Origin of the sequence: Streptomyces lydicus (genome assembly GCF_000717345.1) — a bacterium.
Taxonomy (GTDB): domain Bacteria; phylum Actinomycetota; class Actinomycetes; order Streptomycetales; family Streptomycetaceae; genus Streptomyces; species Streptomyces lydicus.
In genome coordinates, this window is sequence record NZ_JNZA01000010.1 from 112,512 (window position 1) to 169,326 (window position 56,815).

General features: G+C 73.9%; 48 protein-coding genes and 3 pseudogenes (1 of these 51 running past the window's edge). 24 read left to right on the forward strand and 27 right to left on the reverse strand.

Annotation, left to right across the window (positions count from 1 at the left end; translation table 11 throughout):
- Positions 1–186, forward strand: the end of a protein-coding gene (locus OO62_RS11470) for a GH39 family glycosyl hydrolase (protein ID WP_033267217.1). Its footprint begins 1,188 nt before the window's first position; the window shows 186 of its 1,374 coding nt (coding positions 1,189–1,374); its start codon lies beyond the left edge, outside the window; it ends in the stop codon at positions 184–186.
- Between the two features lie 25 nt (positions 187–211).
- On the opposite strand, the gene OO62_RS38880 is transcribed toward OO62_RS11470, so the two are convergent.
- From OO62_RS38880 to OO62_RS11500, 6 genes are all read right to left on the reverse strand, one after another.
- Positions 212–3,721 carry an exopolysaccharide Pel transporter PelG gene (locus tag OO62_RS38880; protein ID WP_033267218.1) on the reverse strand — a complete coding sequence of 1,170 codons (3,510 nt, stop codon included), beginning with the start codon at positions 3,719–3,721 and terminating at the stop codon, positions 212–214.
- A gap of 51 nt (positions 3,722–3,772) precedes the next feature.
- Positions 3,773–4,576: a polysaccharide deacetylase family protein gene (locus OO62_RS11480; protein WP_033267219.1), complete on the reverse strand. Its 804-nt coding sequence runs from the start codon at positions 4,574–4,576 to the stop codon at positions 3,773–3,775.
- Entirely contained in the window at positions 4,573–5,652 is a 1,080-nt protein-coding gene (locus OO62_RS11485) for a glycosyltransferase family 2 protein (protein ID WP_078617117.1), read from the reverse strand. Before OO62_RS11485 ends, OO62_RS11480 begins: the two co-directional genes overlap by 4 nt.
- Complete coding sequence (locus OO62_RS11490) at positions 5,649–6,464, reverse strand: glycosyltransferase family 2 protein (RefSeq protein ID WP_033267220.1); 816 nt, start codon at positions 6,462–6,464, stop codon at positions 5,649–5,651. The genes OO62_RS11485 and OO62_RS11490 overlap by 4 nt, the downstream gene beginning before the upstream one ends.
- Before the next feature lie 469 nt (positions 6,465–6,933).
- Positions 6,934–8,028: a GNAT family N-acetyltransferase gene (locus OO62_RS11495; protein ID WP_033267221.1), complete on the reverse strand. Its 1,095-nt coding sequence runs from the start codon at positions 8,026–8,028 to the stop codon at positions 6,934–6,936.
- A gap of 1 nt (position 8,029) precedes the next feature.
- The gene (locus OO62_RS11500; RefSeq protein WP_228332410.1) at positions 8,030–8,413 is read right to left on the reverse strand and encodes a hypothetical protein; all 384 of its coding nucleotides are present in this window, start codon (positions 8,411–8,413) and stop codon (positions 8,030–8,032) included.
- A 231-nt stretch (positions 8,414–8,644) separates the two neighbouring features.
- Here OO62_RS11500 and OO62_RS11505 point away from each other — a divergent pair, with 231 nt between their 5' ends.
- The 3 genes from OO62_RS11505 (at position 8,645) to OO62_RS11515 (ending at position 10,831) form a co-directional block, all read left to right on the forward strand.
- A complete protein-coding gene (locus tag OO62_RS11505; RefSeq protein WP_033267222.1) occupies positions 8,645–9,355 on the forward strand; it encodes a YoaK family protein in 711 nt (236 codons plus the stop codon).
- Positions 9,356–9,488: 133 nt separating this feature from the next.
- On the forward strand, positions 9,489–10,295 hold the full coding sequence (locus OO62_RS11510; protein ID WP_033267223.1) for an SGNH/GDSL hydrolase family protein: 807 nt from the start codon (positions 9,489–9,491) through the stop codon (positions 10,293–10,295).
- Positions 10,296–10,567: 272 nt separating this feature from the next.
- A complete protein-coding gene (locus OO62_RS11515; RefSeq protein ID WP_033267224.1) occupies positions 10,568–10,831 on the forward strand; it encodes a hypothetical protein in 264 nt (87 codons plus the stop codon).
- A gap of 132 nt (positions 10,832–10,963) precedes the next feature.
- On the opposite strand, the gene OO62_RS11520 is transcribed toward OO62_RS11515, so the two are convergent.
- Complete coding sequence (locus OO62_RS11520) at positions 10,964–12,199, reverse strand: type ISP restriction/modification enzyme (protein WP_033267225.1); 1,236 nt, start codon at positions 12,197–12,199, stop codon at positions 10,964–10,966.
- 249 nt (positions 12,200–12,448) lie between these two features.
- Between OO62_RS11520 and OO62_RS11525 the strand changes: the two genes are divergently transcribed.
- A complete protein-coding gene (locus OO62_RS11525) occupies positions 12,449–13,840 on the forward strand; it encodes an MFS transporter (RefSeq protein WP_033267226.1) in 1,392 nt (463 codons plus the stop codon).
- Positions 13,841–13,914: 74 nt separating this feature from the next.
- Here the strand turns inward: OO62_RS11525 and OO62_RS11530 are convergent, their stop codons facing one another.
- A complete protein-coding gene (locus OO62_RS11530; protein ID WP_033267227.1) occupies positions 13,915–14,226 on the reverse strand; it encodes a putative quinol monooxygenase in 312 nt (103 codons plus the stop codon).
- A gap of 177 nt (positions 14,227–14,403) precedes the next feature.
- Between OO62_RS11530 and OO62_RS11535 the strand changes: the two genes are divergently transcribed.
- Entirely contained in the window at positions 14,404–15,327 is a 924-nt protein-coding gene (locus tag OO62_RS11535) for a LysR family transcriptional regulator (protein ID WP_051733002.1), read from the forward strand.
- On the opposite strand, the gene OO62_RS11540 is transcribed toward OO62_RS11535, so the two are convergent.
- Together OO62_RS11540 and hmgA are read right to left on the reverse strand one after the other, a co-directional pair.
- Positions 15,308–16,057 carry a GntR family transcriptional regulator gene (locus OO62_RS11540; RefSeq protein WP_033267228.1) on the reverse strand — a complete coding sequence of 250 codons (750 nt, stop codon included), beginning with the start codon at positions 16,055–16,057 and terminating at the stop codon, positions 15,308–15,310. The two genes, OO62_RS11535 and OO62_RS11540, sit on opposite strands and share 20 nt — an antisense overlap.
- Positions 16,058–16,073: 16 nt before the next feature.
- The gene (gene hmgA / locus OO62_RS11545; RefSeq protein ID WP_033267229.1) at positions 16,074–17,432 is read right to left on the reverse strand and encodes a homogentisate 1,2-dioxygenase; all 1,359 of its coding nucleotides are present in this window, start codon (positions 17,430–17,432) and stop codon (positions 16,074–16,076) included.
- Positions 17,433–17,580: 148 nt separating this feature from the next.
- On the opposite strand from hmgA, the gene OO62_RS11550 reads away from it, so the two are divergent.
- The 8 genes from OO62_RS11550 (at position 17,581) to OO62_RS11585 (ending at position 28,779) form a co-directional block, all read left to right on the forward strand.
- A complete protein-coding gene (locus tag OO62_RS11550) occupies positions 17,581–18,243 on the forward strand; it encodes a TetR/AcrR family transcriptional regulator (RefSeq protein WP_033267230.1) in 663 nt (220 codons plus the stop codon).
- A gap of 172 nt (positions 18,244–18,415) precedes the next feature.
- Positions 18,416–20,641, forward strand: coding sequence for a molybdopterin oxidoreductase family protein (locus tag OO62_RS11555; RefSeq protein WP_033267231.1), 2,226 nt, complete (start codon positions 18,416–18,418; stop codon positions 20,639–20,641).
- Positions 20,642–20,775: 134 nt separating this feature from the next.
- Positions 20,776–22,212, forward strand: a complete 1,437-nt coding sequence (locus OO62_RS11560; RefSeq protein WP_033267232.1) for a CitMHS family transporter — start codon at positions 20,776–20,778, stop codon at positions 22,210–22,212.
- Complete coding sequence (locus OO62_RS11565; protein WP_078617118.1) at positions 22,213–23,517, forward strand: MFS transporter; 1,305 nt, start codon at positions 22,213–22,215, stop codon at positions 23,515–23,517. It abuts the gene before it with no gap.
- 76 nt (positions 23,518–23,593) lie between these two features.
- Positions 23,594–24,484, forward strand: a complete 891-nt coding sequence (locus OO62_RS11570; RefSeq protein WP_033267233.1) for an NAD(P)-dependent oxidoreductase — start codon at positions 23,594–23,596, stop codon at positions 24,482–24,484.
- A gap of 133 nt (positions 24,485–24,617) precedes the next feature.
- Positions 24,618–26,012 (forward strand): aldehyde dehydrogenase family protein, encoded by a 1,395-nt coding sequence (locus OO62_RS11575; protein ID WP_033267234.1) that lies wholly within the window; start codon positions 24,618–24,620, stop codon positions 26,010–26,012.
- Between the two features lie 113 nt (positions 26,013–26,125).
- Positions 26,126–27,208 carry a Zn-dependent alcohol dehydrogenase gene (locus OO62_RS11580; protein WP_033267235.1) on the forward strand — a complete coding sequence of 361 codons (1,083 nt, stop codon included), beginning with the start codon at positions 26,126–26,128 and terminating at the stop codon, positions 27,206–27,208.
- Between the two features lie 194 nt (positions 27,209–27,402).
- Entirely contained in the window at positions 27,403–28,779 is a 1,377-nt protein-coding gene (locus OO62_RS11585; protein ID WP_033267236.1) for an MFS transporter, read from the forward strand.
- Positions 28,780–28,790: 11 nt separating this feature from the next.
- Here the strand turns inward: OO62_RS11585 and OO62_RS11590 are convergent, their stop codons facing one another.
- Together OO62_RS11590 and OO62_RS11595 are read right to left on the reverse strand one after the other, a co-directional pair.
- Positions 28,791–29,756: an urea transporter gene (locus OO62_RS11590; RefSeq protein WP_338326215.1), complete on the reverse strand. Its 966-nt coding sequence runs from the start codon at positions 29,754–29,756 to the stop codon at positions 28,791–28,793.
- A 64-nt stretch (positions 29,757–29,820) separates the two neighbouring features.
- A complete protein-coding gene (locus tag OO62_RS11595; protein ID WP_033267290.1) occupies positions 29,821–30,477 on the reverse strand; it encodes a TetR/AcrR family transcriptional regulator in 657 nt (218 codons plus the stop codon).
- A gap of 98 nt (positions 30,478–30,575) precedes the next feature.
- On the opposite strand from OO62_RS11595, the gene OO62_RS11600 reads away from it, so the two are divergent.
- On the forward strand, positions 30,576–31,727 hold the full coding sequence (locus OO62_RS11600; RefSeq protein WP_033267237.1) for an acyl-CoA dehydrogenase family protein: 1,152 nt from the start codon (positions 30,576–30,578) through the stop codon (positions 31,725–31,727).
- Between the two features lie 119 nt (positions 31,728–31,846).
- Positions 31,847–32,497 (forward strand): TetR/AcrR family transcriptional regulator, encoded by a 651-nt coding sequence (locus OO62_RS11605; RefSeq protein ID WP_033267238.1) that lies wholly within the window; start codon positions 31,847–31,849, stop codon positions 32,495–32,497.
- Here the strand turns inward: OO62_RS11605 and OO62_RS11610 are convergent.
- Positions 32,478–32,939 carry a MaoC family dehydratase gene (locus tag OO62_RS11610; protein WP_033267239.1) on the reverse strand — a complete coding sequence of 154 codons (462 nt, stop codon included), beginning with the start codon at positions 32,937–32,939 and terminating at the stop codon, positions 32,478–32,480. The genes OO62_RS11605 and OO62_RS11610 overlap by 20 nt on opposite strands.
- 139 nt (positions 32,940–33,078) lie before the next feature.
- Here OO62_RS11610 and soxR point away from each other — a divergent pair, with 139 nt between their 5' ends.
- Entirely contained in the window at positions 33,079–33,567 is a 489-nt protein-coding gene (gene soxR, locus OO62_RS11615; RefSeq protein WP_033267240.1) for a redox-sensitive transcriptional activator SoxR, read from the forward strand.
- 54 nt (positions 33,568–33,621) lie between these two features.
- Here soxR and OO62_RS11620 read toward each other — a convergent pair whose 3' ends face one another.
- From OO62_RS11620 to OO62_RS11630, 4 genes and pseudogenes are all read right to left on the reverse strand, one after another.
- Positions 33,622–35,064 (reverse strand): amidase, encoded by a 1,443-nt coding sequence (locus OO62_RS11620; RefSeq protein ID WP_033267241.1) that lies wholly within the window; start codon positions 35,062–35,064, stop codon positions 33,622–33,624.
- 120 nt (positions 35,065–35,184) lie between these two features.
- Positions 35,185–35,295 (reverse strand): MFS transporter small subunit, encoded by a 111-nt coding sequence (locus OO62_RS41680; RefSeq protein ID WP_413252233.1) that lies wholly within the window; start codon positions 35,293–35,295, stop codon positions 35,185–35,187.
- Positions 35,292–36,696 (reverse strand): annotated as a pseudogene (locus OO62_RS36405) (OFA family MFS transporter). Before OO62_RS36405 ends, OO62_RS41680 begins: the two are co-directional and overlap by 4 nt.
- Before the next feature lie 105 nt (positions 36,697–36,801).
- Positions 36,802–37,488 carry a hypothetical protein gene (locus OO62_RS11630; protein WP_033267242.1) on the reverse strand — a complete coding sequence of 229 codons (687 nt, stop codon included), beginning with the start codon at positions 37,486–37,488 and terminating at the stop codon, positions 36,802–36,804.
- A 167-nt stretch (positions 37,489–37,655) separates the two neighbouring features.
- Here OO62_RS11630 and OO62_RS11635 point away from each other — a divergent pair, with 167 nt between their 5' ends.
- Together OO62_RS11635 and OO62_RS11640 are read left to right on the forward strand one after the other, a co-directional pair.
- Complete coding sequence (locus OO62_RS11635; RefSeq protein WP_033267243.1) at positions 37,656–38,090, forward strand: Hsp20/alpha crystallin family protein; 435 nt, start codon at positions 37,656–37,658, stop codon at positions 38,088–38,090.
- Between the two features lie 198 nt (positions 38,091–38,288).
- On the forward strand, positions 38,289–38,723 hold the full coding sequence (locus OO62_RS11640; RefSeq protein WP_033267244.1) for a DUF2267 domain-containing protein: 435 nt from the start codon (positions 38,289–38,291) through the stop codon (positions 38,721–38,723).
- Positions 38,724–38,772: 49 nt separating this feature from the next.
- Here OO62_RS11640 and OO62_RS37405 read toward each other — a convergent pair.
- From OO62_RS37405 to OO62_RS11655, 3 genes and pseudogenes are all read right to left on the reverse strand, one after another.
- A pseudogene (locus OO62_RS37405) lies at positions 38,773–39,359 on the reverse strand (3-keto-5-aminohexanoate cleavage protein); the annotation flags it as partial.
- A 162-nt stretch (positions 39,360–39,521) separates the two neighbouring features.
- Positions 39,522–39,674: pseudogene (locus OO62_RS38890) on the reverse strand (3-keto-5-aminohexanoate cleavage protein); the annotation flags it as partial.
- 68 nt (positions 39,675–39,742) lie between these two features.
- A complete protein-coding gene (locus OO62_RS11655) occupies positions 39,743–40,348 on the reverse strand; it encodes a hypothetical protein (protein WP_033267246.1) in 606 nt (201 codons plus the stop codon).
- Positions 40,349–40,591: 243 nt separating this feature from the next.
- Between OO62_RS11655 and OO62_RS11660 the strand changes: the two genes are divergently transcribed.
- Both OO62_RS11660 and OO62_RS11665 read left to right on the forward strand, forming a co-directional pair.
- Positions 40,592–43,411, forward strand: coding sequence for a penicillin acylase family protein (locus OO62_RS11660; protein ID WP_033267247.1), 2,820 nt, complete (start codon positions 40,592–40,594; stop codon positions 43,409–43,411).
- 111 nt (positions 43,412–43,522) lie between these two features.
- The gene (locus OO62_RS11665; protein WP_033267248.1) at positions 43,523–44,545 is read left to right on the forward strand and encodes a LysR family transcriptional regulator; all 1,023 of its coding nucleotides are present in this window, start codon (positions 43,523–43,525) and stop codon (positions 44,543–44,545) included.
- A 39-nt stretch (positions 44,546–44,584) separates the two neighbouring features.
- Here OO62_RS11665 and OO62_RS11670 read toward each other — a convergent pair whose 3' ends face one another.
- The 5 genes from OO62_RS11670 to OO62_RS11690 form a co-directional block, all read right to left on the reverse strand.
- Complete coding sequence (locus OO62_RS11670) at positions 44,585–45,898, reverse strand: MFS transporter (RefSeq protein ID WP_078617119.1); 1,314 nt, start codon at positions 45,896–45,898, stop codon at positions 44,585–44,587.
- Between the two features lie 74 nt (positions 45,899–45,972).
- Positions 45,973–47,178, reverse strand: coding sequence for a glycosyltransferase (locus tag OO62_RS11675; RefSeq protein ID WP_033267249.1), 1,206 nt, complete (start codon positions 47,176–47,178; stop codon positions 45,973–45,975).
- 75 nt (positions 47,179–47,253) lie between these two features.
- The gene (locus OO62_RS11680; RefSeq protein WP_051733003.1) at positions 47,254–48,333 is read right to left on the reverse strand and encodes a class I SAM-dependent methyltransferase; all 1,080 of its coding nucleotides are present in this window, start codon (positions 48,331–48,333) and stop codon (positions 47,254–47,256) included.
- Positions 48,330–49,484: an acyltransferase family protein gene (locus OO62_RS11685; protein ID WP_063739000.1), complete on the reverse strand. Its 1,155-nt coding sequence runs from the start codon at positions 49,482–49,484 to the stop codon at positions 48,330–48,332. The genes OO62_RS11680 and OO62_RS11685 overlap by 4 nt, the downstream gene beginning before the upstream one ends.
- A 255-nt stretch (positions 49,485–49,739) precedes the next feature.
- Positions 49,740–51,029, reverse strand: coding sequence for an exo-beta-N-acetylmuramidase NamZ family protein (locus OO62_RS11690; protein WP_033267250.1), 1,290 nt, complete (start codon positions 51,027–51,029; stop codon positions 49,740–49,742).
- 173 nt (positions 51,030–51,202) lie between these two features.
- Between OO62_RS11690 and OO62_RS11695 the strand changes: the two genes are divergently transcribed.
- From OO62_RS11695 to OO62_RS11705, 3 genes are all read left to right on the forward strand, one after another.
- Positions 51,203–51,973, forward strand: a complete 771-nt coding sequence (locus OO62_RS11695; RefSeq protein ID WP_033267251.1) for an SDR family oxidoreductase — start codon at positions 51,203–51,205, stop codon at positions 51,971–51,973.
- A gap of 114 nt (positions 51,974–52,087) precedes the next feature.
- Positions 52,088–53,749, forward strand: a complete 1,662-nt coding sequence (locus OO62_RS11700) for an AMP-binding protein (protein ID WP_033267252.1) — start codon at positions 52,088–52,090, stop codon at positions 53,747–53,749.
- 26 nt (positions 53,750–53,775) lie between these two features.
- Positions 53,776–54,381 carry a TetR/AcrR family transcriptional regulator gene (locus tag OO62_RS11705; protein ID WP_033267253.1) on the forward strand — a complete coding sequence of 202 codons (606 nt, stop codon included), beginning with the start codon at positions 53,776–53,778 and terminating at the stop codon, positions 54,379–54,381.
- Between the two features lie 62 nt (positions 54,382–54,443).
- On the opposite strand, the gene OO62_RS11710 is transcribed toward OO62_RS11705, so the two are convergent.
- Both OO62_RS11710 and OO62_RS11715 read right to left on the reverse strand, forming a co-directional pair.
- Entirely contained in the window at positions 54,444–55,658 is a 1,215-nt protein-coding gene (locus OO62_RS11710; protein WP_033267254.1) for an acyl-CoA dehydrogenase family protein, read from the reverse strand.
- A 5-nt stretch (positions 55,659–55,663) separates the two neighbouring features.
- Positions 55,664–56,716, reverse strand: coding sequence for a phosphotransferase family protein (locus OO62_RS11715; RefSeq protein WP_051733005.1), 1,053 nt, complete (start codon positions 56,714–56,716; stop codon positions 55,664–55,666).
- Between the last annotated feature and the right edge of the window lie 99 nt (positions 56,717–56,815).

The window sequence follows — 56,815 nt, forward strand, 5'->3', positions numbered from 1 at the left end:
TCCCGGGCCTTCCCGCCCACGGCCCGGCCCCGCGCGTTCGACACCGGACGCGCCACGGTGCCGGGGCTGGCGGACGACCGCAGCGCGCTGGTCGTGAACACCTCGGACCGCGCCGGCACCGCGACGGTGGACGGCCGGCAGCTCACCCTCGCCGGGTACGAGGTCCGGTGGGTCGACCGCTCCTGACGCGGCACGGGAGCGGCCCCGGGCCTCACGACAGCGTCAGGAAGCGCTGCACGAGTGAGGCCACGAACACCAGCAGCAGCGGCACCGCGAACCAGAACAGGCCCTGGGTCCAGTGCGCCCGGCGCGGGCCCGGCGCCATCGCGACCCGCAGCACCTCACGGGCCGTCAGCACCGCGATCAGCGCGAGCAGGGCCAGCCCCCCGAGCACCGACCACGGTGTCCAGGTCACCTTCGGGCCCGCCGGGCCGGGCCGGGGCAGCGGCACCTCGCCCGCCGGCCGCCGCCCGACCTCGTAGACCGCCGCGTGCTCGTTGGACAGCACCCGCCGCAGCTCGGGGCGCCGGTCCAGGGCGGTGCGCAGCCGCGCCTCCCACCCCGCCGGGTAGCCCGAGTCCAGCCGCAGCGCCTCCGCCTGGCCGTGGTTGACGACGAGGTACGACTGCGGTCCGGCGTCCCGCAGCGCGGTGACGAGCGGACCGACCCCGGCCGGGTCCCGGGGCGCCAGGGTCGGGGCGTACTGCACCCGCTCCATGTCCCGGGCGCCCCAGGGCATCGCCGGGGTGACGCTGTTGACGGGGTCGTTGCTCAGCCACAGCAGCCGGGCCGTCGGCCGGTCGTGGGCGTAGACGTAGTTCATCGCGGCGACCTCGCCGGGCCTGATCCGCTCGAACGGCTCGTTGCCCCAGCGGGCGACGAGGAAGCCGACGGCCAGCACCAGCCCGGTCAGCAGCGCGGCGAGCGGCCCCAGCGCCCGCCGGGCGGCACCGGTACCCGGCCGGGCGGCGCCGGGAACGCGCGGGAACAGCGCCAGCGCCGCCAGCACACAGGCGCCGGGCAGCGCGAACAGGAAGACCCGCAGGGCCATTTCGCCGCCGTAGGACTGCATCCCGAAGGCCAGGAACGGGACGAAGGTCAGCACCGGCAGGGAGCGTTCGGCGAAGCCGGCCGCACGGCGGCGCAGCACCCCCCAGCAGGCGAGCGTCAGCACCCCGCCGGCCAGCGCCACCCGGGCGTACAGGACGACCTTGTGGGTGGCGTCGCCGCCGCCGATCCGGTCCGTCACCGACGAGGAGACGTTGCCGCCGATGCCGCCGAGCCCGCCGAACAGTTCGTCGAAGTGACCCGACCAGTACGGCTCGGCCAGGAACCCCACCCACGCGGCGACCAGCACGGCCAGCAGCAGCGGCAGTCCGCGCAGGGTGCAGCGGCGGACCAGCACCAGGGCGGTGAGCACCCCGAGCATCACGAACGGGGTCAGCTGATGGCCCGCCACCGACGCCGCGAACAGCGCGATCAGCGTGGTGAGCAGGACCGTGCGCCGGTCCCGGCCCGCCGGGGGCGGCTCCGCCTCGCCCGGCCGCAGCCGCCCGGTGTGCGGCCGGGCCCCGCGGAACCACACCAGCAGGATCGCCACGAAGACGAGGTACAGCAGGTAGGTGAACCCCTGCGGGGAGAAGTAGTCCTGGCCGACCCAGCCGCACAGCGCGAACAGCCAGGCCGCGCACCACTTCGCCCGCCGGCTCGCCCGTACCGCCTTCAGCAGCAGGAACAGCGGTGCCAGATACAGGAGTTGCAGGGTGAGCGGCCACCAGCGCAGCACCTCGGTGAAGTCGGTGACGCCGCACGCCCCGGCGAGGAACCGCACCCCGGCGAAGAAGCCGGGCCAGCTCCAGCGCGCGTCCAGGTCCGGTACCGCCGTGCCGGTGCGGCCCAGGTAGTCCAGGAAGCCCAGGTGCTGCCAGGCCGTCGGGAAGCGCGGCTCGCTCTCCAGCACGGCCGGCAGCGCGTGCAGCGCCACCACCGTCATCAGCAGCACCGCGGCAGGCAGCGCCCGCCGCGCCCCGGGCAGCGACAGCGCCCAGGCGAACGCGGCCACCAGCACGACCACGCCGGCCAGGGTGGCGGCGGGCAGCACCGAGATCAGCCCCAGCCCGTTCATCCGGTCCAGGTCGGCGTCGCCCATGCCGCGCAACGGAAGCCAGAACAGGGCGAGTCCGGCGGCCAGCAGCGCCCAGCCGGCCAGCGCCCGGTGCCGGCCGCGGCGCCGTCGCGTCCCCGGCGGGCGGGGGCCCCGGCGGGGCCGGGCCGCCGCCGGTGGCCCGGCCTCCCGGGGCGCGGCCCGCCCGTACGTGCCGGCGCCGTCCCCGAGGTCCCCGTAGACCGCCAGGTCCGCCAGGTCGCCGTCCGGGGCGAGCCCGTCGGACGGGGCCCGGGTGAGGGGGGCCGTCGCCACCTGCCCGCGCAGCACCCGGCGCAGCCGTACGGTCGCGAGGGCGACGATCACCGCCAGGCTGGCGGTCTCGGCGACGCCGGCGCCGGCGAGCCCCATCCGCGGCAGCAGCACCAGCGTCAGCCCGAGCACCAGCACGCACAACAGGCCCTGCAGCGCGGCCAGTCCGGCCGTCCGGCTCTGGGCCCGCAACACCGCGAAGTGCACCTCCATCACCACCCGGAGCGCGGCGCCCACCGCCAGCCAGCGCAGCAGCGGCGTCGCCGCCTGCGCGTACCCGGCGCCGAAGACGTCCAGCAGATACGGGGCGAAGAGGAACAGCGCGAGGCAGACCGGCAGCATGATGCGGGCCATCCGCCGCAGCGCCGCCCGGGTGTGGTGGGCCAGCTGCGCCGGGTCGTGCGCGCCCTCGACGGTCAGCGACGAACCCATGTTGAGGGCCAGCAGATTGACCGTGCCGCCGATGGTGGTGGTGACGTAGAAGTACGCGTTGTCCGTCGCGCTGACCTGCGAGGCCACCAGCACGGGGACGAGATGGACCACGGCCAGGGAGAACAGCGAGCCGGTGGAGTCGCCGGCCAGGAAGCGGACCGTCTGCCGCAGGGACGGCGGCCGGGCGGTGCGCTCCGTGCGCCGTACGTGGCGGGGGACCAGCCGGCTGAAGACCAGCCAGCCCAGCGGGAGCACCGAGACCGCGATCGCCGCGACCCACGAGACGAAGACCCCGGCGGTGGGAACCGCGGCGGCCAGGACCACGAGCAGACCCAGCTTCACCGTGGAGAAGGCGAGGTTGCCGACGGGTACCCACAGGGCGCTGCGCAGCCCGGTCAGCACGCCGTCCTGGAGGGTGAGCAGCGACCAGGCGACCACGGCCAGCACGAACCCTAGGCCGTTGGGGAACCCGTGCAGGAAGCGGTAGGAGGGGCCCCAGAGATCGAGGGTGAGCAGGAAGCCGGTCGCGGCGAGCGCCACGACGACCGAACTGGCGGCGTAGGCGCGCCGCACCAGCCGGCCGGTGGTGTGGCCGGCCACCGGGATGAAGCGGGCCAGCGCGCCGGTCAGGGTCAGCGCGGCCAGTCCCGCCAGCAGCTTCATCGCGGCGATCGCCGCCGAACCCTGGCCGACCGCGGACTCCGTGTAGCAGCGGGCCGCGACCAGCCAGAATCCCAGGCCGAGCAGCCCGGAGACGCCGGTGTTGAGCATCAGCGCATAGGCGTTGCGGAACAGCGGACTGCCGCCGTCCCGCCCGCCCCGCCGCGGCTCCCGTTCCGCGCGTTCCGTGGCCTTGGTGGACGTGTCGGACACCGGCTCAGCTGCCCTTTCCTCCGTCGCGGGGGCACCGCGACGGGCTCGGCGTCAGTGGTCCGGCAGGCACAGCCGCACCGCCTGACGCGTCCTGCGGACCACCGCGTACCCCTTGGTGAGCGCGCGGTCCCGGGCGAAGGCGCGGGCCAGGCCCCGCCCCTCGACGATCCGGGCGAACTCCTCGGTGCCGGTACGCCGCCGCACGGTCAGCCGCGCCAGCGCGTACGGCCCCTGGCGGTGCGCCGCGAGCGTGTTGCCGACCGCCAGCGCCTGCCGGAAGCCCAGCCCGCGCACCGTGCGCCGCACCCGCCGGCTGGAGTGGCCGAAGGGGTAGGCGAAGGACTCCGGCGCGGCCCCGACCTCGTCGGCGATGATCTCCTTGCAGCGCAGCACCTCGTGGCGCAGCCGCGCGTCGCCGAGCGCGTCCAGCCGCGGGTGGGTGTGGCTGTGGCCGCCGATCTCCACCCCGGCCCCGGCCAGCTTGCGCACCTGGTCCCAGTCGAGCGTGGTGTCCGGCGCGTCCCCGGTCCCGTACGGGCCGCGCAGCCATCCCGTGGAGACGAACAGGGTGGCGGGGAAGCCGTGCCGGGCCAGGGCGGGCAGGGCGTGGCGGTACACGCCGTCGTAGCCGTCGTCGAAGGTGATCAGCACCGGTCGGGGCGGCAGCGGACCGTCGCCCCGCCAGGCCGTGGCGAGGGCGGTGGTGGTCAGCGGGGTGAACCCGCCGTCGGCCAGGACGGCCAGCTGCTCCTCGAACGCGGCGGGCGTCACCGACAGGTCCCGTACGGCGGGCGTCGGGGCCACGGTGATCGCGTGGTACATCAGGATCGGCACCGCGCCCGGGCGGCCGCTCATGCCGGTGCTCCCTCGTGCGCCGCGGCCGCCGGACCGCAGGCCGGATCGTCAACCGGACCGGGGGGCAAGGGAGTTGGCTTCGCCCGGGCCCGTACCGTGCCCCACGCGTAGCCGCCCGCCGCGGCCGCCGCCCCGGCCACGATCGCGCCCGCCCGGGCGGCCCCGCCGGGCCGGCCCAGCAGCGCGTCCCGGACACCGCGCAGCACCCCGGCGGGCAGCACCCGCACGGTGTGCCGCCGCTCGGCCGCGAGCCCGTCCCGGGCGCCGACGCTGCGCGCCACCAGCGCCTTGGACAGGCCCTCGGCGTACGCCCGGCCGCGGAAGTACCGGAACCGCCGGCGCTCGGCCGGCACCCGGTGGTGGATCACCGCGCGGTCGTCGATCAGCAGCACCGCGTCCGGCAGCACCTGGCTGATCCGGATGCACAGTTCGGTCTCCTCGCAGCCCAGCGGCCGCCGGTCGCCGTCCCGCCCGATGCCCGTGGTGAAGCCGCCGGCGAGGTCGAACGCCACCCTGCGGAACGACGCGTTGCCGCCCAGCACGTTGCGCACCCGCACCTTGCCCGCGGGCAGGCCGCGGTAGGTGCAGCCCACCACCCAGTCGAACTCCTCGGGGAACCACAGCGGCCGGCGGCCGGACTCCCAGACCGGTTCGGTGCGCCCGCCGACCGCCATCACCGCCGGGTCCGCGTAGGCCGCCGCGAAGTGCCGCAGCCAGTCCCGCTCGGCCACCGCGTCGTCGTCCAGGAACGCGATGACCTCGCCGTCGGCCGCGGCGATACCGGTGTTCCGGCCCGCGGACAGCCCGCGCGGTCCCGCGTTGGCCAGCACCCGCAGGGGTGCCGGGGGCGGCCCGGGAGGGCGCGCGCCGCCGGGGGCGCGCGCGAAGTGCTCCGTGAGCCGGTCGAGCAGCCGCTGGTGATGGTCCACCACCAGCAGCAGTTCATGGGCGGGATGGGACTGCGCGCGTACGGACGCCACCGCGGCCAGGATGTCCTCCCAGCGGTCCTCGGTGTGGACGCAGATGACCACCGAGATCCGCAAGTCCGGCCCGACCGCCGGTCTCGGGGGGTTCACAGCGCGTCCCCGGTGATCAGCGCGGGCCGGGCGAGCCGTTTGCGCCGCGCGCCGCGCTCGCCGGCGATCACCTTCAGCACCCGCAGCCCGTCGCGTACCGCCCGGAGGTTGCTGACGCCGTGAATGCGGTTGTACTCGTGGCTGGGGATCTCCTGCACCCGCAGACCGGCCTTGACCACCCGGATGTTCATCAGTGTCTCGACCTCGAAGCCGGCGCAGTCCAGGGCGATGTGGTCCAGGCAGTGCCGCCAGAAGGCGTTGTAGCCGTAGCACAGGTCGGTGTAGCGGGCGCCGAACTTGGCGTTGACGAGGGCGGTCAGCACGCGGTTGCCGAGCTTGCGGACCGGCGTCATGTCGTCCGTGCCGCCGCCGTTGGCGAACCGCGAGCCCTTGGCGAAGTCGGCCCCCGACACCAGCGCCGAGACGTAGCTGACGATCTCGTTGCCGTCGGCCGAGCCGTCCGCGTCGATCATCACGATGATCTCGCCGGTGCAGGCCGCGAAGCCGCTGATCAGTGCGTCACCCTTGCCCTTGCCGCGCTGGGTGACGACCGTGACGGCCGGCCACAGTTCACGGGCGACGGCGACCGTGTCGTCGGTGGAGTTGCCGTCGACCAGGACCACTTCGTGGATCCAGTCCGGCAGGGTCTTGAAGACGTACGGGAGATTTTCCGCCTCGTTCATCGCCGGAATGACGACGCTGACCGGAGGGGCGATGGCCAGATGTGATGAGACGGGACGGTAGACGGCATGGTCCGGCAGCAGCGTCAGCGGTGGTTCGTCCGCGTCGGCAGGGCGAAGGAACGAGTTCATGGGTGGTTTTCCCTCTCGTCCGGCAGACCGCCCGCCCCCGGGCGGTCCGTGCTGGATATCCGGGTCGAAAGGGGGGTTCACACCCCGCTCGGCACGGCGGGAACCGCCGTCTGAACAGGGCGAGCTGGCATACGTGGTGCGTGATGCGCGGCTCGTGCTCCGGCCCTCGGCAAGCAGTGGTCAGCCTGCCAGGACCGCGTGCACGGGACCCCCCCCGACCGCGCACCGCACCGGACCGTCATCGTGGCGAGCCCTCCCCTGAGCCGTCGTGCGACGAGTGTCCGATGCGGGTGGATGTGCGACGGTGTTGACGAATGGACTGTAGGGCAAGGCGTTCCGCGTCAAATACTGTTTGGCTCGAATAACCGGTACGTGCTGATGTACGCCGGTATGCATGCTCCGGCGTACGCCCTTGTGCGCCGTCACGAGCCCCCGAAAGGCCCCGATGCGACGGCGCACACGGCCCGGCTCAGTGCCCCGACCGGATCCGGCCCACCCGTTTGAGCAGGCGGTCCGCGGGGTCGCGCAGCTCGGGGCGGGCCAGTACGGCATTGCGCAGCGCCCGTACCGGGGCGCGGTAGGCCCAGTGCCCCAGTGCGACGGGGTGGGGCCGCATCACCCACCCCTCGGCCACCCGCAGCTCCCGCGTCTTGAGGGAGTCCTTGTACTCGGCCTTGCCGCGCCCCATGTCGAGGTACGCCATCGACGCCGCGGCCGCCGCCTCGGCCATCCGCAGATGCAGCACCAGGCCCGGCGAGTACTTCGCGAGCTCCGCGTCGTACGCCGGGAACCAGCAGGACAGCACGGACCGCGTGCGCGGCCCGAAGTGCGCGGCGATCGGCCGGTCACCGGCGTACAGCACGGACAGCAGGCCCGCGAAGGAGTCGGTGCGGGTGTGGAACAGGTCCCTGACGAGCCGCACGATCCAGGGCTGGGCGAAGCGGTCGCTGCGTCCCGTCCTGCGGTACTGCGCGGACTTCCACCGGGCGAGGGTGCGCAGCGCCTCCGGGTCCCGTTCGTCGTGGACGTAGCGCACCGGGCCGACGTCCCGGCCGAGCTTGCGCTCCTTGGCCAGGGTGGTGCGGACGAACTTCGGCGACTGCCCGCGCAGTCGCTCCAGATACGCCTCGTACCCCTGGTCCACGTCGATGACCGGCGAGGCGTGCGGGCGCAGCGAGGTGTTGTGAAACGGCTGCTGGCCGTCCACCAGGTGGTCGAACTCCAGCACCGACAGCCCGCAGGCGCCCAGCAGTTCCCGGGCGTCCCACCGGAATCCGGGCCGGTGCACCAGCCCCTGCGCGTCCGAGACACCCAGGCCGACCGCCCGGCCCACGCCGAGCGGCGAACGGTGGAAGGGCAGGAACGCCGCCGGCCGGCCGTCCTCCCGGATCACCGCGATCCGTACCCCGCCGCGGCAGCGGCCGACGGCCAGCGCGAACTCGGGGGCGAGGAACGGGTTCGCCAGCTGCGGCGCGCCCTGCGACGGCGCGGCGGACTGCAGGGCGGTCCAGGCGGCCCGGTCGGCGCCGCTCAGCTCGTGGGGGTGCTGCACGGTGACGTCCATGTCAGCCCGCCCGTCCGGTACGGGCCCGGCGCGCCCGGGCGAGGGCCGTCAGCAGCAGTACGGCACCGCTGAGCGCCGCCACGGCGAGCGTTCCGCCGCGCACCGACCACAGGTGCAGCGCCAGCATGGCCTGGGCCACCAGCAGGTCGAGGGCCAGCGCCCCCGCCAGTGCGACGACGGCGCGGGCGAGCGGGGAGGTGCGGCCGAGCGCCGCGCCGATCGAGAGGGCCGGTGCGCCCACGAGCAGGAAGAGCGTGAACGGCACCCGCAGCGGGGAGTCGACGTCGGCCAGGGTGAGCACGGCCCCCATGGCGGCACTGCCCCACGCGGCTCCCGTGAGGAGCGCCGCGAGCCCGCTCGTCGTCCCGGGCGGCGGCGTGCTCACGGGAGGGTCACAATTCATGGTCTTGGTGTGCATTGGCAGCTTTGCCTCCGATAAGCGCCGGATGCCGGGCCTCAATGTCACGCAGCGCTCCGGCACCGTCAAGACAGTAAGGGGGCGCGGACGGGGGTGGGGCGAGGCGGGGCGGGGGCGCCCACAGACGGCGCAATGACGGCCGCGCGCGCCGTGCGTTCGGACACTGGGGGTTCGTGTGCGCCGGAAGGAGCCGGGTTCGTGGAACCCCCGAGCGGGACCGCGCTGATCGTGATCATGGTGGGTCTCACCGTGGCCACCGGAGTGCTCGACGCCGTCAGCTTCCTGGCGCTCGGTCAGGTGTTCACCGCCACCCAGACCGGCAATCTGCTCTTCCTCGGCTTCGGCATCGCCGGGCAGGGCGGGCTGCCGGTGGTCGCGACGGTCGTCTCCCTGGGGGCCTTCGTGCTCGGGGCGGCCCTGGGGGCGCGGCTGGAGTCGACGCTGGCCCGCCACGGGCGGCAGTGGTTCCCGATGGCGCTCGCCACCGAGGCGGCGCTGCTGGCGTGTTCGGCGCTGGCCGCCTGGGAGTCGGGCTCCGCCCGGGGGCTGCCGCCGGGGCGGCGGTATGCGGTGATCGGGCTGATGGCGATGGCGATGGGCATGCGGAACGTCACCGCCCTGAGGGCCGCCGCACCGGACCTCACCACCACCGTGGAGACCCGGGCGATGACCGCCCTCGTCAGCGGCTCGCTGCTGGGCCGCGACCGGCGGCTGGGGTACGGAACCCACGCCGGGCCGCGCCGGCTGACCTCGGTCGGCGCGATGTTCGGGGGCGGCCTCCTCGGGGCCGTGCTGATCGGCCTGGGCACCCGCCCGATGCTGGTGATCCTGCTGGTGGCGGCCTTCGTCGCGGCCGTGGCGCTGCTGGTGCCCGGCATGGCCCGCCGACGCGCGGGTGCCGATGACTGACCTCCGGCAGTGAACATCCGTCCGGAGCGGCGGATTTCCCGTGAACTGTGCACCAGTTTTGGCATGGACACTTCCGGTTACCGGTGAGTCTTGCTACGACGGATGTGGCAGAGATCCTGCTAAGGGAGGTTCCATGAGACTGTCCCGATTCGCGGCCCTGACGTCCGCCTTCTTCGTCACCACGGCGCTCGCGCTCACCGGCGCGAGCGCCGCCGCGTCCGCCCAACTCCCCACCGCCACCGGCTACGTGGCACTCGGCGACTCGTACTCCTCGGGTGTCGGTGCCGGCGGTTACGACAGCGCCAGCGGCTCCTGCAAGCGCAGCACCAGGTCCTACCCGGCCCTCTGGAACGCCGCCCACGGCCCCTCGTCCTTCGCCTTCACCGCCTGTTCGGGCGCCCGAACGGGTGATGTCGTGAGCGGTCAGCTCGGCCCGCTCAACGCCTCCACCGGTCTGGTCAGCATCACCATCGGCGGCAACGACGCCGGTTTCGCCGACACCATGACGACCTGTGCGCTCCAGGGCGAGAGCGCCTGCCTGGCCCGGGTCGCCCAGGCCAGGACCTACATCGACAACACCCTGCCCGGCCGCCTCGACACCGTGTACGGCGCCATCGCCCAGAAGGCCCCGAACGCCCGGGTCGTCGTCCTGGGCTACCCCCGCTTCTACAAGATCGGCGGCAGCTGCCTCGCCGGGCTCTCCGACAAGTCCCGGACCGCGATCAACGCCGCCGCCGACGACATCAACGGCGTCACCGCCAAGCGCGCCGCCGACCACGGCTTCAGCTTCGCCGACGTCACCACGACCTTCACCGGTCACGAGCTGTGCTCCGGCAGCGCGTGGCTGCACAGCGTGACCTATCCCGTCGACGAGTCCTACCACCCCACCTCCGCCGGCCAGTCCGGCGGCTATCTGCCGGTGTTCGCCTCCGCTGCGTGACGCCCTGCGCACCGGGCGCCGGGAGAGGCTGTGAGATCCCGGTCTCTCCTCGCGCCCCCCGCACCCCCCTCAGCCGCCCGGAACCTCTCCTTCCGGCGTCCGACGGTCACTCAACTCGCCCTGGCACTCCCGCTGTCGATGACATTCCGTATGGTGTGCGTCAACGTCAAGGCGAGGCAGGTGAATCCGTTGACCGGTCTGCACGCGTGTCCTCCAAGAGAGATAGGGTTACCCTGCCCGGGCCGGGTGCCCTCGTAAGGGTGGGGAGAGTCATGGAACAGATAACAGTGCGTAGCAGGGCGCGAGTCCCTGCGATCAATTGTGGGAGCGTCGCGTCCAGCGCGCGTCTCGATCGCCATCTCGCGGTGCTGGGTGGCCCTGCCATCCCGCAGCGGGAGGTGGAGGGCGCGACCTCGCTGATGCAGGAACTCACCGCGCGCGATCATGCGCGTACGAGGAACGGCCGTGGCGCCAGGGTGTCGCTGTTCGCACCGCTGCGCCGGCTGCGTCGCTCGCTCTTCGGCGGACACGGCTGACCGCTGCTCCCACACGCGGCACCTCGGGCGGCCGGCCCGTCCCCGCCGGCCGGCCGCCCCACACCACCCGTCACCTCGTGACGGGTGGTTTTTTCATGACATCCCGGCTCTTGGCCCCCCCGGGGCGGCCCGTCACAGCAGGGCGAACTGGCCGTCCGGGCCCTCTTCGTGGTGGTCGAGGACGGAGGCCGGGCGACGGGCCGCGAGCGGTGCGGGCAGGACGCCGGCCGCCCGCAGGGCATCGGCCGTCAGTTGCGGTCCGTCCGCCGTGCGGCCGGCCAACTCCACGCGTGACGGCTCCAGTTCGGCCAGCAGGGCCAGCACGGTGATCAGCTCCAGCAGCTCGGAGGTCCACTCCTGGGGCCAGTCCGCGGGACGCAGCGCGGCCAGCGAACCGTCCTCGGGCGGCGACGCCCCGTCCGCCCCCGTTCCGGCGCGTTCGGCGAACCACGCCTCCAGCACGCGCACCCCGCCGGCGTGGAAGTCCCAGGCGCCCGCCGGCACCGGCGCGATCCGGCCGCTGCCGAGGAGGAGGGCCTCGTCCTCGGCGTCGTAGGCGAGGGCGGCGGGCATGCCGCGGGCGGGCAGCGCGGAGCGCACGTAGGGGCGGCGGCCGCCGGGCATCCGCGGCCGCTCCCCGGAACCGGCGCCCCGGGTGCCGAGCCACAGCAGCCGTTCGCCGAGCGCGAGACCGCGGCCGAAGACCTCGGGGTCGGCGGTCAGCGGCACCACGGCGCCGTCGGGGGAGTGGCCGGCGCTCGCGAGGATCCAGCCGAGCAGCTCCGACGGGCCGACCGGGCGGCCCAGGTGGCGGGTGAGCAGGTCGAGCAGCCCGGGCGCCAGGTTCGGCTCCCGGCCGCCGGGCCGCCGGTACAGCGGGTGGATCCGCCCCGGGCGGCCGGCCGGTGACCGGCCGTCGGGCAGCAGCGCGGAGCACCCCACCGCGGGGCCCGGCGCCTGCGGGACCTGGCCCCATTCGACCGCGTACAGCTGGTGCTCGTCCGCCACCCGCCACAGCTCGGGCCGGGCCACGTCGATCAGCCGGTGGTCGGGCAGCAGCCACTGCCGGTCGAACGGGCCGTGCAGGATCCGCACCGGCTCCGGGCACGGCCCGCTCGCCCGGTAGAGCCGGTCGGTCGCGGTGGCCTGCCCCGGCAGCTGGCCCACCGCGGAGTGCAGGGTCCGGGCCCGGGACGGCCGGAACAGCCGCTCGCGGGCCGCCGCGTCCTCGGCGTCGACCAGCGCCTTCCACCGCGCGCGCAGCGTCGCCGGGTCCGGCGCCCGCACCCAGGAGCGGCCGAGCCGCAGTGGTGCCACCGACCACGGCATGAGATCGGACAGCCGTGGCGCGTCCTGCTTCGCCGTCACGCGGAGCCCCTCCCGGACCGTTCGGTTCGACCCGGGCATGGTAGCCGCGGGCCGCGGCCCGCCACCGGCCCCGTGGCCGGGTTCCCTCCTGCGGGGAGGGACCGGGGACGCGGTCTTCCGCTTGCTGATCTTGAAGGAGTACGGTCCTGGCCGTACGCCCCACGGCACGGTGCGGACGCCGCTCTTCCGCCACGCCTGAACGGCGCGGGGGGACTCCCCTCGCGCCGGACCTGCTCAGGGAGGACCGTCATGACGGACACCACCTCACCCACGCCGGAACGGCGCGGGGGGACCCCCGACGGCCACCGGGCCGCCGCGCGGCTGGACCGGCTGCCGCCGTCCCGTTGGCACCGCAGGATCACCCTCGTCGTCGGCATCGGCGCCTTCTTCGACCTCTACGAGATCTTCCTCGGCGGGGTGCTGGCCGCGGTCCTCGCCGAGCAGTGGCACCTCGGGCACACCGCGAAGTCCTGGGTGATCGCCGCCGGCTTCCTCGGCATGTTCGCCGGTGCCAATGTGCTGTCGGTGCTGGCCGACCGGTTCGGGCGGCGCCGGATGTTCCTGGTCAACCTCGGGGCCTACGCGCTCTTCTCCTTGCTGTGCGCGTTCGCGCCGAACCTGTCGTGGCTGCTGGCCCTGCGCGCGCTGTCGGGCCTCGGGCTGGGCGCCGAACTCGTGCTGGTGGACACCTATCTCGCGGAGTTCCTGCCCCGCGCGGTGCGCGGCCGCTACATCGCCTGGGCCTACACCCTGGGCTTTGTCGGCGTTCCGGTCGCCGCCCTGCTCGGTGCCCGCCTGGTGGCCGCGCACCAGCCGCTGGGTGTCGACGGCTGGCGCTGGCTGCTGGTCGCCGGCGCGCTGGGGGCCGCCTTCATCCAGCTGATGCGCCGCCAACTGCCCGAGTCGCCACGGTGGTTGACGGTGCAGGGGCGGGGCGAGGAGGCCGAGCGGATCGTCGCCGGGCTGGAGGAGCGGGTGGCCCGGGAGACCGGTGGCAGCCTGCCGTCCGTACCGGAGACGGAGACCGTACCGGAGCGGAGGGTGCCGCTCGGCGAGATGTTCCGCGGTGACCACCGGCGGCGGACCGTCATGTGGTGGATCTTCCAGGTGCTGCAGACCGTCGGCTACTACGGTTTCGGTTCGCTGGCGCCGGTGGTGCTCACCGCGAAGGGCCACACCGTCACCGAGTCGCTGCTCTACGCGGCGCTCAGCTTCTGCGGCTATCCGCTGGGCTCCGCGCTGTCCGTCCCGCTGATCGACCGGATCGAGCGCCGCACCCTGATCATCGCCTCGGCGCTCGGCATCGCCGGCTGCGGCCTGGCCTTCGGCTTCGCCGACGCCACCTGGGCGATCGTCGCCTTCGGCTTCCTGCTGACGGTGTGCAGCAACGTCTTCTCCAACGCCTTCCACGTCTACCAGACCGAGATCTTCCCGACCGGACTGCGCAGCAGCGCGATCGGCATCGCCTACTCGCTGTCCCGGCTCACCTCGGTCGTGCTGCCGTTCGTCGCGCTGAGCGTGCTCGACGACCTCGGGCCGGCCGCGGTGTTCAGCGCTTCCGCGGGGCTGATGCTGCTGCTGTGCCTGGACGTGGCACTGCTCGGGCCGCGCACCACCGGGCGCAGCCTGGAACGCATCTGAGGGCCCTAGCCACCCCGCGGTGGCCGAGGGCCCTCATCGCTCAGCGCCGCACGGACGTCACCGCCGCACGGACGTCACCGCCGTGCGGACGTCACCGCGGTGGGCGCGTAGTGCTTCATCTCCTCGATGTCGTCGATGTAGGGGCGGACGGAGGCGAGGAAGGGGCCGAAGAGCGGTCCGCCCCGGAAGCCCTTGAGGTGGTCCTCCACCGAGGTCCACTCGATCCGCAGGATGTAGCGCTCGGGCTCCTCGACGCCGTGCGCCAGGTCGTAACCCAAGCACTCGGGTGCCGCGTCGAGCTGTTCGGCGGCCGCGGTGTACGCCTTCTCGAAGGCGGCCCGGCGCTCGGGCTCGGTGATCCGGTAGCGGATGTACTCGATCGTCATCAGTGGTTCTCCTGTGCCGGAATCATGCGTCCCCCAGGGTCAACGGGCTTGCCCCGCTTGGCTGTTCGGTCGGGCCAACGCTACGAGCGAGGTCCTCGATCAACAAGCGCAGCCGGTTGTGGACCGACAAGGTGAGCTTGTCGACGGGTGCGCCGGACCGCCGTACGATGCGGTCGCATGGAACCCGAGCTGCGCCAGATGCGGTACTTCGTGGCGGTGGCCGAGCGCCGTAGCTTCACCCGCGCCGCCGAGGACGTGTACGTCGCCCAGCAGGCGCTCAGTCAGCAGATCAAGGCGCTGGAGGACACCCTCGGCGTACGGCTGCTGGACCGCACCTCCCGCCGGGTCGACCTCACCCCGGCCGGCGCCGCCTATCTGGCCGACTGCAAGCGGCTGCTCTCCGCCGCCGGCCGCGCCACCCAGCACGCCCGGGCGGTGGCGGCCGGCGAGGCGGGGAAGGTGCGCATCGCCTATACCGTCACCGCGGTGTACGAGACCCTCCCGGCGCTGACCGCCCACCTCGCCGAGCGGGCGCCCCGGCTGAAGGTGGAGACCCGGGAGATCTTCGCCGCCGATGTCTGCCGGATGCTGCGGGACGAGCGCTGCGACCTCGCGCTCGCGCCCGGCACCGGCTACCCGAACGGGATCGCCCGGCAGACCGTGCGGCGCGAGGAGTTGAGGGTTGCCGTCCGGGACGGCCATCCGTACGCCGGTGCCCCGGCCGTGGAGCTCGCCGGGCTCCGCGGCGAGACGTTCCAGCTGTGGCCGCGCGAGATGGCGCCCGGCTACTACGACGCGGTGGCCGGCGCGTGCCGGGCCGCCGGGTTCGAGCCGGTGCTCGACGAGACCGCCTCCGGCTCCAACGCCTGGGCCGGCATCGCCGCCGGGCGCGGCGTCAACCTCGTCGTGGCCTCGCTCGCCCGCCAACTCCCGCGCGGCATCACCCTCGTACCCCTCGCGAAGCCGGTGCCCGTGCTCCGCATCGACGCCGTCTGGCGGGCCGAGCATCCGCACCCGGCGGTTCCCCGTGTCCTCGCCGGGTGCGCCGAGCTGTGGCCCGGGGAGACGGCCGGCGGTGCGGTCAGTGCGCCTCCAGGGTGACCGTGAAGGAGAAGCGGTCGCCGCGGTAGTGGATCCGGGCGACGTCGACCGGGCGGCCGTCCTCGTCGTAGGTGACGCCCGTGTAGTGCAGGATCGGGCTGAGCAGCGGGACCCGCAGCAGCCGGGCGGTCTCGGGATCGGCCAGCCGGGCCTCGACGGTGTCGGTGATCCGGCTGATCCGTACGCCGACCGCGTCGCGCAGCACCTTCGTCATCGGCCAGCGCACGAGGTCCTGCGGGTCGATCAGCGCCGCCACGTCGGGCCGTACGTAGTTGCAGGCGTGGTTGGTCGGCTCGCCGGTCTCCTCGTCGCTGCGCAGCCGCCGGAACCCGCCCACCTCGGACAGTTCCGGGAAGTACTCCGCGAGTTCGGCCGGGACCGCGGTCGGGCCGTGGTCCAGCAGTTCGGTGCTCATCCCGGACTGCTGGGCCACGATCGCGTCCACCGAGCCGAGCAGCCGCACCGGCGCTCCGCGCTGCGCGCTCGGCTCGATGAACGTGCCGCGCCGCCGGTGCCGGCTGATCAGGCCCTCCGCCTCCAGCTCCTTGAGGGCCTGGCGCATGGTCAGCACGCTCACGCCGTAGTGCGCGGCGAGCGCGTCCTCGGTCGGCAGCCGCAGCGGGTCCTTCGGGGAGCGGCCGAGTATGGAGGCGCGCAGCGACTGCGAGACCTGGTACCACAGCGGCAGCTTGCGGTTCAGATCGAGCGAGTCGGGAGCGAAGGTGGTCACGAGCGTCCCCCGGGTGTCACAGGCGGAAGTGGCGCTGGAGACCCTGCCATACGTCGTCGTAGCCGCGCTGGAGGTGTCCGGCGTCCCGGGCCTGCTCGGTGAGCGTCAGCGGCCAGCGGGTCTCGAACATGAACGCCAGCCCGTCGTCGATCTTCTGCGGCGCCAGCTCGGCGGCGCTCGCCCTGTCGAAGGTCTCCCGGTCGGGCCCGTGCGCCGACATCATGTTGTGCAGTGACCCGCCGCCCGGCACGAAGCCCCCTTCTCCGGCCGTCTTCGCGTCGTACGCCCCCTCGATCAGGCCCATGTACTCGGTCATCACGTTGCGGTGGAAGTACGGCGGACGGAAGGTGTCCTCGCCGACCAGCCAGCGCGGGGCGAAGACCACGAAGTCCACACCCGCCAGGCCCGGGGTGTCGGAGGGGGAGGTGAGCACGGTGAAGATCGACGGGTCGGGGTGGTCGTAGCTGATCGAGCCGATGACGTTGAAGCTCCGCAGGTCGTAGACGTACGGGACGTGACTGCCGTGCCAGGCGACGACGTCCAGCGGCGAGTGGTCGTAGGTGGCGGTCCAGAGGTTGCCGCAGAACTTGTTGACGACCTCGACGGGGCCCTCGACGTCCTCGTAGGCGGCCAGCGGCGCGCGAAAGTCGCGGGCGTTGGCCAGGCCGTTGGCGCCGATCGGGCCGAGGTCGGGCAGCTCGAAGGGCCGGCCGTAGTTCTCGCAGACGTAGCCGCGGGCGGTCGGGGCCGGCCCGCCGTCGGGCGCGGCGTCCAGCAGCTCGACGCGGAAGCGGACCCCGCGCGGGATCAGGGCCACCTCACCCGGTTCGGCGCGCAGCAGGCCGAACTCGGTGCGCAGCAGCAGCCCGCCGCGCTCCGGCACGATCAGCAGCTCGCCGTCCGCGTCGCTGAACACCCGCCGCTCCATGGAGGCGTTGGCGTGGTACAGGTGGACCGCCATGCCGGTGCGCTGCGTCGCGTCGCCGTTTCCGCCCAGGGTCCACAGGCCGTCGACGAAGTCCGTCGGGCCCTCGGGGGCGGGCAGCGGGTTCCAGCGCAGCCGGTTGGGGTCGGCGGCGCAGTCGGTGAACGGCGCCGAGCGGAGCGCGCGCTGCTCGCCGCGGACGAACGGCGGATGGGCGGCCGACGGGCGGATGCGGTAGAGCCAGGAGCGGCGGTTGCTCGCGCGCGGTTCGGTGAACGCGGATCCGCTCAGCTGCTCGGCGTAGAGCCCGAGCGGGGCCCGCTGCGGGGAGTTGCGCCCCACCGGCAGCGCGCCGGGGACGGCCTCCGAGCTGTGCTCGTTGCCGAAGCCGGTGGCGTACGCCAGCCCCTCGGCCGTCTTCCTCGCCTGCTCGTTGCCCGTGCCTGCCATCGCGCGCTCCCGCCGCTCAAGGAATCCTATGCAAGACCTTAGGATTGCCGTGGGGTGCCGTCAACGGAAGACTCCCGGCCGCCCTGGCCGGATCGGGTCGTACGCCCGGGGGTGCACCGCCGGCCCGCCGGGCGGGCAGGATGGTCGGGTGCAGCAGCCGCCCTCCCGTCCCGCCCCGCCGGCCTCCGACCCCGGGCCGCCGGCCACCCCGCTCCGCCGCGCACCCGTCCAGCGGCGCAGCGCCCAGCGCCTGGCACGCATCCTCGACGCCTGTGCCGAAGTGCTGGAGGAGACCGGTTACGAGGACCTCAGCACCCGCGCGGTGGCCCTCCGTGCCGGGGTACCGATCGGCTCGGTCTACCGCTTCTTCCCCAACAAGCGCGCCATGGCCGAGGCGCTCGCGCGGCGCAACCTCGACGCCTACGCCGACCGCATCACCGCCCGGCTGACCGCCGTGGACGAGGCACCGCTGGAGTGGCGGCGCGCGATGGACGTGGTCGTCGACGAGTACCTCGCGATGAAGCGGACGGTGCCGGGCTTCGCCCTGGTCGAGTTCACCGTCCCCGCGCCGCGCGAGACCCGGCAGGCCAACTACCTGGTCGCCGACCGCCTGCTGGCCCTGTTCGCCGGCCCGCTCGGACTGGACGCCGCCGACCAGCGGCTGCGCACCGCCTTCCTGGTGGGCGTCGAGACGGCCGATGCGCTGCTCCAGCTGGCCTTCCGCACGGACCCGGCCGGCGACCCGGCCATCGTCACCGAGGCCAAGGAGCTGCTGCGGGCCTATCTGGCGCGCTACCTGGACACCGCCTGAGGCGACCGCCCCGCCCGGTCGGCCGGCGCGGGACGCCGTTGGCGGGATTCCGCCGCGGGGGCTGCCCTCATGCCTACCGGTCGGTATGGTCGGACGGTACGCGCACCTCCCCCGAGCTCTCGGCTCCGAGCAGGGGGTACCCCATCGCCGGCACCGTCCCCGGGAGGGACCGATGACCCGTACCGCCCTGCGCATCTGCCCGCTCTGCGAGGCCACCTGCGGGCTGACCGTCACCCTCGACGGCGACCGGATCACCGCGGCCCGCGGCGACCGCGACGACGTCTTCAGCAAGGGCTTCGTCTGCCCCAAGGGCGCGTCCTTCGGCGAGCTGGACGCCGACCCCGACCGGCTCATCCGCCCCCTGGTCCGGCGGGACGGCGTGCTCACCGAGGCCACCTGGGACGAGGCGTTCGCCGCCGTTCAGGCGGGGCTGCGCCCGGTGGTCGAGGCGCACGGCCCGGACGCGGTGGCCGTGGTGCTCGGCAACCCCAATGTGCACACCGTCGCCGGCGCCCTCTACCCGCCGGTGCTGCTCGCCGGCCTCCGCTCCCGCAGCGTCTTCACCGCCTCCACCGTCGACCAGATGCCCAAGCACGTCTCCAGCGGACTGCTCTACGGCGACCCGCTGGCCATCCCCGTCCCGGACCTGGACCGCACCGACCACCTCCTGATCATCGGCGCCAACCCGATGGACTCCAACGGCAGCCTGTGCACCGCGCCCGACTTCCCCGGCCGGATCAGGGCGCTGCGCCGCCGCGGCGGCCGGCTGACCGTCATCGACCCGCGCCGCACCCGCACCGCGAAACTCGCCGACGAGCACCTCGCGATCCGGCCCGGCACCGACGCCCTGCTGCTCTTCGCGATGGTCCATGTGCTGTTCGAGGAGGGCCTGGTGGACCTGGGGGAGCGGGCCGCGCACGTCGTCCAGGCCGACGAGGTCGAGCGCCTGGCGGCCGGCTTCACCCCCGAGGCGGTCGCCGGGCCCTGCGACCTCCCCGCCGCGTCCGTCCGGCGGCTGGCCCGCGAGCTGGCCGCCGCCGACAGCGCCGCGGTGTACGGCCGGATCGGCGCCAGCACCGTCGAGTTCGGCACCCTCACCAGCTGGCTGGTGGACGTCCTCGCCGTCCTCACCGGGAACCTCGACCGCCCGGGCGGCCTGATGTTCCCGCTGTCCGCGACCGGAGCCGCGCCCCGCCCGGCCGGCCCCGGCCGCGGCTTCGCCCTCGGCCGCTGGCGCAGCCGGGTCTCCGGCCACCCCGAGGCCAAGTCCGAACTGCCCATCGCCGCCCTGGCCGAGGAGATCGACACCCCCGGCGAGGGCCGCGTGCGGGCCGCCGTCGCGATCGCCGCGAACCCGGTGCTGTCCGTCCCCGACGGCGACCGGCTCGATGCGGCGCTCGCCTCCCTGGACTTCATGGTGAGCGTCGACCCGTACCTCAACGAGACCTCCCGGCACGCCGACGTCGTGCTGCCGCCGCCCCCGCCCTCCCGCGGCGCGCACTTCGACTACGCCTTCAACGCGCTGGCCGTCCGCAACCAGGTCCGCTACACCCGGCCGGTGCTCCCGCTCGCCGACGGGCAGCCCGACGAGTGCGCGATCCAGGCGCGGCTGATCCTCTGCCTGGGCGGGCAGGACGGCGCGGATCCCGCACTGGTGGACGCCATGGTGATCGACACCGTGCTCGGCAAGGCCGTCGCCGACCCGCACTCACCGGTCCACGGCCGTCAACCGGACGAGCTGGCAGCGCAGTTGACCGGCCGCGACGGCGCCGAGCGGCGGCTCGACATGATGCTGCGGCTCGGCCCGTACGGCGAGGGCTTCGGCGCCGACCCCGAGGGCCTCTCGCTGGCCCGGCTGCTGGACCACCCGCACGGCATCGACCTCGGCCCGCTCACCCCGCGGATACCGGCCCTGCTGCGGACCCCGAGCGGCGCCGTCGAGCTGTGCCCCGCACCGATCGCCGCCGAGGCGGAGCGGCTGCGCGGCCGGCTCGGCGCGGTCCCCGACGGGCTGCTGCTCGTCGGCCGCCGCCATCTGCGCTCCAACAACAGCTGGCTGCACAACGTCCCCGCCCTCATGGGCGGCAGCAACCGCTGCACCCTCCATGTGCACCCCGAGGACGCGGCGCGCCTGGGGCTCACCGACGGCGAACCGGCCCGGCTGAAGGGGGACGGCGGCGAGGTGGAGGTGCCCGTCGAGATCACCGACACCGTGCGGCCGGGCGTGGTGAGCCTGCCGCACGGCTGGGGGCACGACCGCCCCGGCACCCGGCTGGGCGTCGCCGCCGCCGACCCCGGCGTCAACGTCAACCAGCTCAACGCCGGACGGCTGCTGGACCCGCTCTCCGGCACCGCGGTGCTCAACGGGCTGCCCATTCTGCTCACGCCCGTCCGGTGAGATCACTGTTGACCTGGGGTTTTGCTCGTATTGCTCGGGCGTCAAGACCTTGTTAACAAAAGTTTGCGGCACCTAACGTCCACCCAGACCGCCACCCCCGGCAGATGTTCAAGGGCGAACGTGAGGTACCCCTAATGCTGACAATCCTCGGATTTGTCATGATCGCCACCTTCCTGGTGCTGATCATGATGAAGAAGATGTCGCCGCTGGCAGCGCTCGTGCTGATTCCCGCGCTGTTCTGCGTCCTGGTCGGACAGGGCGCGCACCTGGGCGACTACGTCATCAAGGGCATCGGTGACCTGGCCCCCACGGCCGCGATGCTGATGTTCGCCATCATCTACTTCGGGGTGATGATCGACGTCGGGCTCTTCGACCCGGTCGTGCGGGGCATCCTGCGGTTCTGCAAGGCCGACCCGGTGCGGGTCGTCGTCGGTACGGCGCTGCTCGCCGCGATCGTCTCGCTCGACGGCGACGGCTCCACCACCTTTATGATCACCGTCTCGGCGCTCTACCCGCTCTACAAGCGGCTGAAGATGAGCCTGGTCGTGATGACCGGCGTCGCCGCCACCGCCAACGGCGTGATGAACACCCTGCCCTGGGGCGGCCCGACCGCCCGCGCCGCCACCGCCCTCAAGCTCGACGCCGGCGACATCTTCGTCCCGATGATCCCGGCCCTCGCGGTCGGTCTGGTCGCCGTCTTCGCCCTCGCGTACGTCCTCGGCCGGCGCGAGCGCAAGCGGCTGGGCGTGCTGACCCTCGGCGACGTCGCGACGGTCACCGGGACCGTCGAGGAGAAGGAGACCGAGCAGGTCCTCGTCGGCGCGGGCGCCGGCGCCAAGGGCGGCGCCCCGGCCGCCGCCCGGCCCGCCACCGGCGGCTCCGCGGCCCCCGGCTCCGACGGCTCCGGCGGCTCCGTGCAGGACCTCGACCTCCAGGGCCTGGACCCGCGGCGGCCCACCCTGCGCCCCAGGCTCTACTGGTTCAACGCCGCGCTCACCGTCGCGCTGCTCACCCTGCTGATCCTCCAGACGCTGCCGATCCCGGTCCTCTTCCTGCTCGGCGCGGCCCTCGCCCTGACCGTCAACTTCCCGCACATGAAGGACCAGAAGGCCCGCATCGCGGCGCACGCCGAGAACGTCCTCAACGTCTCCGGCATGGTCTTCGCCGCCGCCGTCTTCACCGGCGTGCTCACCGGCACCGGCATGGTCGAGCACATGGCCCGCTGGCTGGTCTCCAACATCCCCGACGCGCTCGGCCCGCACATGGGCCTCGTCACCGGCGTCCTCAGCATCCCGCTGACCTACTTCATGTCCAACGACGGCTTCTACTTCGGCATCGTGCCGATCCTCGCCGAGGCCGGCGCCGCCCACGGCGTGGCCCCGATCGAGATCGCCCGCGCCTCCCTCGTCGGCCAGGCCCTGCACATGTCCAGCCCGCTGGTCCCGGCCGTCTACGTCCTGGTCGGCATGGCCAAGGTCGAGTTCGGCGACCACACCAGGTTCACCGTCAAGTGGGCCGCGCTCACCTCCCTGGTCGTCCTGGGAGCGAGCCTGCTCTTCGGCATCGTCTAGATGACCGCGACCGACACCGCGAGGCCCGGCAGGAGCTGGCTGCTGCGCCTGGTCCTCACCTTCTCCTTCGCACAGGGAGCGGTGAGCATGGCCAGGCCGGCGGTCTCCTACCGGGCCCTCGCCCTGGGCGCCGACGGGCGCGCCGTCGGCGTGATCACCGCCGTCTACGCGCTGCTGCCGCTGCTCGTCGCCGTCCCGCTCGGCCGGCGCACCGACCACGGCCGCTGCGCACCGCTGCTGGTCGCCGGCGTGGCGCTGATCAGCGGCGGCTGCGCGCTGAGCGGGCTGGCCGGCTCGCTGCCCGCGATGGCCGCCTGGAGCGGGGTGATGGGCCTGGGGCATCTGTGCTTCGTCATCGGCGCGCAGTCCATCGTCGCCCGCCGCAGCGCGCCCGAGGACCGCGACCGCAACTTCGGCCACTTCACCATCGGCGCCTCCCTCGGCCAGCTGATCGGCCCGGTCGCCGCCGGGCTGGTCATCTCCGAGCGGGACGGCCGGATGGCGCCGACCAGCGCCACCGCCCTGCTCGTCTCCGGCGCGGTCGCCGCCTTCTCCTACGCCTCCCTCTGGCGCCTCGAACGACGCGGCCGCCCGGCCCCCGCCGGCGACCGCGGCCGCCCGGCCGCCGCGCCGGTCCCCGTCCGCGGCATCCTCCGCAGCCGCGGGGTCGCGGCCGGCATCTTCATGAGCCTGGCCGTGCTCTCCGCGACCGATGTGCTGACCGCCTATCTCCCCGTCATCGGGGAGGACCGCGCGATCGCGCCCACTGCCATCGGCCTGCTGCTCAGCCTGCGGGCCGCGGCCACCCTCGCCTGCCGCCTGGTGATGACACCGATGATCCGGTGGCTGGGACGCACCGCGCTGATGGCCGGCAGCTGTGCGCTGGCCGGTCTGCTGTGCGGCGGGCTGGTCCTGCCGGTGCCGGTGTGGGCGCTGGCGGCGATGCTGGCCGCGCTCGGGTTCTGCCTGGGCGTGGGCCAGCCGCTGTCGATGACCACCGTCGTCCAGGCCGCTCCCGAGCGGGCCCGCAGCACGGCGCTGGCACTCCGCCTCACCGGCAACCGGCTCGGTCAGGTCGCCGCCCCGGCGGGCGCCGGAGTGCTGGCCGGCCTGGCGGGCACCGCGGCGCCCTTCGTCCTGCTCGGCGTGCTGCTGCTGGCCTCCGCCGGACTGGCGGCCCGTACCGGGGCCGAACGCGGCGGCCGGAGCGTGGCCGTGGCCGGCGGCGCCCGCGGGCCGACCGTGGCCGGCGGGGACCGCAAGCCGGCCCGAAGGGACCGTAAGCGTCTCCGAAGGGAACCGTAAGCGCGGGTCGGCAGGGTGGGGTGCCTCAGCGGGTCCGGCACCGGGCCGGCCCGCGGGCAGTTGCGAGGAGCACCCCATGACCCACCACACCCGCACCCCCGTCACCGTCCTCGGCCTCGGCGCCATGGGCCGGGCGCTGGCCGCGGCGTTCCTCCGGGCCGGGCACCCCACGACGGTCTGGAACCGCACGCCGGGCCGCGCCGACGAACTGGTCGGGCGCGGCGCGGTCCGCGCGGGGACGGTGGCCGAGGCGGTGGCCGCGGCGCCGCTGGTGATCGTGTGCGTACTGGACTACGCCGCGGTCCGCGCGATCCTGGAGCCGGTCGGCGCGCAGCTGTCCGGGCGAACGCTGGTCAACCTCACCTCCGACACCCCGGAGCGGGCGCGGGCCGCCGCCGCGTGGGCCGCCGGGCACGGCATCGACTACCTCGACGGTTCGATCATGGTGCCCACGCCGGTCATCGGACAGCCGGACGGGACCGTGCTCTACAGCGGCTCGCGGGACGCCTTCGAGACGTACGGGGCGACGCTGAAGGCGCTGGGCGGCCGGGCGCCGTACCTCGGCGAGGACCACGGCACCGCGGCGGTGTACGACCTGTCGCTGCTCGGCTTCTTCTTCTCGGCGATGGCCGGGCTGGTGCACGCCTTCGCGCTGGCCGGGTCCGAGGGCGTACCGGCGAAGGAGTTCGCGCCGTTCACGGAGACCATCGTCGGCATCCTGCCGGCCCTCGCCGCGGGCATGGCGGAGGACCTGGACCGCGGGGTCTTCTCCGGGGACCAGGACAATCTCGTCATGGAGGCCGCGGGCATCGGGCACGTCCTGGAGGCGGCCCGGGCCCATGGGCTCAACACCGAGGTGCTCGACGCGGTCAAGGGCATCGCGGACCGGACGATCGCCGCCGGCCACGGCAATGCCGGATTCGTCAGCGTCATCGAGGAGATGCGCAGGTCTTCCGCCAAGGCGTGAGCGGGCCGTCGGCTCGTAGGGTCGTGGCGGCGGTCACCCGCGGGCGGCGGCGGGACTCCCTGGCGGCGGAAAACTACCGGCGCTAGTTTGGCCTTGCGGGGGTGGACCACACAGGCACCGGAGGGACCACGACGTGAAGCAGCACGACGCGATGTACATCGACGGCAGCTGGCGGCCCGCCGAGGGCGGCGGCACGATCGAGGTCGTGGACCCGGCCGACGGACGGGTCATCGCGACCGTCCCGGCCGGCTCCGCCGCGGACGTGGACGCCGCGGTGCGCGCCGCCCGCGTCGCCCTCCCCGGCTGGGCCGCCACCCCGCCCGCGCAGCGCGCCGACCGGCTGGCCGCGCTGCACGAGCAGCTGGTGGGGCGCGCCGAGGAGATCGCGGAGACGGTGACCGCCGAGCTGGGCTCACCGCTCGCGTTCAGCAGGGCGGTGCACGCCGGGGTGCCGGTCGCGGTCTGCGGCTCGTACGCCGAACTGGCCCGGACCTTCTCCTTCGAGGAGCGGATCGGCAACTCCACCGTGCTGCTGGAGCCGGTCGGCGTGGTCGGCGCGATCACCCCCTGGAACTACCCGCTGCACCAGGTCGTCGCCAAGGTCGCCCCGGCCCTGGCGGCCGGCTGCACGGTGGTGCTCAAACCGGCCGAGGACACCCCGCTGGTGGCCCAGCTCTTCGCCGAGTGCGTCGACGCGGCCGGGATACCCGCCGGGGTGTTCAACCTCGTCACCGGCCTCGGCCCGGTCGCAGGCCAGGCGCTCGCCGAACACGACGGGATCGATCTGGTCTCCTTCACCGGCTCCACCGCCGTCGGCCGGCGGATCGGCGCCGCCGCGGGCGCCGCGGTCAAGCGGGTGGCGCTGGAACTGGGCGGCAAGTCCGCCAACGTCATCCTGCCGTCCGCCGACCTCGCCAAGGCGGTCGCCGTCGGCGTGGCCAACGTCATGGCCAACTCCGGCCAGACCTGCAGTGCCTGGACCCGGATGCTGGTGCACGAGGACCGGTACGACGAGGCCGTCGCGCTGGCCGCCGCCGCGGTCGCCAAGTACGTGCCGGGCGAGCGGGTCGGCCCGCTGGTGAGCGCCCGGCAGCGGGACCGGGTGCGCGGCTACATCGAGCGGGGGGTCGCCGAGGGCGCGCGGCTGGTCGCGGGCGGCCCCGAAGCCCCCTGCGCGCAGGGCTACTTCGTCAGCCCCACCGTCTTCGCCGACGTCACGCCCGGCATGACCCTCGCCCAGGAGGAGATCTTCGGCCCGGTGCTGTCGCTGATGAAGTACGCGGACGAGGACGACGCGGTCCGCATCGCCAACGGCACCGTCTACGGCCTGGCCGGCGCGGTCTGGGCGGCCGACGAGGCCGAGGCGGTCGCCTTCGCCCGGCGCCTGGACACCGGACAGGTCGACATCAACGGTGGCCGCTTCAACCCCCTTGCCCCGTTCGGCGGTTACAAGCAGTCCGGCGTCGGCCGGGAGCTGGGCCCGCACGGCCTGGCCGAGTACCTGCAGACCAAGTCGCTCCAGTTCTGACCCGTCCGGGCGGCGGGGAGGCCCCGCGCGGCCGACCCGCCGCCCGCCGGTCCCGTCCCGACCGGTCCCGCCCCGACCCGTCCCGTCCCGTCCAGCGCACCGAGGAGACCCCCGTGGTTCGCGCCGCCGTCCTGCCCGCCGTCAACGCCCCGCTCCAGGTCGCCGAGATCGACCTGCCCGACCCCGGCCCCGGCCAGGTCCGCGTCAAGCTGGCCGCCGCCGGCGTCTGTCACTCCGACCTCTCGCTGTCCAACGGCACGCTGCGCCAGCCCGTCCCGGCCGTCCTCGGTCACGAGGGCGCGGGCACCGTCACCGCGGTCGGCCCCGGCGTGACCACGGTGGCCCCCGGCGACCCGGTCGTCCTCAACTGGGCGCCGTCCTGCGGCGACTGCCACTTCTGCGGGCTCGCCGAGCCCTGGCTGTGCGCCAACGCGGGCGCCGCCGCGAACGCCCCGTACGCCACCCTCGTGGCCGACGGCAGCGCACTCCACCCGGGCCTGGGCACCGCCGCCTTCGCCGAGGAGACCGTGGTGGCCGCGCACGCCGCGCTGCCGCTGCCGGACGGGGTGCCGCTCACCGACGCGGCGCTGCTCGGCTGTGCGGTGCTCACCGGCTGGGGCGCGATCCACCACAGCGCGGCGGTGCGGCCGGGGGAGTCGGTCGTGGTCCTCGGCGTCGGCGGGGTGGGCCTGGCCACGCTGCAGGCGGCGCGGATCGCCGGGGCGGGCACGATCGTGGCGGTGGACGTCTCCCCGGCGAAGGAGGAGCTGGCCCGCGCGGCGGGCGCCACGGAGTTCCTGATCGCCGGTGAGGACACTGCCAAACGGGTCCGCAGGCTCACCGGGGGCGTGGGCGCCGATGTCGCCGTGGAGTGCGTGGGCCGCGCCGACACCATCCGTACGGCCTGGTCGGCCACCCGGCGCGGGGGCCGCACCACGGTCGTCGGCATCGGCGGCCAGGACCAGCAGGTGAGCTTCTCCGCCCTGGAGCTCTTCTACTTCGGCCGGACGCTGTCCGGCTGCGTCTACGGCAACAGCGACCCCGCCCGCGACCTCCCGGTCGTCGCCGGGCACGTCCGCTCGGGCGCGCTGGACCTGTCCGCCCTGGTCACCGACCGCATCGGCCTCGACGACATCCCGGCCGCCTTCGAGGCGATGGTGGCGGGGAAGGGCGGACGTTCGCTGGTGGTCTTCTAGGGGCTCCGCCGGGGGGCCGGGCCGGGGTGCGGGTGCGCCCCGGCCCGTTGTGTTGCGGCGGGCGGAGGGCGCGTCCCGGCGCCGAGAACTCGTGGTGCGCGGTCCGTTGACGGCGTACCGGCTGGTCGGTACGGTCGCCCGACATCAGGCGCCGCCCCCCATCCCTCCCGCACCCACCCCCGGAGTGTGCACGCATGGACACGGCCCCCTCCGCGCCCCACGACAGCACCGGCGGCACCACCGCGCCGCCCTCCGCCGGCCGCCGCCGGGTCGCCACCGCGGCCGCCCTGGCCTCGGCCGTCGAGTGGTACGACTACTTCGTCTTCGGCATCGCCGCCGCCCTCGTCCTCGGCGACGCCTTCTTCCCCTCCGGCAGCCGGGCCGCCGGAGTGCTCGCCTCCTTCGCGACCTTCGCGGTGGGCTTCCTGGCCCGCCCCGTCGGCGGGGTGATCGCCGGTCACCTCGGCGACCGGCACGGCCGCAAGCCGATGCTGGTGCTCGCGCTGACCGTGATGGGGCTGGCCACTACCGCCATCGGCCTGCTGCCCCCGTACGACACCATCGGGCTGGCCGCGCCGGTCCTGCTGGTCGTGCTGCGGCTGATCCAGGGCATCGCGGTCGGCGCCCAGTGGGGCGGCGCGATGCTGATGGCCACCGAGTACGCACCCGAGGGCCGGCGCGGCCTGTACGGCTCGCTGGTGCAACTCGGGGTACCGATCGGCGTGATGACCGCCAACACCGTCTTCCTGCTGGCCGGGGCGGTCACCGGCGAGCGGGCGTTCGGGGCCTGGGGCTGGCGGATCCCGTTCCTGGTCGGCGCGCTGGTGCTGCTGCTCGCCCGCTACATCCACACCCACGTCGAGGAGACCCCCGCCTTCCGGGCCGCGGAGCGGGAGCTGGCGGCGGCCGAGCGGGCGGCCGAGGCCCGGCGCTCACCCCTGGGCACGATCCTGCGCCACCACCTCGGCACCGTCCTGCTGGCCGGCGGCTCCTTCGCGGTCAACACCGCCACCTTCTACATCCTGATCACCGGCGTGCTGGACTACGCCACCCGCTCGCTGCACATGCACCGCACCTCCGTACTGGCCGTCTCCCTGCTGGTCAGCCTCACCCAGCTCGCGCTGATCCCGGCCGCCGCGGCGCTCTCCGACCGCATCGGCCGGCTGCGGGTCTACGCCGCGGGCGCCGTCGGACTGCTGCTCTGGGCGGTGCCCATGTTCCTGCTCATCGACACCGCGTCGCTGCCGTGGCTGGCGGTCGGCACGTTCGTCGGCAGCTGCTTCCTGAGCATCATGTACGGCCCGCAGGCCGCGCTGTTCGCCGAGCTGTTCACCCCCGAGATGCGCTACACGGGCGCCTCGCTCGGCTACCAGATCAGCGCCGTCCTGGGCGGCGGACTCGCGCCCTTCGTGATGGTGCTGCTGCTGGAGGCGAGCGGGACCTCGATGGCGGTGTCCGGGTACATCATGGTGCTCTCCGTCCTCGCGCTGGTGTCGATCCGGCTGCTCACCCGGCGGGCCCCGAAGACGGTCACCGGGCGGCCGGCCACCGGGCCCGCCCGGGGCGCGTAGCCGGCGCCGGATCAGACCCTGCGCAGCCGGGGGAAGGCCGGCGCCGCCGCCAGGAAGACCAGCGCGACCAGCACGAACGGCCAGGTGAAGGCGTGGCCGCCGGACGGCGCGAAGAGGGCGGCCAGCGCCGGGTGCAGGAAGGTCGCGGCCGCCGCCCCGGCCACCGCGTACGCCAGGCTCCAGGCGTCCGCGACCAGCACCACCCCGCACAGCGCCATCGTCACCAGCACGGCGTTGTAGCCCGCCACGCCCTCGGCCACCTGCTCGGCGGGTGTGCCGAGAGCCCACGCGGTGAGCAGGCCGACCACGCTGCCGACGCAGGCCAGCACGCCCGCACGGCGGCCGGCGAGGAAGAGGCCGAGCAGGAATATCAGGCCGACGTACCACTGCGGCATGAAGAAGACCTGCCCGATGTTGGCGAAGAAGCCGTGCCACAGGTCGCTGAAGGTGAGGGAGACCGGGCCGTCCGCGGCGCGGGGGAGCGCGGCCGGGCCCGCGTCCTCGTGCCAGATCCGCGGGAAGCCGGGCGCCGCGATGGTCAGCGCGCTGGCCGTCATGCAGAACGGCAGGGTGAAGGTGGGCAGTTGCCAGGTGGCGAGGAGGCGCGCCACGGCGGCGGTGAGGACCGTGACCAGCGCGGCGGCGGCCAGGGCGAGCAGCGCGGTGGACAGGTGGCGGGCGCCGAGGAGGACCGCGCAGCCGACCGCCACCAGGCAGGCGTTGAAGCCTTCCAGGCCCGCGGTGATCCGGTCCCGGTCGACGCCCAGCAGGCGGGCGGTGGCGGTGCCGGCGGCCGTACCGGCCAGCCCGTACAGGCCGAACTCCCAGCCCGCCGCGCACAGGCCGGCCGAGAACACCACGCCGGTCAGGGCGTTCGGCACGAAGTCGACCTGCGCCTGCCCCCGCAGCACCTCGATCACGAACCGCATGTACCGCGCCCGGAAAGGGCCGTTGATGGCCGTGCCCCACTCGCGCACGCCGCCTCCCGCTCGCACGCCAGGCTCCCGCCTGCCGCCCCTGCCGGTCAGGGGCCGGGGCACTTTACAGCGGCCGGGCGCGGTCCGTCGGCGGGACCAGCTCGGGGTGCCGCAGCGCCAGGCCGTCCACCAGGGCCTGGAGGCCGGTCTCGAACGCGCCCTCGTCCACCTGGCGCTGGTGCTCCGCGAGGAGGTGCGCCTGCCCGAGGTGCGGGTAGTCGGCCGGGTCGTACGCGCCGGGGTCGTCGACGAAGCCGCGGGCGAACGAGCCCAGCGCGGAGCCCGCGACGAAGTAGCGGACCATCGCGCAGACCCGGGTGGCCTGCGCGGGCGGCCAGCCCGCCTCGACCATGCCGCCGAACGCCGCGTCGGCCATCCTCAGCCCGGCCGGGCGGCGGCCGGGGCCCTGCGCGAGGTACGGCACGACGTGCGGGTGCGCGGCCAGCGCCGCGCGGTAGGACCGGGCCCAGCCGAGCAGTCCGGTGCGCCAGTCGCCGCCCTCGAACGCCGCGACGTCGACCTCGGCGATCACCGTGTCGGCGACCGCGTCGAGGATCTCGTCCTTGGTCGTGAAGTGGTTGTACAGCGAGGGCCCGCTGACGCCCAGCTCCGCCGCCAGCCGCCGGGTGGAGAGGGCCGGCAGCCCCTCGGCGTCGATCAGCTCCAGCGCCGTGGCGACGATGCGCTCGCGGCTGAGGAGGGGCTTGCGGGGTCGGGCCATGACGCACATAGTAGAGCCTGCCCAGCGAAAACTAGCAGTGCTAATTAAAGGCGTCGGTGGGACCCTCCGGCGCTGCTCACGCCCATGAGGGGACCGGGATGGATCTGGAGCTCAGCGCGGAGCAGACCGCGGTACGCCGGCTCGCCAGGGACTTCGTCGACCGCGAGGTCGCGCCGCACGCCGCCGCCTGGGACCGCGCGGAGAAGGTCGACCGCGCCGTCGTCAAGAAGCTCGCCGGCCTCGGCTTCCTCGGGCTCACCGTCCCCGAGGAGTACGGCGGTTCGGGCGGCGACCATCTCTCGTACGTGCTGGTGACCGAGGAGCTGGGCCGCGGCGACTCCTCGGTGCGGGGCATCGTCTCGGTCTCCTTGGGGCTGGTCGCCAAGACGATCGCCACCTGGGGCGACGAGGACCAGAAGCGCCACTGGCTGCCGCGGCTGACCTCCGGCGAGGCGCTCGGCTGCTTCGGCCTGACCGAGCCGGGCACCGGCTCCGACGCGGCAAGCCTCGCCACCCGCGCGGTCCGCGACGGGGACGGGTTCGTCATCGACGGCGCCAAGATGTTCATCACCAACGGCACCTGGGCCGATGTCGTCCTGCTCTTCGCCCGCACCGGCGACGCCCCGGGCCACCACGGCATCAGCGCCTTCCTCGTGCCCGCCGACAGCCCCGGCCTGGAGCGCCGGGAGATCCACGGCAAGCTGGGGCTGCGCGGCCAGGCCACCGCCGAGCTGGTGTTCGACGGCGTACGGGTGCCGGCGTCCGCGATGCTCGGGCCGGAGGGCAAGGGCTTCTCGGTCGCGATGTCCGCGCTGGCCAAGGGCCGGATGTCGGTCGCCGCCGGCTGCGTGGGCATCGCCCGGGCCGCACTGGAGGCCGCGCTCGGCTACGCGGGCCAACGGGAGCAGTTCGGCGGCCCGCTCGCACGTCACCAGCTGGTGCAGGAGCTGCTCAGCGACATCGCGGTGGACGTCGACGCCGCACGGCTGCTGACCTGGCGGGTCGCCGATCTGATCGACCGCGGCGAGCCGTTCGCCACCGCCGCTTCGCAGGCCAAGCTGTTCGCCTCGGAGGCCGCGGTGCGCGCCGCCAACAACGCCCTGCAGGTCTTCGGCGGCTACGGCTACATCGACGAGTACCCGGTCGGCAAGCTGCTGCGGGACGCCCGCGTGATGACCCTCTACGAGGGCACCAGCCAGATCCAGAAGCTGCTCATCGGCCGGGCACTGACCGGGGTCTCCGCCTTCTGACGGTGCCGCCCCGGCCCGCACCGGCCGCCCGACCGGACCTAAGCGCTTGCTCAGTGCCGCGGTATGGTGTTCGATCCGTCTGAGGAACGTCCCTGGCGGGTCGAGGAGCGGGGTGCGCGATGGGTGCGGCGGCACAGCAGGCTGCGGAGGAGAACGAGGAGTGGGCCGGGGTGACCCCGGACGCCGCGCGACGGCTGGTCAGCGCGGCCGTCGAGGCGTTCGCCGAGCGCGGCTACCACGCCACCACCACCCGTGACATCGCCGGCCGCGCCGGGATGAGCCCGGCCGCGCTCTACATCCACTACAAGACCAAGGAGGAGCTGCTCTACCGCATCAGCGGGATCGGCCACGAGAAGGCGCTGCGCATCATGGGCGCCGCCGCCGAGGCCCCGGGCAGCGCCCCCGAGCGGCTCCGCGACGCCGTGCGCACCTTCGCCCGCTGGCACGCCGAGCACCACACCACCGCCCGGGTCATCCAGTACGAGCTCCAGGCGCTGAGCCCGGAGCACTACGCCGAGATCGCCGGACTGCGCCGGCAGACCGACCGGCTGCTGCGGCAGATCATCCAGGACGGCGCGGACAGCGGCGCGTTCCATGTCGACGACGTACCCGGCACCACCCTGGCCGTGCTGTCGCTGTGCGTGGACGTCGCCCGCTGGTTCTCCGCGGACGGCTCGCGCACGCCCGACGAGGTCGGCGCGCTCTACGCCGACCTCGTCCTGCGGATGGTGGGCGCCCCGCCGCTGCCCGCTACAGGTAAAAGCGGCTGACCGTCTCCGCCACGCACACCGGCTTCTCGCCGCCCTCGCGCTCGATCGTCACGACCGTGGTGAGCTGCACCCCGCCCGAGACCTCGGTGACCTCCGCGATCCTGGCCGTGGCGCGCAGCCGCGAGCCGACCGGCACGGTGGCGGGGAAGCGCACCTTGTTCGTGCCGTAGTTGATGCCCATCTTCACGCCGTCGACCCGCATCAGCTGGGGTACGAGGGCGGGCAGCAGCGACAGCGTGAGATAGCCGTGCGCGATGGTGGTGCCGAACGGGCCGGCGGCGGCCTTCTCCGGGTCCACGTGGATCCACTGGTGGTCGCCGGTGGCGTCCGCGAACAGGTCGACCCGCTTCTGGTCGACCTCCAGCCAGTCGCTGGTGCCCAGTTCCTCGCCGACCGCTCCGCGCAGTTCGTCGAGCGATCCAAACACTCGGGGCTCTGCCATCTCCGCCTGCCTCCCTGGGATCCGCCGGCCGCCGTCGTCCGGTACCGGCCGACTGTTACTAAGCGCTTGCTCAGCATGCGGAGTGCGGGCACCCCCTGTCAACGCCCGGGCGACCGCGGACACGTTCTAGGGTTGAACCGTGCCCCAGCTTCCGTACAAGGTTCATGAGCTCACCGTCGGCCAGCTCTCCGCGCGCAGCGGCGCCGCGGTCTCCGCGCTGCACTTCTACGAGTCCAAGGGGCTGATCAGCAGCACCCGGACGGCCGGCAACCAGCGCCGCTACACCCGCGACGCGCTGCGCCGGGTGGCCTTCGTCCGGGCGGCGCAGCGGGTCGGCATCCCGCTCGCGGTGATCCGCGACGCGCTGGCGGAGCTGCCCGACGAGCGCACCCCCAACCGCGACGACTGGGCCCGGCTCTCCCAGGTCTGGCGCTCCGAACTGGACGAGCGGATCAGCCAGCTCGTCGAACTGCGCGACCGGCTGACCGACTGCATCGGCTGCGGCTGCCTCTCGATGCAGACGTGCGCGCTGTCCAACCCGTACGACAACCTCGGCGAGCAGGGGCCCGGCGCCCGGCGGCTGCGGGTGGACCGCAGCGCCAAGGACCCCGGCAGCACGGACGGCTGACCGCCGGCGCGCCCGCCCCGCGGCGGGACGGGCGCACGCAGACCGGGGCGGAGGTCACCACACGGACGGGGTGCGGGCCGCCCACGGGCGGGCCTGCTCCAGCTGCGCGGACAGCGCGATCAGCGTCGCCTCGTCGCCGTAGCGCCCGCCCAGCATCACCCCGATCGGCAGTCCCTCGGCGTTCCACTGCAGCGGGACGTTCACCGCGGGCTGCCCGGTCGCGTTGTAGAGCGGGGTGAACGGGGTGAAGGCCCCGATGGCGGCGAACTCGGCCTGCGGATCGGTGTCGTCGCGCAGCGCGCCCACCGCCACCGGAGGCGCCGCCACGGTCGGGCTGAGGAGCACGTCGTAGCCGCCGTCGGCCGGCATCAGGCCGTCGGCGAGGGACTGGCCGAGCGCGCGGAAGGCGTACATCGCGCGAGCGAAGTCCGTGCCGGCGACCTCGGCGCCGCGGCCGCGCAGATAGCGGCTGAGCGGCATCAGCAGCTCCTCGCCGGCCGGCGGCACCGGGCGGATCGCGGCCATGACGGACCAGGCGCGGGTGAACGCGAGGCGGATGCCGTCGTCGGCCGGCAGTGCCAACTCCTCGACCTGGTGGCCGAGTCCGGTCAGCAGCGCGGCGGTGTCGGCGGTGGCGGCGAGGCAGTCGGGGTGCAGCGTGACGTCCGGTACCGGGGGCTGGGTCAGGACGGCGATCCGCAGCCGGCCGGGCTCGCGCCGGGCGTACGAGGCGAAGGTCTCACCCGGTGGCAGCGCGGGCGCCGCGTAGGGGTCGCCGGGCATCGGGCCCGCCATGACGTCCAGCAGGGTGGCCGCGTCGGCGACCGTACGGGCCAGCGGACCGGACGTGGACAGGCCCGTCACGTCGTGCAGCAGCGGGCCGCCGCTGATCCGGCCGCGGCTGGGCTTGATGCCGTACAGCCCGCACACCGACGCCGGAATCCGGATGGAGCCGCCGCCGTCGCTGGCGTGCGCGACGGGCGCCAGCCCGCCGGCCACCGCGGCGGCCGCCCCGCCGCTGGACCCGCCGGCCGAGCGCGCCAGGTCCCAGGGTGTGCGGGCGGGTGGCGCGACGCCGTTCTCGGTGTAGCAGGGCAGCCCGAACTCGGGGGTGTTGGTCTTGCCGAGCAGGATCGTGCCGCCCGCCCGCAGCCTGGTCACGACGTGGTCGTCGACGTCCGGTACGTACTCGGCCAGCGCCCGCGAGCCCATCGTGCAGCGCACCCCGGCGACCGAATTGAGGTCCTTGACGGGCACCGGAACGCCGTACAGCGGCGGGAGTTCGCGGCCCGCGCGGCGGGCCGCCGCGGCCTCGCCCTCGGCCTCCGCGGCCTGCTTGCGGGCGATCTCCGGGGTGCGGGTGATGAAGGCGCCCAGGGTGTCGTCGAGCCGGTCGATCCGCGCGAGGTAGTGCTCGGTGAGCTCGACGGGGGAGAGCTCACCGGACCGGATTTCCCGGGCCTGCTCGACCGCGGTCAGATCGTGCAGTTCGGCCATGGACGTCCACCTCTCCTGGGTACCTCCCCTGCCGTCAGTGGCACGGGGGAGTGCCGCACGGCCCTGCTGCCGTACGGGCGCGGGGGCCGACGCCGTCCGGGGTGATGCCGGTGCGGGTGGTCAGCCCGTGAACAGTTGTTTCAGTTTCAGGGTGAGTTCGTAAAGGCCGTACAGGAACGGAAGTCCCACCCAGAGCCAGGCCAGGACGAGGAGGGTGCGGCGGCCGGTCACTGCTCGGCTCCCTTCGGGCGGACGGTTCCGGGAGCGGCGCCGGGGCGGTCCCCGGTCGCCAACTGCGCGGCCGGCGCCGGTGGTTCGTGGTGGCGGGGATGCACCGGCCGGACGAGTTCGTTGGCGGCGAAGCCCACCACCAGCAGGCCGATCATGATGAAGAACGAGGTGGTGTAGAGGTCGGGGCCGCTGCGGCCGGCCGACCCGGCGCGGTCGGCGACGGCGTTGACGATCAGCGGGCCGAGCACACCGGCGGTGGACCAGGCGGTCAGCAGCCGGCCGTGGATCGCGCCCACCTGGTACGTGCCGAACAGGTCCGTCAAGTACGCCGGGGCGGTGGCGAACCCGCCACCGTAGAAGGACAGGATCACCATGGCGCAGCCGATGAACAACGGCTTGGAGGCGTCGCCGGCCAGCGCGATCAGCAGGTACAGCAGGGCGCCGGCGCCGAGGTAGAGGCGGTAGACGTTCTTGCGGCCCATCAGGTCGGAGGCCGAGGACCAGACGATCCGGCCGAGCATGTTGGCCAGCGAGAGCATGCCGACGAAGCCGGCCGCGGCCGAGGCGCTGACCGGTGCCGCGGTGTGCCCGAAGAAGTCGGAGATCATCGGCGCGGCCTTCTCCAGGATGCCGATGCCGGCCGTCACGTTGGTGCACAGCACCACCCACAGGCACCAGAACTGCGGGGTGCGCAGCGCGCTGCGGGCGGAGACCTGCGCCGTGGTCACCGGGGGCCGGTCCGCCGGGAGGCCCGCGGCCGGCCGGGCGGACGGCTGCCGGTCGTCGGCGGGCACCCGCACCAGCAGCACCCCCACCGTCATGAACACCGCGTAGGCCACGCCCATGACCAGGAACGTCCGCGCGATGCCGGAGGCGTCCCCGCCGAGTGCGGCCAGCAGCCGGCTGGACCAGGGCGAGGCGATCAGCGCGCCGCCTCCGAAGCCCATGATGGCGATGCCGGTGGCCATTCCGGGCCGGTCGGGGAACCACTTGATCAGGGTGGAGACCGGTGAGATGTAGCCGATGCCCAGGCCGATGCCGCCGATGAAGCCGTAACCGAGGACGATCAGCCAGTACCGGCCGGTGGCCGCGCCGAGGGCGGCGATCAGGAACCCCGGCCGAGAAGCAGACGGCCGAGACGCACATCGCCCAGCGCGGGCCGTTGCGTTCGACGAGGGTGCCGCCGAAGGCGGCGGACAGCCCGAGCATCACGACGGCCAGCTGGAACGGGAGCGCGGAGGCCGTCCCGGACAGCTGGAGCGAGGACTCCAGGGGCGGTTTGAACACGCTCCAGGCATAAGCCTGTCCGATGGCGAGGTGGATGGACAGGGCGGCGGGCGGGACGAGCCAGCGGCTCCATCCGGGCGGGGCGACGATGCGGGAGCGGGCGAGCACGGACATGCGCGGAACGTACCCCGCGCTCCCCCCTCCCGGAAGGCCGCGTGGCCCAAGTCCCCTGATCCCGGGGCCCGTACGGCGTCGCCCCGGCCCGTACGGGCACCCGCCTCAGTCGCTGCGGCGCTGGTCGTGGCTGTCCTGGCGGAGCCGGTCGGTGTGGCGCGCGAGGTCGTCGATCCGCCCGGCGAGATCGGGGTGGCGCTCGCGCAGGTGCGGCCGGGCCGCGGCCAGCGGGCCGACCAGCCCGGCCGCGTCGTCGTCGCCGAGGGCCCGGCTGAGGTGCCCGACCGGGCCGTCGGCGGCGTCCGGAAGATCGGTCAGGGCGGTGATCTGCCCGGCCAGTCCGCGCAGGTCGGCGGCGTTGTGCCGGGCCCACGCGGTGACGGTGCGGTCGGCGGCGCGGCGGTCGCGGGTGGCTTTGACGCGCTGCTCGCCCGTGGTGTCGGCGGCGCCGGGGCGCAGCCGGAGGTAGCGGCGCTCGGCGGCCTGCCGGCTGGCGACGCCGAGCGGCCCGGCCAGGTCGGCCCAGCTGGCGCCCGCCGCACGGGCCGCCTCGATCAGCCCGGTCTCCCAGCCGGCCAGCCGCTCGCGCACCTCACGCAGCAACAGCAGGGAGGCCAGCGCCTGTTCGGGCCCGCTGCCGGCCGGTGGTGCCTCGTCGGCGTCGGCGGCGTGGGCGGCGCGCACCGCCCGGTCGATGTCCTCCAGTGCCGAGGCGGTGGCGGGGAAGGGGGCCGGGCCGGGGCGCGGATCCTCGACCGGGCCGGGCGGGTCGGGCAGCTCGCCAGTGGTCATCGCGGTCTCCTGCCGTCGGGGTCGTCGTTCCGTGGTGTGCGTCGCGGGGGCGCCCGTGTCGTCACTCCGATGACGTCTGCGGTTGTCATCGATTGGATGACATGCTACAACGGAGTCAGGTGAAGCGCATAGGCAGCAAGTGCCTGAACCGTTGGAGGTGTTTCGTGATGTTGATGCGCACTGACCCGTTCCGCGAACTCGACCGGCTCACCCAGCAGCTCATGGGAACGTCCGGCACGTGGTCACGCCCCTCGCCCATGCCGATGGACGCCTATCGCGAGGGTGACGTGTACGTGATCGCGCTCGACCTGCCCGGGGTCGCGAAGGACGCGATCGACATCGACGTCGAGCGGAACATGCTGACCGTCCGGGCCGAGCGCCGGCCGGTCGCCGAGCGCGACGACGTGCAGAAGGAGCTGTCCGAGCGCCCGTTGGGCGTCTTCTCCCGCCAGGTCGTGCTGGCCGACACGCTCGACACGGAACACATCGAGGCCGATTACGAGGCGGGCGTGCTGACCCTGCGCATCCCGATCGCGGAGCGCGCCAAGCCCCGCAAGGTCGCCATCGGCGACGGCACGCCGCGCAAGGAGATCAGGGGCTGAGCGCCTCCCGCCGCCATCCGTGACGGAGGACGGGGATCACCTGTCCGTCCCCCCTTCGGCCCCGTCCTCCGCACCCCGCCGCCTGCCGGTGGGCGGACGCCGGCCGGCTTCCCCGCTCCCGGCCGCGCCACCCGTCCCCCCGGCCGTCCGGCCAACCGTCCGACCAACCATCCGACGAGAAAGGCGACCGCAGCGCCCATGGTCACCCAGCCCGAACCGACCCGTCCCGCACCGGCGATGACGTTCCTCCGGATGCTGGAACGGGTGCGGTACGAAGGGGCCTATCCCACCCGTGAACGTGCCGAGGAGGTCGTACGCGCCGTGCTGGCCGCACTCGGCCGGCAGGTCACCGGCGACGAACGCGTCGACCTCGCGGCCCGCCTGCCCGTCGAGGCGGCCCGGGAGTTCACCGCCCGGCCTCCGGTCCTCGAACGGCTCACCGGCTGGGGCTTCGTGAAGGACCTCGCCGAACGCACCGGCGGCACGCCCGCGACCACGCGCTGGGACACCGGCGCCGTACTGTCCGTCGTCGCCGAACTCGCCGGTCCCGAGCTCCTCACCCGGATCCTCGCCCAACTGCCCACCGGGTACGCCCTGTTGTTCGGCCGCGCCGAGCTCGTCCAGGCCGCCTGACCCGTCGCGACCGAGGGCCCGGCGCCGCGTCCTACGGGGCCCCCGGACCGGCCGCCGCCGCCCGTACCAGCTGGGCGTTGTCGGCGGCCGGGCGGCCGTCGGGGAGCAGGAGGGTGTCCTCGACGCCGATCCGGGTGTCCAGGCCCCGCTGCCGGGCCAGTCGCAGCACCGGCCACGCGCCGCCGTCCGACCCGTGCAGCAGCACCGGGCGGCCGTGGCCGCTCGCGGCCACCGCGGCCAGCAGCTCGCGCGCGGTGGCCGTCGCCGTGTCCGGGTCGGTGACGGTCACCTCGGCCAGCACCCGCAGTACCCGGGGCGCGAGCGGCGAGCGGGCGAACCGCTCCGGGCCGTCCGTGCCGGACCACCGGCCCGCCTCGACGCCGATGCCGCGCTCCAGCAGCGCCGCGGTCACCGCCTCCGCGCCCGGCTCGTGCCAGTTCACCGAGGCGATGGGGGTACCTCCCTGTTCGAGCGGAGCCGAGAACTTGGGGGAGGCAGCACCGTCCAGGAGCCGATGCGCGCCACCCGGCGAGAGGGGTCGGGCTCGGCCCGGGCGCCGGTCGTCACGCCCACCGGGACGTCCACCACCGCCCGGAGCGCCGCCAGCGCCGGGCCGACCACGCGCGGCGAGAGCTAGGGGCTGTCGTTTGGATCATGCCGGGCTCGCGGGGTCTGGCACCGCACCTCGCCGCGTTGTCGTCGGTCGCCAGCGCTCCGCCCTGACTCCCTCCTCCGCCTTGCGATGCACGGCACCAGACCCCGCTCCCTGATCCGGCCTGATCCAAACGACAGCCCCTAGTCCCGGCCGCACGGGGTCTTGGGGTGGACATGGATGTCCGTCGCACCGGCCGCCACCGCCTGCCGCGCGGCCTCGGCGAGCGCGGCGGGCGACATCGGGACGGCACCCGAATCGGCGGCGGTCCGGGGGCCGTTGAGGCATACCTGCAACATCGTCCGATGATGCCCGAGGGGTACGACCACGCGGCGGCGGGTGCGCCGGCCGCAGGGCCGCGGGCGGCTCAGGCCGCGGCGAACGCCCCCGCTCCGTGGGCGGCCCGGAGCGTCTCCGGTGCCAGAACCGACACGGGCGCCAGCACCCCGCACTGCCCGCAGGCCGGCCCGGGCACCGGGACCTCCGCGGTCTCGGGGGGCCAGGCGAAGCGGGTGCAGCCGCACACCGGGCAGTCGCGGCGCGGCAGCCCCGACTCCATCGCCGCGATCATGCTGCGCAGCACCACCGCGAGCCGGGCCGCCGGATGCCGCTGCGGCGAGGCGCACGGCACGATGTCACAGCCGCCCCAGGTCCGGCGGTGCCAGTCGTCGAGCGCGCTGGGCTGCCGGATGCCGTCGTGCTTCTCCTTGCGGCGCCGGGCGGCGAATTCGTCCTCGTAGGCGAGCCAGAGGGTGCGGGCCTCCTCCAGCTCGGCGAGCGCGGCGACCAGCCGCTCCGGGTCCGGGGTGCGGTCGTACGTCGCGATACCGGCCCGGGTGCACAGATGGTGCCAGGTCGCCCGGTGCCCGTAAGGGGCGAAGCGCTCAAGGCACTTGCGCAGGGCGGTGCGCCGCTGCGTAGAGATGAGTCGTGGATTGCGGACCTGTTCTGCGAGGGCTCTGAAACCGGCCATTTCATCCCACCTCCGGGGGGAGGACCCGACTGGACGGGGGTGGGACGTAGCCGATCACCACCTGGATCCATCGAACTTACGTGCGGCTTGCGCGACCCGGCTCCCGGCGTCAACGGCCGGGCGTCTGTGGGGAATGCGAAAAGATGACTGTTGTTCATCTTCCGGCCGGGGATAACCGCCGGTAACGTCCCGCCCACCCTCCCCCGCGCCCTCACAGAGCAGGGGCCCCTCCGAGGAGCAGGAATGCGACGACGTACCGGACGCCTCAGGACTGCCGCGGCGGCAGCCCTGTTCGCCCTGGGGGCCACGGTGCTGGCCCCGCCCCCCACCGTGGCCGCCGCGCCGAACGATGCCAACGACTACTGCCAGGACCAGTGCGCCGACATCCTGCCGCCCGGCGCGACCGGCAACGCCACCCTGGTCGAGATCCTCGGCAACAAGCTGTTCGGCACCCACCCCGAGCACTCCACCGACCAACTCGCCCCGTACGGCGCGCTGGCCGGCGGCTACCCGTCGCTCACCGACGACACCCTGACGAAGTTCTTCAACGACGCGTCCTTCGGCGTGCCCCAGGACCAGGTCGGCAAGGTCACCGCGCCCCGCGACGACGTGACCATCACCCGTGACAGGAAGACCGGGGTGCCGCACATCAAGGGCACCACCCGCTACGGCACCGAGTACGGCGCCGGTTACGCCGCGGGCCAGGACCGGCTGTGGCTGATGGACCTCTTCCGGCACATCGGCCGCGGCGAGCTGACCTCCTTCGCCGGCGGCGCGCCCGCCAACCAGGGCCTGGAGCAGGAGTTCTGGCCGCAGGCGCCGTACACCGAGAAGGACCTCCAGGAGCAGGTCGACTACATCAGGGACCACAACGGCGAGCGCGGCAAGCAGGCCATGGCCGACGCCCAGGCGTACGTCGACGGGATCAACGCCTACCGCGAACAGTCCAAGAACGGCCGCTACTTCCCGGGCGAGTACGTGCTCACCGGGCACGTCGACGCGATCACCAACGCCGGTGAGATCGAGCCCTTCAAACTCACCGACCTGATAGCGCTGGCCTCCGTCGTCGGTGGCCTCTTCGGCAACGGCGGGGGCGGGGAGGTCACCAACGCGCTGTCGCTGCTGGCCGCCCAGCAGAAGTACGGCGTCGAGAAGGGCACCGAGGTCTGGGAGTCCTTCCGCGAGCGCAACGACCCCGAGGCCACCAAGACCCTGCACGACGGCCAGCGCTTCCCGTACGCCGTCAAACCGGCCAGGGCCAAGGGCGTGGCGCTGCCGGACCGCGGCTCGGTCACCGCCGAGCCGCTGGTGTACGACCGCACCGGCGCGGCCACCGTCAAGGGCGACAAGGCGCCGCAGGACCCCGTCAAGGCGCCGAAGAAGTACCGGAAGCTGGAGGGCCTCTTCAAGGACGGGGTGCTGCCCAAGGGCAGCTTCAACCCCACCCAGCACCGCGGGATGTCCAACGCCCTGGTGGTCTCCGGCAAGCACACCGCGAGCGGCCACCCCGTCGCCGTCTTCGGTCCGCAGACCGGCTACTTCGCGCCCCAGCTGCTGATGCTCCAGGAGATCCAGGGCCCCGGCATCAGCGCCCGCGGCGCCTCCTTCGCGGGCGTCGGGATGTACGTCCAGCTCGGCCGCGGCCAGGACTACGCCTGGAGCGCCACCTCCGCCGGCCAGGACATCACCGACACCTACGCCGTCGAGCTGTGCAACGCGGACGGATCGAAGCCCACCAAGGACTCCACCTCCTACCGCTACCGCGGCGCCTGCGTCCCCATGGAGAAGCTGGAGCGCACCAACTCCTGGAAGCCCACCGTCGCCGACCCGACGGCGGCCGGCTCGTACCGGATGCAGGTCTTCCGCACCAAGTACGGGACCGTCACCCACCGCGCCACCGTCGGCGGCAAGCCCGTCGCCTACACCGCGCAGCGCTCCACCTACCGCCACGAGGCCGACTCCATCATCGGCTTCCAGATGCTCAACGACCCCTCGTACGTACGCGACGCCGCGACCTTCCAGCAGGCCGCCCAGCACATCGGCTACGCCTTCAACTGGTTCTACGCCGACTCCCGCGACACCGCCTACTACAACAGCGGCCTCAACCCGGTCCGCAACCCCGACGTCGACCCGTCGCTGCCCGTCACCGCGGACGACGCCTACGAGTGGCGCGGCTACGACCCCGCCACCAACACCACCGACTACACCCCGCCCGCCCAGCACCCGCAGTCCGTCAACCAGGACTACTACGTCTCCTGGAACAACAAGCAGGCCAAGGACTACGACTCGGCCGGCTTCGGCAACGGCCCGGTGCACCGCGCCGATCTGCTGGACGACCGGGTGCGCGCGCTGACCGAGGAGGGCGGGGTGACCCGGGCCTCGCTGACCCGGGCGATGGCCGAGGCCGCGGTCACCGACCTGCGCGGCGAGGACGTGCTGCCCGAACTCCTGCGCGTGGTGGGCAGCAAGCCGGTCACCGAGCCCGCCCTGAAGACCGCGGTGCAGCAGCTCGCGGCCTGGCACAAGGACGGCAGCCAGCGCCGGGAGACCGCCGCGGGCTCGCACACCTACACCCACCCCGACGCGGTGCGCCTGATGGACGCCTGGTGGCCGCTGCTGGCCGAGGCCGTCTTCAAGCCCGGCCTCGGCGGCGACCTCTACGACGCGCTGAAGGCGGACCTCGCCGTCGACGAGTCACCGTCCGCGGGCCACGGACCGACCGGGGGGCACGCCGGATCGGCCTTCCAGTACGGCTGGTGGAGCTACGCCGACAAGGACCTGCGCTCCGTCCTCGGCGACAAGGTCAACGGCCCGCTCGCGCAGCGCTACTGCGGCGACGGCGACCTCTCCGCCTGCCGTGACACCCTGCTGACCACGCTCCGGCAGGCCGCCGCCAAGACGGCCGAGCAGGTCTACCCGGGCGACGGCAGCTGCAAGGCCGGCGACCAGTGGTGCGCCGACGCGATCATCCACCGCGCGGTGGGCGGTCTGACGCACGACACCATCAGCTGGCAGAACCGGCCGACCTACCAGCAGGTCGTGGAGTTCCCGGCACACCGCTGACGCGCCGCACCGACGAAGGCCCCGGGGAGAGCCGCCCCGGGGCCTTCGATTTCCCCGCGGGATATGCTGCACAGTCCTGAATTCCGGGGACGGGGAGGCGAGTAGGGCCGCATGACCTTCTCAGGTCCGCAGCAGTACCCGACGGAGCTGCTAGACACCACCATGGACCAGCTGCGCACGCTGATCGTCGTCCACGAGGCGGGGACCGCGCTGCGCGCCGCCCGCCTGCTGGGCCGCGAACAGTCCAGTGTGCAGAAGCAGTTGGACACCATGAACCGCACCTTCGCGGCACTGTGCGGCGAGGAACTGGTCCTCAAGCAGGGGCGGGGGCAGGACGCCCTGTTCACCGCGACCGGCGAGGCGCTGGTCGGCCTGGCGCGGCGCACCCTCGACGCGTGGTCGGACGGGGTGCACGACGCCCGCCGCCGGCTCGGCCGGACGCTGTCGGTCGGCTCCACCCGCTACACGCTCGGCTTCCTGCTGGACGCCGTGGAACGCGTCAGCGAGGACTACGCCCGCGACCACGTCGATCTCAAGGTCACCCACGTCCGCACCGGCGACCTCTTCGGCAAGCTGCGCGCCAAGGAACTCGACCTGGTCTGCGGCAGCGTCGTCGTCACCGAGGGCCACGAGGAGGAGCTGCTGGCGCCGTACGACGTGATGGAGTGGCGGCGCAGCGGGCTGTCGCTGCTGACGAACCTGCCACCGGACCGGCTCCCCGGCACGTCCTTCCGGGCCGGTGACCTCACCCGGCTGCCCCTGGTGATCTCCACCCGCGGCCTCATCAGCCGCTTCCTGACCTCGTGGTACGGCCCCGACTACCGCCAGAAGCTGAACGTCGCCGCCGAGATAGAGGCCGCGCACTACGGCTTCGAGCTGCTGCGCTCAGGGGTGGTGAGCGGCGCGATGCTGGTCACCCGGGGCATCGGGGAGGCCGCCGCGGACGGCCGGCTCCCGGAGGCCGGCGGACTGCGCACGGTGCGGATCGTCGGGGACGTCGGCCCGCGGACCGAGGTGCTGGTCGGGGTCTTCACCCGGCGCGGCGAGCGGGCGTCCGCCCCGCCCGGCCACCCGCTGAACCTGCTGTGGGACGCGCTGTCGCGGGAGAGCGGACCGTGGTGGCTCAGCTCCTGAGAGCCGGGCCCGCCGCCCGCCCGCGGACGCGCCCCGGGATCACGCCAGTTCGCGCTCCCGGGTCTCCGGCAGCGCCAGCACGCACCCCAGCGAGACCACCGCCATCGCGGACACGTACCAGCCCACCGACGCCGAGCCGAACGCCGACTGGAGCCGGGTGGCGACCAGCGGAGCCACCGCGCCGCCCAGCACGCCGCCCAGGTTGTAGGCCAGCGAGGCGCCCGAGTACCGCACCGTCGTCCCGAACAGCTCCGGCAGGTACGCGCCCATCGGGCCGTACACCACGCCCATGCAGAACAGCGCGCCGCCGATGCCGAGCGCGATCAGCAGCGGCGTCCCGGTGTCCAGCAGCGGGAAGAGCACCAGCCCCCAGACCGCCGCGAGTCCGCAGCCGGCGAGGACCAGCTTCCGGCGCCCGGCCGCGTCGGAGCGGGTGGCGGCGAGCCAGGTACCGGCCGCCAGGAAGAGGCAGGCGACGAGGGAGAGCCCCAGCATGGTGTTGCGCGAGACGCCCAGCGCGGAGGTGGTGTAGGCGAGGCAGTACGTCGTCGCGGTGTAGAAGAGGCCGTACGCGACGATCATGCCGCCCGCGCCCAGCAGCAGTTCGCGCGGATGCCGCCGCAGCACCTCCACGGCGGGGACCTTGCCGGCCTCCTGGGCGTCCAGCACCTTCGCGAACACCGGCGTCTCGCTGATCTTCAGCCGTACGAACAGTCCCACGCCCACCAGCAGGAACGACAGCAGAAACGGCACCCGCCAGCCCCACGACCGGAACGCCGCGTCGTCGAGGGCGGACGACAGCAGCCAGAACACCCCGGTCGCCGCGAAGAACCCCACCGACGGGCCGAGTTGCGGGAACGCCGCGTACAGCCCGCGGCGCCCGCGCGGCGCGTGCTCGACCGCGAGCAGCGCGGCCCCGCCCCACTCGCCCCCCAGCCCGATGCCCTGCAGGAAGCGCAGCACGATCAGCAGCAGCGGCGCCCAGATGCCCCACGTGCCGTATCCCGGCAGCAGTCCGACGAACGCCGTGGACAGCCCCATCAGCAGCAGCGAGGCGACCAGTACCGACTTGCGGCCCACCCGGTCGCCGAAGTGCCCGAACACCACCGAGCCGAGCGGCCGGGCGGCGAACGCCACCGCGTAGGTGGAGAACGCGGCGAGGGTGGCGTTGACCGGCGTGAGCGTCGGGAAGAACGCCTGGTTGAGGACCAGCGCGGCGGCCGTCCCGTAGATGTAGAAGTCGTAGAACTCGATGGCCGTCCCGATGAACGAGGCGACCGCGACCCGGCGCAGGCTCTCGGTGGAGTCGGCGGCCGCTGCCGGGACCTTGGATGAGATTGCTTCACTGTGCACGCGTCGCACTCTCACGGAGCGCCGGAGGCTGGTCAAGGGGTGAAATGGACTGTCCCGGCCCTTGGGACGCCGGCTCAGTCCAGCCGCTCCACCGCCCGCACCACGTGCCCCGCGCCGTCCTCGGTGGTGACCAGCGCGGCGAGTTGCCGGGCGCGGTGGCGGTAGCGGGGGTCGTGCGCGGCCGTGCGGACGGCGTCGGCGAGCCGCTCCGCGGACAGGTGGCGGAAGGGGAGGCGCGCGGGGCTGACGCCCAGGGCGGTCAGCCGGGACGCCCAGAAGGACTGGTCCAGCATCATGGGGACCGGCACCGCCGGCACCCCGGCGCGCAGCCCGGCCGCGGTGGTGCCGGCCCCCGCGTGGTGCACCACGGCCGCGGTCCGCGGGAACAGCCAGGAGTGCGGGACCTCTCCCACGGTCAGCACGTCGTCGCCGGCCACCGACAGCCCGGCCCACCCCGTCTGGAGCACCCCCCGCACCCGGGCCAGCCGCAGCGCCCGGGCGACCAGGTCCCCGAGGCGCTCCGGATCGGCGGCCGCCATGCTGCCGAAGCCCACGAACACCGGTGGCGGGCCGGCCTGCAGAAAGTCCGTCAGCCGGGCCGGCGGGGTCCAGCCGGGGGGCTCCGCCGGCCACCAGTAGCCGGCCACCTCCAGCCCCGGCCGCCAGTCCAGGGGCCGGGGCACCACCGTCGGGCTGAACCCGTGCAGCACCGGCCAGTCCGCGCGCCGCCGCGCGAGCGCGGCCCCGGTCACGCCCAGCTGCCGGCGGAGGTGGCGCACTCCGGGAGCGAAGGCCAGTGCCAGCAGCGCCTGGGCGCCCCGCGCCGCGGCCCGGTTGCCGTACGGCCCCCAGGACGGCGCGCCGAGGAGGACCGGCGGGAACTCCCGGGTGGGCGCGAGGGGTTGCAGGAAGACACCGAGGGCGGGCAGCCGCAGCCCCGCGGCGGCCACCAGCCCCAGGGGGGCCAGGCTGCCGGACACCAGCAGGGCGTCGGTGCCCGCGGCGCAGACCTCCGCCAGCGCGTCGGCCGCCCTGGGCGCCCACTCCCGGGCCAGCCCCAGCTGTGCGGCCGGGGAGAGGCCGGCGCCGGTGCGGCCCTCGGCGGCGACGCGGTCCAGCGGCAGCGGACGGAAGGTGAGCCCGCTGTGGTGGATCAGCCCGGCCGAGCGGGGGTCCGCGGCCACCACGACCGTGTGCCCGGCGGCGTGCAGCCGGGCGCCGAGGCCGGTGTAGGGAGCCACGTCCCCGCGCGAACCCGCGGTGGCGATGAGGATGCGCATGGCCGGGATGCCCCGCCTTCCTGGGTGAGGTGGTGAAGGGGTGGGTTGGCCGCGGCGGCGGTGCGGCCGCCGGGGTCAGGTGCGCCGGGCGATCACCCGGTAGGCGTTGGCCAGCCGCGTGCGCCGGGCGAGCGGGGCCAGCAGCAGGTCGAGGCCGAACAGCACCAGGAGCACGGGCGTGGCGGCCGCCAGGGCCAGCGCGCGGACCGTGCGCCGCACCGGGCCCGGGGAGGCCGGCAGCCACGGCAGGTCCTGGGCCGGCAGCACGGCCTTGAGCAGGTTCAGCGCCGCGGACGTGAGATCGGTGGGGACGTGCGGCTCGCGCCGGCCGGCGGCCACGACGGTGAAGCCCTGCTCGGTCAGCGCGGTACGGAGGTTGTCCAGCGGGACGAGGTGGAGGTGCTGGGGCTGGAGCCACGGTCCCCACCACCGGCCGAGCAGCCGGGCCGCGGCGGACTGCGGGTCGGGCACCTCGATCAGCAGGTGCCCGCCGGGACGCAGGACCCGGTGCGCGGCGGCCAGTTCCCGCCGGGGCGCCGTGGTGTGTTCCAGGTAGTGGTGCATGCTCACCACGTCGTAGCGGCCGGCCAGCCGGGCGGCGAGGTCCGGGAAGGAGCCCCGGTAGGCCCGCTCGATCCGGCCGCTGCGCGCCCCGCTCTCCACGCCCTCGCCCAGGTCGAGCCCGTGGAACGCGGTCCCCGGGTGGATCTTCCGGGCCTCGGCGCAGAAGTGGCCGTGGCCGGTGCCCACGTCCAGCCAGCGGGCCGGGCGGCCGAACGGCAGCAGGGCCCGGGCGCGCGACCGGTAGAGCCGGACGGCGAGCGGCGAGACGGCCGTCCGTGCCATCGTCGACCGGCCCAGGCCGTCGTAGCAGTCGCGGTAGTAGAACGCCAGGCCGTCGTCGCCGAGCCGGGGGTTCTGGAACACGTGCCCGCAGTCGCGGCACTCGTCGAGCACGAAGTGCCCGGGTTTGCCCTGGAGGTGGTCGGTGGTGCGCAGCCGGCGGCGGAGGCGGCCGGAGTCGCACCACGGGCAGCTGGTGCGCCGCTCCTCGAAGAACCGCCCCGTGCCGTCCTTCAGTTCGTCCAGGTAGCGCGGCCGGCGGGCGGCGACCCGGGCACGCCGTCCACCCCGGTCCGGCGGCGGCCCGCTCATGACGAACCCCGTCCGGCGGTGGCCCTCCTGGGCACGCGATGTCGTCCGCCGGGGGTGGGGCGGGGCGCCGAGAAGCGGCGCACACACGGCCGCTCGACCCCCGTGTACAGCAGCCAGGCGGCCGCCAGCGCGAGGGGCAGCCCGACGAGTACGGCCCCCAGCCGGCTCCAGCCGAGCCCGGTCAGGCACAGGTAGACCACGCCCAGCACCATGAAGTGCACGAGGTACAGGGCGTAGGAGATCTCCCCGAGGAGGACCAGCGGCGGGGTCCGCAGCAGCGAGGGCCGGCCGCGCAGGTCCAGCTCGGCGACGGCATGCACCAGCAGGACGAGCGGCAGCGCGGTCGCGGCCGCGTACATGTAGACGTACGGCAGGAAGGACGAGTTGACCAGCAGGGTGCTGATCACGCCCAGCGCCGCGGGCAGCACGGCGAGCCGCGGCAGCCGGAGCCCGGTCGCCCGGATCCGGGCCGCCATCATGCCGAGGACGAATTCCGGCAGGCGGGCCAGCGGCAGCATGTACACGCACCAGTAGCCGGTGAAGAACGACCCGTCGGGGTTGAGGACCGTCTCGCACAGCAGCGGCCACGCCCAGACGAGTGCGAGGGCGCCCGCCGCGCCGGCCAGCAGCCCGCGGCGGGACAGCCGCGCGACCCAGGGCCGGAGCACGGGGAAGAGCAGGTAGAAGAACATCTCCGCGGCCAGCGACCAGGAGACGGGGTTTCCCGCGGAGACGAAACTCCGGCTGGGCACCCAGGTGTTCACCAGGAACAGGGCGGCGAGATGGGCCACCACGCCCGGGGCGTTCGCGGCCGCGGTGCCGGCGCAGGCGAGCGCGATCAGGACCACGCACCAGGTGAGGACGTGGTTGGGCAGGATCTTCGCGGCCCGCCGCCGCCAGAAGGCCCGTGCGGTGTCGTCCGGCCGCGCCGAGTGCATCAGCACGTATCCGCTGAGGACGAAGAACAGCGAGACCGCGCTCGCGCCCACCCACACCTGCGGGCCGAGCGTTGTGGCGAGCCGCGGATCGGTCAGCAGCGCGCAGTGGGTGAAGACGACCCCGCCCGCGGCGGCGAACCGCAGACCGGTCAGCGAGGGCAGTCTGGCGGGGCGGGGCCCGGGGCCGGACGAGGACCGGGGGAGTGGACGCATACATGGCCTCCTGCGAGCGAAGCCCAGGCCGATGACCGCCACTCACCTGCAAAATGACGCGCGAGGGGGCCGCCCTGGACCGGTGTGCACGACTGATCGGTCTCCGTGCAACGGAATGGGCGGCCCCTCGCGCGGTTGGCTCGATTGACCCACCGCGGCACACCCCCGGCATAGGGGAGGCGGACCTATTTCACCCGTACGGCCCAGCCGCCCCGGCGAGGGCGCCGGTGCTCTCCTTCGCTTCGCGGCGAGGCGTCAGGAAGCGTGCGGATAGCGCAGGTACCGGGCCCGCACGGAGCGGAAGGCGGTCAGGGCCGGCTGCCAGGCGGCGACGATCTCCTCGGTCCCCGCGCCCGCGTCGATCATCGTGCGGACCGTCGAGGAGCCGGTGAGCCGGTCGATGCCATTGTCCGGCCGCCAGGCGAAACCGTTCCAGACCCGCTTCGCGGTCACCAGCAGCGCGATGCCGGTGCGCACCGGGTCGAACGCCTCCCGGTCGTGGACGTGGAGCTGGACGCCGCCGATGGTCTTCCCCTGGAACTTGGAGAAGGTGGGGGCGAAGTACGCCTCCCTGAAGTGCACGCCGGGCAGGGCGAGTTCGTTGGCGGCCGCCGCCCAGCGGTGGTCGATGCCGTCGGCGCCCAGCAGCTCGAAGGGACGGGTGGTGCCGCGCCCCTCGGACAGGTTGGTGCCCTCGAAGAGGCAGGTGCCCGAGTAGACCAGGGCGGTGTCCGGGGTGGGCATGTTGGGGCTCGGGGGCACCCAGGGCAGCCCGGTCGCGTCGTGGAAGTCGCCGCGCCGCCAGCCGGTCATCAGCACGGTCTCCAGCTCGACCGGGCGCCCGGCCGCCTTCGGCACGAACTCGCCGTTGAACAGCAGTGCCAGCTCGGCCACCGTCATGCCGTGCGCCTGCGCGATCGGCTCCCGGCCGACGAAGGAGGCGTACGCCTTGTCCAGTACCGGGCCGGTGGCGGCGCGTCCGGTGACGGGGTTGGGGCGGTCCAGGACCACGAAGCGCTTGCCCGCGAGGACGGCGGCCACCATGCAGTCGTAGAGCGTCCAGATGTAGGTGTAGAAGCGCGCGCCGACGTCCTGGATGTCGAAGACGACCGTGTCCACGCCGGAGGCGGTGAAGATGTCGGCGAGGGCCCGGCCGCTCTTGTTGTACGTGTCGTAGACCGGCAGCCCGGTGGCCGGGTCGTCGTAGCGGCCCTCGGAGCCGCCGGCCTGCGCGGTGCCGCGGAAGCCGTGCTCCGGGCCGAAGACGGCGATCAGGCGCACCCGGTCGTCGGCGTGCAGCACGTCGACGATGTGCGCGACGTCCGGGGTGACACCGGTGGGGTTGGTGACGACGCCGACCCGGCGGCCGGCCAGGAGGCGGTAGCCGTCGGCGGCCAGCCGGTCGAAGCCGGTGTGCACCCGCCGTCGTCGGTGGCCGGGCGCCGGGCCGGCCGCCCGTGCGGGCGCCGCGGCCGCGGTCAGGGCCGCGCCGGCCGCTCCGGTCGCGGCCAGATGCCCCAGCAGCAGGCGTCTCGACAGAGCCATCCGCACACCTCCGTGATCAACAGAATCGACCGGGTACGTGTCGTGCGCACGCTAACGCGCCACGGCGCGGCGGGGAACATGCCGGGCCGCGGCGGAAACCGGCTCTTCCGCTGGGACATACCGACTGGTTAGTCTGCCCTCGGCCGATCCGAGCGACCGAGGGAGACCCAGCAGTGGAAGCCGTCAGGGACAAAGCCGTCGTCGTGACCGGGGCGGGCGGGGGGATCGGCGCCGCCCTGGCCCGCCGCTTCGCCGCCGAGGGCGCCCGGGTCGTGGTCAACGACCTGGACGAGGCCAAGGCCCGCAAGACCGCCGAGGAGATCGGGGCGCTCGCGGTGCCCGGCGACGCCTCGGCCGTCGTCCCGCTCGCCCGCGAGGCGCTCGGCGGCGCGGTCGACATCTTCTGCGCCAACGCCGGGGTCGGCACCGGCGGCGGCCCCGACGCACCGGACGACGACTGGGCGCTGGCCTGGGACGTCAACGTCATGGCCCATGTCCGGGCGGCGCGCGAGCTGGTGCCGGAGTGGCTGGCGCGCGGCAGCGGACGCTTCATCTCCACCGTCTCCGCCGCCGGGCTGCTCACCATGGTCGCCGCGGCCCCCTACAGCGTCACCAAGCACGGTGCGTACGCCTTCGCCGAGTGGCTCTCGCTGACCTACCGGCACCGCGGCATCGACGTGCACGCCATCTGCCCGCAGGGCGTACGCACCGACATGCTGGCCGCCACCGGGACCGCCGGGGACCTCGTGCTGACCCCCACCGCCGTCGAGCCCGAGGACGTCGCCGAGGCGCTCTTCGCGGCCATGGCCGAGGGCCGCTTCCTGGTGCTGCCGCACCCCGAGGTCGCGGACTACTACACCGCGCGGGCCGCCGACCCCGACCGCTGGCTCGGCGGGATGAACCACCTCCAGCGGAAGCTGGAGGAGGCCGAGGGCCGCGCGTAGGGCCGCTCCGGACGGGGTGGCGGCCCGGCCGGGCCCGGCGCGCGCCACCCCACCGCACCTCAGGTGTTCCCCCGCAGGGATGATCTGGCGATCAGGAAGAAAGGGCCGCACCCGATGACCTCCTACCAGGACAAGCCGTGGCTGGCGCAGCTCACCGAAGCCCAGCGCGCCCCCGTCCAGCCGCCCCCCTCGACACTGCACGCGTTCCGCGCGGCGGTCCGGGCCGTCCCCGACCGCACGGCGCTCGCCTACTTCGACGGCCGGCTGTCCTACGCCGAGACCGACGCGCTCTCCGACGGCGTCGCCGCCCACCTCGCCGCACGTGGATTCCGCCGCGGCGACCGGGCCGCGGTCATGCTGCAGAACACCCCGCACTTCGTGCTGGCCCTGCTCGGCGTCTGGAAGGCAGGCGGGGTGGTCGTCCCCGTCAACCCCATGTACAAGTCGGCCGAGATGCGGCACATCCTGGACGACGCCGAGGTCACCGCCGTCATCTGCGCCGACCGCACCTGGGACGGCTTCCTGCGCGCCACCGCCGCCGGGGCGCCGTCCGTGCGGATCGCGCTCACCGCCTGCGAGCGGGAGCTGCAGACCCGCGACGACGCCCGGGTGCTGCGCGGCGAGCCGCTCGGCCCGCAGGAGGACGCCGACGACCTGCTCGCGGTGGCCCGCGGCGCGGGCCGGCTCCGTGCGGCGCCCGCCGATCCCGGGCTCACCGCCGACGACGTCGCCCTGATCAGCTACACCTCCGGCACCTCCGGCACCCCCAAGGGCGCCACCAACACCCACGGCAACATCGCCTACAACGCCGAACGCCAGCGCACCGGCCTCGGCCTGCCCGAAGGCGCCACCTACTTCGCACTCGCCCCGCTCTTCCACATCACCGGCATGGTCTGCGAACTGGCCGCCTGCGTCGCCAACGCGGGCACCCTCGCGCTCGCCTACCGCTTCGAGGCCGGCGTCGTCCTGGACGCCTTCCTGGAGCACCGGCCCGCCTACACCGTCGGCCCCTCCACCGCCTACATGGCGCTGATGGCCCACCCCGGCGTGACCCGCGACCACTTCGCGTCCTTCGTGACGATGTCCTCCGGCGGCGCGCCGCTGCCGCCCGTGCTGGTCGAGAAGTTCCGCGCCGGCTTCGGCCCGTACCTCCACAACGGCTACGGTCTGACCGAGTGCACCGCCCCCTGCGCCAGCGTCCCGCCCGGCAGGCAGGCGCCGGTCGACAAGGTCTCCGGGACGCTCGCGGTCGGCGTGCCCGGCCCCGACACCGTCGTCCGGATCCTCGGTGAGGACGGCCGGGAGCTGCCGTTCGGCGAACCGGGCGAGATCGCGGTGCGCGGCCCGCAGGTCGTCCCCGGCTACTGGCGCCGCCCCGACGCCACCGCCGAGGCCATCCCCGACGGTGAACTGCGCACCGGCGACATCGGCTTCATGGACCCCGACGGCTGGCTCTACGTCGTCGACCGCAAGAAGGACATGATCAACGCCTCCGGCTTCAAGGTGTGGCCGCGCGAGGTCGAGGACGTGCTGTACAGCCACCCGGCGGTGCGCGAGGCGGCGGTCGTCGGCGTGCCCGACGCCTACCGCGGCGAGACCGTCAAGGCGTATGTCAGCCTGCGTCCCGGTGCCGCGCCGCAACCCGCCGAGCTGGCCGCGTACTGCAAGGAACGGCTCGCGGCGTACAAATATCCCCGTGAGGTGGAGATCCTGGCAGAGCTCCCGAAGACCACGAGTGGCAAGATCCTCCGACGGGAGCTGCGCCACCGCGCATGAGGTACGACGAAGGACAGGTGAGGGCGATGGCCGGCACGAAGGACGGCAACGGCAACGGTGGCGCGAAGCCGGTGGCCCAGCGGCTGCTGGCCACCGCCACCAGACTCTTCGCGGAGCAGGGCTACGACCGCACCTCCGTCCAGGAGATCGTCGATGCCGCGGGGGTCACCAAGGGCGCCCTCTACCACTACTTCGGCTCCAAGGACGATCTGCTGCACGAGGTCTACGGCCGGGTCCTGCGCCTCCAGCAGGAGCGCCTGGACCACTTCGCGGGCGCCGACGCGCCCGTGGAGCAGCGGCTGCGGGACGCCGCCGCCGACGTGGTCGTCACCACCATCGAGAACCTCGACGACACCAAGATCTTCTTCCGTTCGATGCACCACCTCGGCCCGGAGAAGGACAAGCAGGTGCGCGCCGAGCGCCGGCGTTACCACGAGCGCTTCCGGGCGCTGATCGAGGAGGGCCAGCGCACCGGCGTGTTCGCCGACGACGTGCCCGCCGACCTCGTCGTGGACTACCACTTCGGCTCGGTGCACCACCTCGGCACGTGGTACCGCGAGGACGGTCCGCTCACCCCCCAGCAGGTCGCCGACCACCTGGCCGACCTGCTGCTGCGGGCCCTGCGCCCGTAACGCCGGCACCCGCGCACGGGCCCCGCGACCGCCTGCCGGTCGCGGGGCCCGCCGCTCTTCGGCTACCGGTACTGCTTGAGCTCACGACGCGCCAGCGACCGCTGGTGCACCTCGTCGGGGCCGTCCGCCAGCCGCAGGGTCCGCGCGCCCGCCCACAGTTCGGCCAGCGGGAAGTCCTGGCTGACACCGCCCGCGCCGTGCAGCTGCACCGCCTTGTCGAGGATGTCCACGACGGTGCGCGGGGTGGCGATCTTGATGGCCTGGATCTCGGTGTGCGCGCCCTTGTTGCCGACGGTGTCCATCAGCCAGGCCGTCTTCAGCACCAGCAGCCGCAGCTGCTCCACCGCCACCCGGGCGTCCGCGATCCACGCCTGGACCACGCCCTGCTGGGCCAGCGGCTTGCCGAAGGCGGTACGGCCCACCGCCCGGCGGCACATCAGCTCGATGGCCCGCTCGGCCATGCCGATCAGCCGCATGCAGTGGTGGATCCGGCCGGGGCCGAGCCGGGCCTGGGCGATGCCGAAGCCGCCGCCCTCCTCGCCGATCAGATTGCTCGCCGGCACCCGCACGTCGTGGAAGACCACCTCGGCGTGGCCGCCGTGCCAGTGGTCCTCGTAGCCGTAGACCTGCATGGCGCGCCGCACCTCCAGGCCGGGGGTGTCGCGCGGCACCAGGATCATCGACTGCTGGCGGCGGATGTCCGCGCCGTCCGGGTCGGTCTTGCCCATCACGATGAAGATCCGGCACAGCGGGTTCATCGCCCCGGAGATGTACCACTTGCGGCCGTTGATGACATATTCGTCGCCGTCCCGCTCGATCCGGGTCTCGATGTTGGTGGCGTCCGACGAGGCCACCTCCGGCTCGGTCATCGCGAACGCCGACCGGATCTCACCGGCCAGCAGCGGCTCCAGCCACTGCTTCTGCTGCGCCTCGTCGCCGAACTGCGCCAGCACCTCCATGTTGCCGGTGTCCGGCGCCGCGCAGTTCAGCGCGGTGGGCGCCAACTGAGGGCTGCGGCCGGTGATTTCGGCCAGCGGCGCGTACTGGAGGTTCGTCAGCCCGGCACCGTGCTCCCGGTCCGGGAGGAAGAGGTTCCACAGCCCCTGCTTCCGGGCCTCGGCCTTCAGCTCCTCGACGATCGCCGGGGTGTCCCACGGCGAGGCGAGGCCGGCCCGCTGCTCACGGGCGGTCTCCTCGGCCGGGTGCACATGCTCGTCCATGAAGGTCAGGAGCCTCTCGCGGAGCTCCTGCGTACGGGCGTCGAATGCGAAGTCCATGGGCCTCAGCCTTCCTTGAGGGTGGTCAGTCCGTGGTCGATGAAGACGGGGACGAGTTCGCCGATCCGGTCGAACCCGGCGCCGACGGTCTGGCCGAGCGTGAAGCGGTAGTGGATGCCCTCCAGGATCACGGCGAGCTTGAACCAGGCGAAGGCGGTGTACCAGGCGATCGACGAGGTGTCGCGGCCCGAGCGGGCGGCGTAGCGCTCGATCAGCTCGCCGGGGGAGGGGTGGCCGGGGGCGCCACTGGTGGTGCTGACCGGGGACTCGGGCAGGCCCAGGTCCGAGCTGTACATCACCAGCAGCCCGAGGTCGGTCAGCGGATCACCGAGCGTGGACATCTCCCAGTCCAGCACGGCCTTGATGGTGTCGTCGGCGCCGACCAGGACGTTGTCCAGGCGGAAGTCGCCGTGCACGACGGTGGGCGCGGGGGAGGCGGGCAGCGCCCGGCCCAGCGTCTCGTGCAGCTCATCGATGCCCGCCAGTTCGCGGTTCCTGGACGCAGCCAGCTGCTTGCCCCAGCGCCGCAGCTGGCGCTCCAGGAAGCCGTCCGGGCGGCCGAAGTCGCCGAGCCCGACCGCCTCGGGGTCCACGGCGTGCAGCTCCACCAGCGTGTCGACCAGGGAGAGGACCACGGCGCGGGTGCGCTCCGGGCCGAGCGTGGCCAGCTGCCCGGCCGTGCGGTACGGGGTGCCCTCGACCAGCTCCATCACATAGAAGGGCGAGCCGGTCACCGACTCGTCCTCGCACAGCAGCAGCGCCTCGGGCACCGGCACCGGGGTGTCGTGCAGCGCGCTGATCACCCGGTGCTCGCGCCGCATGTCGTGCGCGGTGGCCAGCACGTGGCCGAGCGGCGGGCGGCGTACGACCCAGGAGCCGGTGCCGTCGGTGACCCGGTAGGTGAGGTTGGAGCGCCCGCCCTCGATCAGCTGCGCGCGCAGCGGGCCGCCGGCCAGCCCCGGCCGCACGCGGTCCAGGTGCTCGCGCAATCGTGTCAGGTCGAGACCGGGTGGATCCTCCCGGTCCGGGGCCTGAGGGGGAGGGGTGCCCTTGCTCATCGTGCTCCTCCGTACGGGGGTGGACGGTCCGTCGTGGTCGGTCGCTGCCCCGATCATGCCGACTAGTCGGTATGGAGTCCAGTGCCGGTGCGTGGGGTC

Bases quoted from the DNA above. Each gene is read 5' to 3' on its own strand.
- OO62_RS11480 (WP_033267219.1), bottom strand. From the start codon at position 4,576: ATGAGCGGCCGCCCGGGCGCGGTGCCGATCCTGATGTACCACGCGATC.
- OO62_RS11490 (WP_033267220.1), bottom strand. From the start codon at position 6,464: ATGAACTCGTTCCTTCGCCCTGCCGACGCGGACGAACCACCGCTGACG.
- OO62_RS11495 (WP_033267221.1), bottom strand. From the start codon at position 8,028: ATGGACGTCACCGTGCAGCACCCCCACGAGCTGAGCGGCGCCGACCGG.
- OO62_RS11510 (WP_033267223.1), top strand. From the start codon at position 9,489: ATGAGACTGTCCCGATTCGCGGCCCTGACGTCCGCCTTCTTCGTCACC.
- OO62_RS11515 (WP_033267224.1), top strand. From the start codon at position 10,568: ATGGAACAGATAACAGTGCGTAGCAGGGCGCGAGTCCCTGCGATCAAT.
- OO62_RS11525 (WP_033267226.1), top strand. From the start codon at position 12,449: ATGACGGACACCACCTCACCCACGCCGGAACGGCGCGGGGGGACCCCC.
- OO62_RS11530 (WP_033267227.1), bottom strand. From the start codon at position 14,226: ATGACGATCGAGTACATCCGCTACCGGATCACCGAGCCCGAGCGCCGG.
- OO62_RS11535 (WP_051733002.1), top strand. From the start codon at position 14,404: ATGGAACCCGAGCTGCGCCAGATGCGGTACTTCGTGGCGGTGGCCGAG.
- hmgA (WP_033267229.1), bottom strand. From the start codon at position 17,432: ATGGCAGGCACGGGCAACGAGCAGGCGAGGAAGACGGCCGAGGGGCTG.
- OO62_RS11555 (WP_033267231.1), top strand. From the start codon at position 18,416: ATGACCCGTACCGCCCTGCGCATCTGCCCGCTCTGCGAGGCCACCTGC.
- OO62_RS11560 (WP_033267232.1), top strand. From the start codon at position 20,776: ATGCTGACAATCCTCGGATTTGTCATGATCGCCACCTTCCTGGTGCTG.
- OO62_RS11565 (WP_078617118.1), top strand. From the start codon at position 22,213: ATGACCGCGACCGACACCGCGAGGCCCGGCAGGAGCTGGCTGCTGCGC.
- OO62_RS11570 (WP_033267233.1), top strand. From the start codon at position 23,594: ATGACCCACCACACCCGCACCCCCGTCACCGTCCTCGGCCTCGGCGCC.
- OO62_RS11585 (WP_033267236.1), top strand. From the start codon at position 27,403: ATGGACACGGCCCCCTCCGCGCCCCACGACAGCACCGGCGGCACCACC.
- OO62_RS11595 (WP_033267290.1), bottom strand. From the start codon at position 30,477: ATGGCCCGACCCCGCAAGCCCCTCCTCAGCCGCGAGCGCATCGTCGCC.
- OO62_RS11600 (WP_033267237.1), top strand. From the start codon at position 30,576: ATGGATCTGGAGCTCAGCGCGGAGCAGACCGCGGTACGCCGGCTCGCC.
- OO62_RS11605 (WP_033267238.1), top strand. From the start codon at position 31,847: ATGGGTGCGGCGGCACAGCAGGCTGCGGAGGAGAACGAGGAGTGGGCC.
- OO62_RS11610 (WP_033267239.1), bottom strand. From the start codon at position 32,939: ATGGCAGAGCCCCGAGTGTTTGGATCGCTCGACGAACTGCGCGGAGCG.
- OO62_RS11620 (WP_033267241.1), bottom strand. From the start codon at position 35,064: ATGGCCGAACTGCACGATCTGACCGCGGTCGAGCAGGCCCGGGAAATC.
- OO62_RS11630 (WP_033267242.1), bottom strand. From the start codon at position 37,488: ATGACCACTGGCGAGCTGCCCGACCCGCCCGGCCCGGTCGAGGATCCG.
- OO62_RS11635 (WP_033267243.1), top strand. From the start codon at position 37,656: ATGTTGATGCGCACTGACCCGTTCCGCGAACTCGACCGGCTCACCCAG.
- OO62_RS11640 (WP_033267244.1), top strand. From the start codon at position 38,289: ATGGTCACCCAGCCCGAACCGACCCGTCCCGCACCGGCGATGACGTTC.
- OO62_RS11655 (WP_033267246.1), bottom strand. From the start codon at position 40,348: ATGGCCGGTTTCAGAGCCCTCGCAGAACAGGTCCGCAATCCACGACTC.
- OO62_RS11660 (WP_033267247.1), top strand. From the start codon at position 40,592: ATGCGACGACGTACCGGACGCCTCAGGACTGCCGCGGCGGCAGCCCTG.
- OO62_RS11665 (WP_033267248.1), top strand. From the start codon at position 43,523: ATGACCTTCTCAGGTCCGCAGCAGTACCCGACGGAGCTGCTAGACACC.
- OO62_RS11675 (WP_033267249.1), bottom strand. From the start codon at position 47,178: ATGCGCATCCTCATCGCCACCGCGGGTTCGCGCGGGGACGTGGCTCCC.
- OO62_RS11680 (WP_051733003.1), bottom strand. From the start codon at position 48,333: ATGAGCGGGCCGCCGCCGGACCGGGGTGGACGGCGTGCCCGGGTCGCC.
- OO62_RS11685 (WP_063739000.1), bottom strand. From the start codon at position 49,484: ATGCGTCCACTCCCCCGGTCCTCGTCCGGCCCCGGGCCCCGCCCCGCC.
- OO62_RS11690 (WP_033267250.1), bottom strand. From the start codon at position 51,029: ATGGCTCTGTCGAGACGCCTGCTGCTGGGGCATCTGGCCGCGACCGGA.
- OO62_RS11700 (WP_033267252.1), top strand. From the start codon at position 52,088: ATGACCTCCTACCAGGACAAGCCGTGGCTGGCGCAGCTCACCGAAGCC.
- OO62_RS11705 (WP_033267253.1), top strand. From the start codon at position 53,776: ATGGCCGGCACGAAGGACGGCAACGGCAACGGTGGCGCGAAGCCGGTG.
- OO62_RS11710 (WP_033267254.1), bottom strand. From the start codon at position 55,658: ATGGACTTCGCATTCGACGCCCGTACGCAGGAGCTCCGCGAGAGGCTC.
- OO62_RS11715 (WP_051733005.1), bottom strand. From the start codon at position 56,716: ATGAGCAAGGGCACCCCTCCCCCTCAGGCCCCGGACCGGGAGGATCCA.